This window comes from Pseudomonas sp. yb_5 (genome assembly GCF_043103865.1).
GTDB classification, from domain to species: domain Bacteria; phylum Pseudomonadota; class Gammaproteobacteria; order Pseudomonadales; family Pseudomonadaceae; genus Aquipseudomonas; species Aquipseudomonas putida_Y.
In genome coordinates, this window is record NZ_JBICKE010000056.1 from 1 (window position 1) to 57,671 (window position 57,671).

Annotated in this window: 50 protein-coding genes (1 of these 50 running past the window's edge); 25 read left to right on the forward strand and 25 right to left on the reverse strand. The window is 61.3% G+C overall.

Going from position 1 to position 57,671, the window contains the following annotated elements:
* Both ACF8GF_RS07690 and ACF8GF_RS07695 read left to right on the forward strand, forming a co-directional pair.
* A partial coding sequence (locus tag ACF8GF_RS07690; protein ID WP_392487891.1) for a hypothetical protein occupies positions 1–1,296 on the forward strand: 1,296 nt, incomplete at its 5' end.
* Between the two features lie 4 nt (positions 1,297–1,300).
* Positions 1,301–2,179, forward strand: coding sequence for a DUF6708 domain-containing protein (locus ACF8GF_RS07695; RefSeq protein ID WP_392461224.1), 879 nt, complete (start codon positions 1,301–1,303; stop codon positions 2,177–2,179).
* Positions 2,180–2,388: 209 nt separating this feature from the next.
* Here the strand turns inward: ACF8GF_RS07695 and ACF8GF_RS07700 are convergent, their stop codons facing one another.
* Entirely contained in the window at positions 2,389–4,575 is a 2,187-nt protein-coding gene (locus ACF8GF_RS07700; RefSeq protein ID WP_003256021.1) for an OsmC domain/YcaO domain-containing protein, read from the reverse strand.
* Positions 4,576–4,842: 267 nt separating this feature from the next.
* Between ACF8GF_RS07700 and ACF8GF_RS07705 the strand changes: the two genes are divergently transcribed.
* Genes ACF8GF_RS07705 through ACF8GF_RS07715 form a run of 3 tightly spaced genes read left to right on the forward strand, consistent with a single transcriptional unit; the run spans position 4,843 to position 8,915 of the window.
* Complete coding sequence (locus ACF8GF_RS07705; protein WP_176685723.1) at positions 4,843–5,298, forward strand: (2Fe-2S)-binding protein; 456 nt, start codon at positions 4,843–4,845, stop codon at positions 5,296–5,298.
* Positions 5,298–7,553 (forward strand): molybdopterin cofactor-binding domain-containing protein, encoded by a 2,256-nt coding sequence (locus ACF8GF_RS07710; protein WP_176685724.1) that lies wholly within the window; start codon positions 5,298–5,300, stop codon positions 7,551–7,553. Before ACF8GF_RS07705 ends, ACF8GF_RS07710 begins: the two co-directional genes overlap by 1 nt.
* 18 nt (positions 7,554–7,571) lie before the next feature.
* The gene (locus ACF8GF_RS07715) at positions 7,572–8,915 is read left to right on the forward strand and encodes a c-type cytochrome (protein WP_392487892.1); all 1,344 of its coding nucleotides are present in this window, start codon (positions 7,572–7,574) and stop codon (positions 8,913–8,915) included.
* A gap of 68 nt (positions 8,916–8,983) precedes the next feature.
* Here the strand turns inward: ACF8GF_RS07715 and ACF8GF_RS07720 are convergent, their stop codons facing one another.
* The 4 genes from ACF8GF_RS07720 to ACF8GF_RS07735 form a co-directional block, all read right to left on the reverse strand.
* A complete protein-coding gene (locus tag ACF8GF_RS07720; protein WP_392487893.1) occupies positions 8,984–9,772 on the reverse strand; it encodes a substrate-binding periplasmic protein in 789 nt (262 codons plus the stop codon).
* Between the two features lie 206 nt (positions 9,773–9,978).
* Positions 9,979–10,620, reverse strand: a complete 642-nt coding sequence (locus ACF8GF_RS07725) for a LysE family translocator (RefSeq protein ID WP_176685727.1) — start codon at positions 10,618–10,620, stop codon at positions 9,979–9,981.
* Between the two features lie 49 nt (positions 10,621–10,669).
* Complete coding sequence (locus ACF8GF_RS07730; protein ID WP_012271937.1) at positions 10,670–10,870, reverse strand: DUF1289 domain-containing protein; 201 nt, start codon at positions 10,868–10,870, stop codon at positions 10,670–10,672.
* A gap of 8 nt (positions 10,871–10,878) precedes the next feature.
* Positions 10,879–11,196, reverse strand: a complete 318-nt coding sequence (locus ACF8GF_RS07735; protein ID WP_003256033.1) for a hypothetical protein — start codon at positions 11,194–11,196, stop codon at positions 10,879–10,881.
* A 314-nt stretch (positions 11,197–11,510) separates the two neighbouring features.
* Here ACF8GF_RS07735 and ACF8GF_RS07740 point away from each other — a divergent pair, with 314 nt between their 5' ends.
* Entirely contained in the window at positions 11,511–13,256 is a 1,746-nt protein-coding gene (locus ACF8GF_RS07740) for a BCCT family transporter (RefSeq protein ID WP_392487894.1), read from the forward strand.
* Positions 13,257–13,431: 175 nt separating this feature from the next.
* On the opposite strand, the gene ACF8GF_RS07745 is transcribed toward ACF8GF_RS07740, so the two are convergent.
* Entirely contained in the window at positions 13,432–14,775 is a 1,344-nt protein-coding gene (locus tag ACF8GF_RS07745) for an OprD family porin (RefSeq protein ID WP_392487895.1), read from the reverse strand.
* 280 nt (positions 14,776–15,055) lie between these two features.
* On the opposite strand from ACF8GF_RS07745, the gene ACF8GF_RS07750 reads away from it, so the two are divergent.
* Entirely contained in the window at positions 15,056–15,706 is a 651-nt protein-coding gene (locus ACF8GF_RS07750; protein ID WP_176685731.1) for a TIGR04211 family SH3 domain-containing protein, read from the forward strand.
* 75 nt (positions 15,707–15,781) lie between these two features.
* On the opposite strand, the gene ACF8GF_RS07755 is transcribed toward ACF8GF_RS07750, so the two are convergent.
* Positions 15,782–16,660 (reverse strand): LysR family transcriptional regulator, encoded by an 879-nt coding sequence (locus ACF8GF_RS07755; RefSeq protein WP_176685732.1) that lies wholly within the window; start codon positions 16,658–16,660, stop codon positions 15,782–15,784.
* A gap of 156 nt (positions 16,661–16,816) precedes the next feature.
* Between ACF8GF_RS07755 and argC the strand changes: the two genes are divergently transcribed.
* Both argC and ACF8GF_RS07765 read left to right on the forward strand, forming a co-directional pair.
* A complete protein-coding gene (gene argC / locus ACF8GF_RS07760; RefSeq protein ID WP_392487896.1) occupies positions 16,817–17,758 on the forward strand; it encodes an N-acetyl-gamma-glutamyl-phosphate reductase in 942 nt (313 codons plus the stop codon).
* A 77-nt stretch (positions 17,759–17,835) separates the two neighbouring features.
* Positions 17,836–18,522 (forward strand): GNAT family N-acetyltransferase, encoded by a 687-nt coding sequence (locus ACF8GF_RS07765; RefSeq protein ID WP_176685734.1) that lies wholly within the window; start codon positions 17,836–17,838, stop codon positions 18,520–18,522.
* A 111-nt stretch (positions 18,523–18,633) separates the two neighbouring features.
* Here the strand turns inward: ACF8GF_RS07765 and ACF8GF_RS07770 are convergent, their stop codons facing one another.
* The 5 genes from ACF8GF_RS07770 to ACF8GF_RS07790 form a co-directional block, all read right to left on the reverse strand.
* Complete coding sequence (locus ACF8GF_RS07770; protein ID WP_176682488.1) at positions 18,634–19,389, reverse strand: ABC transporter permease; 756 nt, start codon at positions 19,387–19,389, stop codon at positions 18,634–18,636.
* Positions 19,389–20,594 carry an ABC transporter substrate-binding protein gene (locus tag ACF8GF_RS07775; protein WP_392487897.1) on the reverse strand — a complete coding sequence of 402 codons (1,206 nt, stop codon included), beginning with the start codon at positions 20,592–20,594 and terminating at the stop codon, positions 19,389–19,391. Before ACF8GF_RS07775 ends, ACF8GF_RS07770 begins: the two co-directional genes overlap by 1 nt.
* Entirely contained in the window at positions 20,581–21,402 is an 822-nt protein-coding gene (locus tag ACF8GF_RS07780; RefSeq protein WP_392487898.1) for an ABC transporter ATP-binding protein, read from the reverse strand. Before ACF8GF_RS07780 ends, ACF8GF_RS07775 begins: the two co-directional genes overlap by 14 nt.
* Positions 21,399–22,463 carry an acyl-CoA dehydrogenase family protein gene (locus ACF8GF_RS07785; protein ID WP_176682485.1) on the reverse strand — a complete coding sequence of 355 codons (1,065 nt, stop codon included), beginning with the start codon at positions 22,461–22,463 and terminating at the stop codon, positions 21,399–21,401. Before ACF8GF_RS07785 ends, ACF8GF_RS07780 begins: the two co-directional genes overlap by 4 nt.
* Before the next feature lie 99 nt (positions 22,464–22,562).
* A complete protein-coding gene (locus ACF8GF_RS07790) occupies positions 22,563–23,123 on the reverse strand; it encodes a carboxymuconolactone decarboxylase family protein (protein ID WP_003256052.1) in 561 nt (186 codons plus the stop codon).
* 102 nt (positions 23,124–23,225) lie between these two features.
* On the opposite strand from ACF8GF_RS07790, the gene ACF8GF_RS07795 reads away from it, so the two are divergent.
* On the forward strand, positions 23,226–24,146 hold the full coding sequence (locus ACF8GF_RS07795; RefSeq protein WP_392487899.1) for an AraC family transcriptional regulator: 921 nt from the start codon (positions 23,226–23,228) through the stop codon (positions 24,144–24,146).
* 68 nt (positions 24,147–24,214) lie between these two features.
* Here the strand turns inward: ACF8GF_RS07795 and ACF8GF_RS07800 are convergent, their stop codons facing one another.
* Positions 24,215–25,618, reverse strand: coding sequence for a cytosine permease (locus ACF8GF_RS07800; RefSeq protein WP_010954483.1), 1,404 nt, complete (start codon positions 25,616–25,618; stop codon positions 24,215–24,217).
* 316 nt (positions 25,619–25,934) lie between these two features.
* Here ACF8GF_RS07800 and ACF8GF_RS07805 point away from each other — a divergent pair, with 316 nt between their 5' ends.
* From ACF8GF_RS07805 to ACF8GF_RS07850, 10 genes are all read left to right on the forward strand, one after another.
* A complete protein-coding gene (locus tag ACF8GF_RS07805) occupies positions 25,935–26,420 on the forward strand; it encodes a flavin reductase family protein (RefSeq protein WP_176682482.1) in 486 nt (161 codons plus the stop codon).
* A gap of 158 nt (positions 26,421–26,578) precedes the next feature.
* Positions 26,579–27,619: an LLM class flavin-dependent oxidoreductase gene (locus tag ACF8GF_RS07810; protein WP_176682481.1), complete on the forward strand. Its 1,041-nt coding sequence runs from the start codon at positions 26,579–26,581 to the stop codon at positions 27,617–27,619.
* Positions 27,620–27,882: 263 nt separating this feature from the next.
* Entirely contained in the window at positions 27,883–28,479 is a 597-nt protein-coding gene (locus ACF8GF_RS07815) for an amino acid synthesis family protein (RefSeq protein WP_003256068.1), read from the forward strand.
* 68 nt (positions 28,480–28,547) lie between these two features.
* Positions 28,548–29,381, forward strand: coding sequence for an alpha/beta fold hydrolase (locus ACF8GF_RS07820; protein ID WP_176682480.1), 834 nt, complete (start codon positions 28,548–28,550; stop codon positions 29,379–29,381).
* Complete coding sequence (locus ACF8GF_RS07825; RefSeq protein WP_176682479.1) at positions 29,378–30,859, forward strand: aldehyde dehydrogenase; 1,482 nt, start codon at positions 29,378–29,380, stop codon at positions 30,857–30,859. Before ACF8GF_RS07820 ends, ACF8GF_RS07825 begins: the two co-directional genes overlap by 4 nt.
* A gap of 12 nt (positions 30,860–30,871) precedes the next feature.
* A complete protein-coding gene (locus tag ACF8GF_RS07830; RefSeq protein ID WP_028697722.1) occupies positions 30,872–31,357 on the forward strand; it encodes a flavin reductase family protein in 486 nt (161 codons plus the stop codon).
* Positions 31,358–31,532: 175 nt separating this feature from the next.
* Positions 31,533–31,922, forward strand: a complete 390-nt coding sequence (locus ACF8GF_RS07835) for a carboxymuconolactone decarboxylase family protein (RefSeq protein WP_003256073.1) — start codon at positions 31,533–31,535, stop codon at positions 31,920–31,922.
* Between the two features lie 88 nt (positions 31,923–32,010).
* Positions 32,011–32,763: a GntR family transcriptional regulator gene (locus tag ACF8GF_RS07840; RefSeq protein WP_010954490.1), complete on the forward strand. Its 753-nt coding sequence runs from the start codon at positions 32,011–32,013 to the stop codon at positions 32,761–32,763.
* 2 nt (positions 32,764–32,765) lie between these two features.
* Entirely contained in the window at positions 32,766–33,329 is a 564-nt protein-coding gene (locus tag ACF8GF_RS07845) for an NUDIX hydrolase (protein WP_010954491.1), read from the forward strand.
* A 151-nt stretch (positions 33,330–33,480) separates the two neighbouring features.
* Entirely contained in the window at positions 33,481–35,664 is a 2,184-nt protein-coding gene (locus ACF8GF_RS07850) for an ATP-binding protein (protein WP_392487900.1), read from the forward strand.
* Positions 35,665–35,747: 83 nt separating this feature from the next.
* Here ACF8GF_RS07850 and ACF8GF_RS07855 read toward each other — a convergent pair whose 3' ends face one another.
* Positions 35,748–36,362, reverse strand: a complete 615-nt coding sequence (locus ACF8GF_RS07855) for a LysE family translocator (RefSeq protein ID WP_392487901.1) — start codon at positions 36,360–36,362, stop codon at positions 35,748–35,750.
* A gap of 111 nt (positions 36,363–36,473) precedes the next feature.
* Here ACF8GF_RS07855 and ACF8GF_RS07860 point away from each other — a divergent pair, with 111 nt between their 5' ends.
* Both ACF8GF_RS07860 and ACF8GF_RS07865 read left to right on the forward strand, forming a co-directional pair.
* A complete protein-coding gene (locus ACF8GF_RS07860; RefSeq protein WP_209966767.1) occupies positions 36,474–36,926 on the forward strand; it encodes an Lrp/AsnC family transcriptional regulator in 453 nt (150 codons plus the stop codon).
* Positions 36,927–37,304: 378 nt separating this feature from the next.
* Positions 37,305–38,717 carry a cytosine permease gene (locus tag ACF8GF_RS07865; RefSeq protein WP_014590635.1) on the forward strand — a complete coding sequence of 471 codons (1,413 nt, stop codon included), beginning with the start codon at positions 37,305–37,307 and terminating at the stop codon, positions 38,715–38,717.
* Between the two features lie 91 nt (positions 38,718–38,808).
* Here ACF8GF_RS07865 and ACF8GF_RS07870 read toward each other — a convergent pair whose 3' ends face one another.
* The 6 genes from ACF8GF_RS07870 to ACF8GF_RS07895 all read right to left on the reverse strand — a co-directional run bounded on the left by ACF8GF_RS07870 (position 38,809) and on the right by ACF8GF_RS07895 (position 47,117).
* Positions 38,809–40,860: a TonB-dependent receptor gene (locus tag ACF8GF_RS07870; RefSeq protein ID WP_392487902.1), complete on the reverse strand. Its 2,052-nt coding sequence runs from the start codon at positions 40,858–40,860 to the stop codon at positions 38,809–38,811.
* Between the two features lie 385 nt (positions 40,861–41,245).
* Positions 41,246–42,565, reverse strand: a complete 1,320-nt coding sequence (locus ACF8GF_RS07875) for an OprD family porin (protein WP_274144597.1) — start codon at positions 42,563–42,565, stop codon at positions 41,246–41,248.
* 103 nt (positions 42,566–42,668) lie between these two features.
* Positions 42,669–43,397, reverse strand: coding sequence for a nitroreductase (locus ACF8GF_RS07880; protein ID WP_176682473.1), 729 nt, complete (start codon positions 43,395–43,397; stop codon positions 42,669–42,671).
* 28 nt (positions 43,398–43,425) lie between these two features.
* Positions 43,426–44,778, reverse strand: coding sequence for an aromatic acid/H+ symport family MFS transporter (locus tag ACF8GF_RS07885; RefSeq protein WP_176682472.1), 1,353 nt, complete (start codon positions 44,776–44,778; stop codon positions 43,426–43,428).
* A 269-nt stretch (positions 44,779–45,047) separates the two neighbouring features.
* Positions 45,048–46,073: an AraC family transcriptional regulator gene (locus tag ACF8GF_RS07890; protein ID WP_392487903.1), complete on the reverse strand. Its 1,026-nt coding sequence runs from the start codon at positions 46,071–46,073 to the stop codon at positions 45,048–45,050.
* 156 nt (positions 46,074–46,229) lie between these two features.
* Positions 46,230–47,117, reverse strand: coding sequence for a LysR family transcriptional regulator (locus ACF8GF_RS07895; protein WP_392487904.1), 888 nt, complete (start codon positions 47,115–47,117; stop codon positions 46,230–46,232).
* Positions 47,118–47,229: 112 nt separating this feature from the next.
* Between ACF8GF_RS07895 and ACF8GF_RS07900 the strand changes: the two genes are divergently transcribed.
* Together ACF8GF_RS07900 and ppnN are read left to right on the forward strand one after the other, a co-directional pair.
* Positions 47,230–48,291: a YeiH family protein gene (locus ACF8GF_RS07900; protein ID WP_392487905.1), complete on the forward strand. Its 1,062-nt coding sequence runs from the start codon at positions 47,230–47,232 to the stop codon at positions 48,289–48,291.
* 208 nt (positions 48,292–48,499) lie between these two features.
* Complete coding sequence (gene ppnN / locus ACF8GF_RS07905; RefSeq protein ID WP_176682468.1) at positions 48,500–49,873, forward strand: nucleotide 5'-monophosphate nucleosidase PpnN; 1,374 nt, start codon at positions 48,500–48,502, stop codon at positions 49,871–49,873.
* Between the two features lie 121 nt (positions 49,874–49,994).
* Here ppnN and ACF8GF_RS07910 read toward each other — a convergent pair whose 3' ends face one another.
* Positions 49,995–51,140: a GGDEF domain-containing protein gene (locus ACF8GF_RS07910; RefSeq protein WP_392487906.1), complete on the reverse strand. Its 1,146-nt coding sequence runs from the start codon at positions 51,138–51,140 to the stop codon at positions 49,995–49,997.
* Positions 51,141–51,372: 232 nt separating this feature from the next.
* Positions 51,373–52,701, reverse strand: a complete 1,329-nt coding sequence (gene pssA, locus ACF8GF_RS07915) for a CDP-diacylglycerol--serine O-phosphatidyltransferase (RefSeq protein WP_392487907.1) — start codon at positions 52,699–52,701, stop codon at positions 51,373–51,375.
* Between the two features lie 181 nt (positions 52,702–52,882).
* On the opposite strand from pssA, the gene ACF8GF_RS07920 reads away from it, so the two are divergent.
* Positions 52,883–53,890 carry a GlxA family transcriptional regulator gene (locus ACF8GF_RS07920; RefSeq protein ID WP_103444257.1) on the forward strand — a complete coding sequence of 336 codons (1,008 nt, stop codon included), beginning with the start codon at positions 52,883–52,885 and terminating at the stop codon, positions 53,888–53,890.
* Positions 53,891–54,014: 124 nt separating this feature from the next.
* Here ACF8GF_RS07920 and ACF8GF_RS07925 read toward each other — a convergent pair whose 3' ends face one another.
* The 3 genes from ACF8GF_RS07925 to katG all read right to left on the reverse strand — a co-directional run.
* A complete protein-coding gene (locus tag ACF8GF_RS07925; protein WP_176682465.1) occupies positions 54,015–55,349 on the reverse strand; it encodes an MFS transporter in 1,335 nt (444 codons plus the stop codon).
* A gap of 161 nt (positions 55,350–55,510) precedes the next feature.
* On the reverse strand, positions 55,511–56,722 hold the full coding sequence (locus ACF8GF_RS07930; protein WP_392487908.1) for a M24 family metallopeptidase: 1,212 nt from the start codon (positions 56,720–56,722) through the stop codon (positions 55,511–55,513).
* Between the two features lie 157 nt (positions 56,723–56,879).
* Positions 56,880–57,671, reverse strand: the 3' portion of a protein-coding gene (gene katG / locus ACF8GF_RS07935) for a catalase/peroxidase HPI (RefSeq protein ID WP_392487909.1). 1,464 nt of this gene lie beyond the right edge of the window; the window shows 792 of its 2,256 coding nt (coding positions 1,465–2,256); its start codon lies beyond the right edge, outside the window; the stop codon is at positions 56,880–56,882.

Genomic DNA, 57,671 nt, shown 5'->3' on the forward strand with positions numbered 1-57,671 from the left:
CGCTATCGAATCACCGAGCAGGCCATTACGGAGAATCCCTTTAGCCAGGAGGTGCAGCGGTATTTGAAGAGCGGCATGGCGCAGGTTGAAGAGATGAAAGCGTTGCGCATATCAGGAAGCCGCACGGTGTCCATCGAGCTGACCACCACTGCGCGTGCGAAACCCAACTTCCTTGGGTTACTCACCTCGGGCGGTGGTGGTGGTTTAAACGCGGGGATGCTGTGGTTCAACGTGATCTCGCTGAAGACGGCGTACAGCAACCTGCAGCAGAGTGATGCACCGGAATACACGATGGGGTTTGCTTCATCAGTCTTCGGGGTGATCGGCGCGGCGGTAGTGACGCTGGTTAGCGTGCGGGCCACGCATAAAGCCGTAGTCATCAAATTCAGTTCTACGGCGCCAGGAATGGCGTTTGGAAATGGCATAGTAAAGCACTTAAGTAGCAATTTATTCGCCCGCGCCTCTGGCTACCCGGCGATTATCCTTGGACTAACCTCAGACATATTAAAAGGGTATCGACAGTCCCGAAATGGGGGGGCTCTATCAGGTGCGTATACTGCTGCTGGTGGATTCACATCTGCCGCTGGATCCGCTCTTATACTGGAAGCTAGCCTCGCGATTTCTGGCCCAACATCTTTAATCCCCTTCGCAGGCTGGGCTGCTGCGGGTCTCGTGCTTGTCGGTGCTATCGTGCTTGTCGATGGGCTTTACCTACACGCTAAAGCACATGAGCGCCTCCATACTCCGATAGAGCTTTGGGCAAGCAGAAGTATTTTTGGCACAAGAGAGAACGATGGCGAAATCCGTTCTGGGATTAAGTTAGACCACCAGAAACTTCTCCCAAGCTTCACCAATATCAACAAAGAACTTGAAGCCTGGCATACTCAGATCTACGCTCCCATTGCTCTGACTGCTGAACAAACAGCACGCCTAAATCTTGAAGGGCTTACTACACGATTGAGTATCAACAATCAGTGGCCAACACCAGATTGGGCAACAATCATCCATAGCCATGTAGACGAGGGCATGGCCACCATTGAACTAACCGTACTCCTAAAAGACTTCATTATAGGGCAGAGCTTATGGCATGGCACCTTAAGCACCTTGGACTTCGACAGCAAGGCAACCCCCTCAAAGACTGAGCCGACCTGCCACTTAACTTGCGCAGGCCTTGTTCTACATTACAAAATCGATAGAGCCAGAGCAAAAAGTGGCACTCTATTAATAAGTTTTCTATCAAACCAAGGCTTATCCGCCAACACTCATTCAACCTCAACCCTTCATGTCGAGAGGTAGCACTGTGGCCACAACATGGTTATTTAGCCCACACGAAAACACTTATATCAAACCAAAGATCCACGGACAGATCAGCAAAATAACCACTACATTAGCGCAGCTCAGAAATCCATGGGTTTCCGACTCAGTCTTCATGGCCAAGATGTATACCGCCACGATTTTAGCCATCGCGATTGTATCCTACACAGGCTTTTTCACCCACTCAGTCAATTACCAACAGGAAGGGGCATATGTATTTATTGCAATACAGCTCCTCGGACCATTTATTTTTACTCCATTCTTAGCCTACCGTGTTTTCTTAATAAAAAAACTCTCTGACATATACCTCAATAGAGCCACCAAAAAAATATATTACAAACGCATAAATACACTCATAGTTTTTGATTGGAATAACACTGGAGGCGGTATTTTCAAACGCACAGAATTCGGCGGTTCATCATTCACCACCAGCTATGCCCTCGCCTTCGCCCCCCGCCGGGAAGACGGCAGCCTGCACCAAAAAGACTGCCTCTGGGTCGACAGCAACGAACCCACCGAACCCGGCGTCAAGCATGTAGCCGAGGTATGGGAATACCTCCGCCACTTCATGGACCACGGCCCGGACAAACTCCCCCCGCCCGGTGAACCCAACTGGTGGCACAAGCCACTGCACGCCATCTGCCTGACCCCGGCAGAAGCCTGGCGCCACTACGCCCCTTGGCGAACCGGTGAGCCCGGTGAAATGCAGGGCAAAAAGAACTGGCAATTGCCGTTCTGGGCGGTGCTGTTCCCCTACAACCTGACCGTCGCTCTCTGTTGGTACTGTGTCTGCAAGCTTTTCAATGTCCGTGCAGCGCCACCACCGGCGGAGGCTTTCGAAGGTGGGCCTGCTAAGCCCGAATAGTCACCACCTGAAGTGGATAGGAAGAGAACGCTATGCGCCTGGATGGCAACGCGGCAAGACAGAATGGGGATGGCGCCCAGATCAAAGGGCTGTAGGACGGCTCCTGACTTATCGCAGGCAAGCCAGCGTCCACAGGTTCGGCACAAATCTCAAGAGCGGTGCAATACCTGTGGCGCTGGCTTGCCGGCGATGATTGGGCGCAGCGCCTGTCAGGCGAACTTGGCCCGGGCCGCGTGCAGCTTCTTGTAGCTGTCGATCAGGCGCAGGTGGCGATCAAGGCCTTCGAGCTTCATGCTGGTCGGGGTCAGACCATGGAAGCGCACACTGCCGTCCACCGAACCCAATACCGCGTCCATGCGCGCATTGCCGAACATACGGCGGAAGTTGGCTTCGTAGTCATCCATCTCCAGTTCGTCATCCAGTTGCACCTCCAGCACCACGTTCAGCGCCTGGTAGAACAGGCCGCGGTCTACGGTGTTGTCGTTGAACTGCAAGAATGCCTCGACCAGTTCCTTGGCGTCCTCGAAACGCTGTACCGCGAGGCAGATCAGCAACTTCAGTTCGAGAATGGTCAGTTGGCCCCACACTGTGTTTTCGTCGAACTCCACACCGATCAACGTGGTGATGGTGGTGTAGTCATCCACATCGCAGTTGTCCAGGCGCTTGAGCAGCAGCTTCAACGAGCGGCTGTCGAGGCTGTGCAGGTTGAGGATGTCGGCACGGAATGACAAGGCGCGGTTGGTGTTGTCCCAGATCAGATCCTCGACCGGGTAGATTTCCGAATAGCCCGGTACCAGGATGCGGCACGCGGTGGCGCCAAGGTTGTCGTACACCGCCATGTACACTTCCTTGCCCAGGTCTTCGAGGATGCCGAACAGGGTCGCGGCCTCCTGCTGGTTGGAGTCCTCGCCGTGCCCGGAGAAGTCCCACTCGACGAATTCGAAGTCGGCCTTGGCGCTGAAGAAACGCCATGACACCACGCCGCTAGAGTCGATGAAGTGCTCGACGAAGTTGTTCGGCTCGGTCAGCGCGTGGCTTTCGAAGGTGGGTTGCGGCAGGTCGTTCAGGCCTTCGAAGCTACGGCCCTGCAGCAGTTCGGTGAGGCTGCGCTCCAGCGCCACTTCCAGGCTCGGGTGGGCACCGAACGAGGCAAACACGCCACCCGTGCGCGGGTTCATCAAGGTCACGCACATGACCGGGAACTCGCCCCCCAGCGACGCATCCTTGACCAGCACCGGGAAGCCTTGCTCTTCCAGGCCCTGGATGCCAGCGAGGATCGCCGGGTATTTGGCCAGCACCTCTTGCGGCACGTCCGGCAGGCACAACTCGCCTTCGAGGATTTCGCGCTTCACCGCGCGCTCGAAGATTTCCGACAGACACTGCACCTGCGCCTCAGCCAAGGTGTTGCCCGCACTCATGCCATTGCTGAGGAACAGGTTTTCGATCAGGTTGGACGGGAAGTACACCACCTGCTGGTCGGACTGGCGCACGAACGGCAGCGAACAGATGCCCCGCGCCGTGTTACCCGAGTTGGTGTCGTACAGGTGCGAACCACGCAGCTCCCCGTCAGGGTTGTAGATCGCCAGGCAGTGCTCATCGAGGATCTCGGCCGGCAACGCGTCGCGCGGGCCCGGCTTGAACCACTGCTCGTTCGGGTAGTGCACGAACGGCGCGTTGGCCAGGTCTTCGCCCCAGAACTGGTCATTGTAGAAGAAGTTGCAGTTGAGGCGCTCGATGAACTCGCCCAGCGCCGAGGCCAGCGCAGCCTCCTTGGTGGCCCCTTTACCGTTGGTAAAGCACATCGGCGACTGCGCATCACGTACGTGCAGCGACCAGACGTTGGGGACAATGTTGCGCCAAGAGGCGATCTCGATCTTCATCCCCAGCCCGGCAAGAATGCCCGACATGTTGGCAATGGTCTGCTCCAGCGGCAGGTCCTTGCCAGGGATATAGGTGCTGGTGTCCGACACCGGCATCAGCAGCCCCTGGGCATCGGCATCGAGGTTGTCGACCACTTCGATCACGAACTCAGGGCCGGTCTGCACCACCTTTTTCACCGTGCAGCGGTCGATGGAACGCAGGATGCCCTGGCGGTCCTTGTCGGAAATGTCCTCGGGGAGTTCGACCTGGATCTTGAAGATCTGGTTGTAGCGGTTTTCCGGATCGACGATGTTGTTCTGCGACAGGCGGATGTTTTCGGTGGGAATATCGCGGGTCTGGCAGTACAGCTTGACGAAGTAAGCCGCGCACAAGGCCGAAGACGCCAGGAAATAGTCGAACGGGCCGGGGGCCGAACCATCGCCTTTGTAGCGGATAGGTTGGTCGGCGATCACCGTGAAGTCATCGAATTTGGCTTCGAGACGGAGATTGTCGAGAAAATTGACCTTGATTTCCATGCGGGATTACCGTGATTTAAGCGTGCAAAACGAAATTGGCCGGCATTATCCGGGTTTTCGTTACGCAAGTCCTGTTCAACGCCGACCGCAGGCTTGATTTTTCGAAGCTGGCTTGCGTATTCCGCCGGATTACTTGCCTGATCCTCTGAAGCCACCCCCGCCACCAGACCAGCGGTCATCCTCCTGTGCTAGCGTTTCTGCACCGGGGGACAACGTATTCCCCATGCAGAAACACAGCGACAACAACCGTGACGGGCAGGTGAAACCATGGAACTACGCATCAACCAGAAGACCTATCAGGTCGAGGCGGACGCCGACACGCCCCTGCTGTGGGTAATCCGCGATGACTTGGGGCTGACCGGTACCAAGTATGGCTGCGGCTTGGCCCAGTGCGGCGCCTGTTCGGTGCTGGTGGACGGCAATGTGGTGCGCGCCTGCGTTACCCCCGTGGCCGGTGTGGTGGGGCGTGAGGTCACCACCATCGAGGCGATCGAGGCCGACCCCGTCGGTAAACGGGTAGTCACCGCCTGGGTCGAGCACCAGGTGGCTCAATGCGGCTATTGCCAGTCCGGCCAGGTAATGGCGGCCACGGCGCTGCTCAAGCACACGCCAAAACCCAGCGATGCGCAGATCGATGCAGCCATGGTCAACCTGTGCCGCTGCGGCACCTACAACGCCATCCATGCCGCCGTGCATGAGCTGGCCCAGGGGGAACAGGCCTGATGAACACGCCAGTCGATACGCCTGCCGAACTGCTCAGGTTGCAGCGGGGCGAAACGGTCAACCTGTCACGTCGGCGCTTTCTTGCCGGCACCGCAGTCGGTGCCCTGGTGCTAGGTTTCGGCCTGCCCATGGGCTCGGCCCGCGTGCAGGCAGCCGCCGCCGCTGCGGCAACTACGGAACGCGGCACCCAGGTGCCTGCATTTCTGGAGATTCGCCCGGATGGCACGGTGCGCCTGTTGAGCCCCTTCATGGAAGGCGGGCAAGGCCCTTTCACCGCCATGGCGCAGATTGTGGGTGAAGAGCTGGATGTCGACCCGGCCCATTTCGTGGTCGATAGCGCGCCACCGGGCGAAGCCTACGTGGTGATGGAGAACGGCATGCGTATCACCGGTGGCAGCATGTCGGTGCGCATGAGCTACCCGACCATGCGCCGTCTGGGCGCGCTCGCCCGGGGCATGCTGCTGCAGGCGGGCGCCGAACACCTGGGTGTACCGGTCGATGAGCTTTCTACCACGCCGGGTAACGTGGTACATACCACGACCGGACGTTCCGTACCCTACGGTGAGCTGGCCGGTCGCGCCATGGACCTGCCGGTGCCCGACCCGGCCAGCGTCAAGCTGCGCGACCCCAGCCAGTTTCGCTGGATTGGAAAGCCCATACGCCGCCTGGATGCCTACGACAAGTCCACCGGCAAGGCCCAGTACTGCATCGACATCAAAGTCGACGGCATGCTCCACGCTGCCGTGCAGCATGCACCGCGCCTGGGCATGACGGTCGGCAGCCTGCGCAACGAAGACCAGGTCAAGGCCATGAAAGGGGTACATTCAGTGCATCAGCTGCCGGGTGCCGTGGCCGTGGTCGCCGAGCGCTGGTGGCACGCCAAGCGTGCAGTGGAGGCGATTCAGGTGGACTGGAAAGAGCCGGCCGCCGACAGCAAAGTGCGACCGATGCCGGCCGATTTTTCCAGCGACGCCTGGCGCGAACACCTCGCGACGGTGCAAGGGCCGTCCCGTGATGAAGAGAACGAAGGCGACATTGCCGGCGCCTTGGCCAACGCCAAGACCAAGGTCGAGGCCAGCTACCACAACCAGTACCTGAACCACGCCCAGCTGGAGCCACCGTCCGCCCTCGCCCGCTTCAACCCGGACGGCAGCCTCGACGTCTGGCTACCCAACCAGGCCCCGGACATGTTCCGTGACGACATTGCCAGACGCACCGGCCTGGAGCCTGCACAAATCAACCTGCACTCGCCGCTGCTGGGCGGCTTCTTTGGCCGCCACTTCCTGTACGACTCTGCCAACCCCTACCCGCAGGCCATTGCCCTGGCAAAGGCGGTTGGCCGGCCGGTGAAGCTCATCTGGAGCCGCGAGGAGGAATTTCTGCGCGATGTGCTGCGCCCCGTCGCAGTGGTGAAGTTCCGCGCCGGGCTGGATGCCGACGGCATGCCGGTGGCGCTCGAAGCGGTAAGCGCCACCGAAGGCCCAACCGAGGCTCTTGCTGGTAAACAAGGGGAGAAGATCGACCCGACCGCGCTTGAGGGACTGTCAGGCAAGTCCTACGCCATCGCCAACAAGCGCATTGCCCAGATCTATGTCAAAGGTCCGGCCATGCTCGGTTACTGGCGCTCGGTGGGTAACTCGCTGAACGACTTCTTCTACGAATCATTCCTCGACGAACTGGCTGATAAAGGTGGCAAGGACCCGTTTGAACTGCGCCTGCACCTGCTGCGCGACAACCCGCGCCTGACCAACCTGCTGAACGCTGTGGCCGACTTGTCCGGCGGCTGGAAGCGCGGGCCGTTCACCGCCGAGGACGGCAGCAAGCGTGCACGCGGCGTGGCCATGGCCTCACCGTTCGGCTCGGAGGCTGCGGTCATTGCCGAGGTTTCGATCGACAACGGCCAGGTCAAGGTGCACGACATCTGGCAAGCCATCGACCCTGGCAGCATCGTCAACCCGGCGATCATCGAGCATCAGGTCAATGGCGCCGTCGCCCTCGGCCTTTCGCAGACGCTGGTGGAAGAAGCGGTGTACGTGGATGGCAAGCCGCGCGCGCGCAACTACGACCTGTACCCGATCCTGCCGCCTTCGCGCATGGCCCGGGTGCATGTGCGCATCATCGAAAGCGGGGCGAAGATGGGCGGCATCGGCGAACCACCGTTACCCGCCGTGGCCCCGGCGGTGGCCAACGCGGTTGCGCAGCTCACCGGCCAGCGCGTGCGCAGTTTGCCATTGAGCCGCCACACCTTCAGCTGATCGCACAAGGGACGCCTCATGACCCATCGTTTCGCAAGAACCGCTGGCTGGCTGGCGATGCCGTGCCTGGTCGCGGCGGGCCTGCTGGCCTGGTATGTCACCCGTGAACCCGCATCGCCGTTTGCCGACGCGCAGGCCACTGCTGCAGACCCGGCGCTGGTCAGCCGCGGAGAATATGTGGCCCGGCTCAGTGACTGCGTGGCCTGCCATAGCCTGCCGGATGGCAAGCCGTTCGCCGGCGGACTTGAAATGGCCACCCCGCTGGGGACGATCCACGCCACCAACATCACCCCTGACCGCGACAGCGGTATCGGTAGCTACACCTTGGCCGACTTCGACCGCGCCGTGCGCCAGGGTGTCGCGCCCGGTGGCCGGCGGTTGTACCCGGCTATGCCTTACCCGTCCTACGCCAAGCTCAGCGATGATGACGTCAAGGCGCTGTATGCGTTCTTCATGCACGGCGTGCAACCGGCGCGGCAGGCCAACCTGGCCAGCGACATCCCCTGGCCGCTGAACCTGCGCTGGCCCATCGCCTTGTGGAACGGCCTGTTTGCCGCCACCACACCTTACACCGACAAGACCGGGCAGGATGCACAGTGGAACCGTGGCGCCTATATCGTCCAGGGCCCCGGACACTGCGGCAGTTGCCACACGCCACGCGGCCTGGCGTTCAATGAAAAAGCGCTGGATGAGAGCGGCAGGCCGTTCCTGTCCGGTGCACTGCTCGATGGCTGGTATGCACCCAGCCTGCGCGCCGACCACAACACCGGGCTGGGGCGCTGGAGCGAGACGGAGATCGCGCAGTTCCTGAAGACCGGGCGCAACCGGCATGCAGTGGTATTCGGTTCGATGACCGAGGCGTTCAACAACTCCACGCAGTTCATGCATGACGACGACCTGGCAGCCATCGCCCACTACCTGAAGTCGCTGCCCGGCGACCCTCAACGTGACGGCGCGCCGTGGCAATACCAAGCCGAATCGGTAGCTCTACGGTTGGACAGCCCAGGAGCGCGCACCTACGTGACACGCTGTGCGTCTTGCCACGGCCTGGACGGCAAGGGCCAGGCCGAGTGGATGCCGCCCTTGGCTGGAGCGACCTCGGCACTGGCCAAGGAGGACGCCTCGGCAATCAATATCACGCTCAATGGTTCGCAGCGGGTGGTGGCTGCAGGGGTGCCGGACGCCTATCGCATGCCGGCTTTCCGCGAACAGTTGGGAGATCAGGAGATTGCCGACGTGCTCAGCTTTGTGCGTACGGCCTGGGGCAACCAGGGTGGTGCGGTGGATGCGCAGGCGGTAGGCAAGCTGCGTGGCCATACCGATCCGGCCAGCAGCAGCCCCATCATCTTGCATATGCGTTGAACTGGAGTAGTACATGTACCGACGCAAGGCTGCTCCCACAAAGACCGCGAAGCACCTTAGCCACGCTGTCACTGCCACCGTTCCAGATTCTGTTTCAACCACTGCTCGGGCATGGCCTCATCTACGATCTTCGCCATTTCCCGCGCCAGCGCCTCACGTAGCGATGGCCGGTTGCAGGGCGACTCTCGTGAGATTGCCAGGTACAACCCTTCGCTGGACACGGGTGGCTGCAACACCTGCACAGTGGCTGCGATGCCCAACGTGCGCGCCAGCGCCATGCCAGGATACTGCTCGTACACCACGTAATCGCTGCGTTTGTGCATCAGCTTCTCGAACGCCTGCCTGGCACTGGGCACTGCCTCGAGGGTGAGATTGGCCTGGGCGTATTCATCGAACTGTTGGCCGTGGCTGTTGTTGACCAGAGTGCCACCCTTGCGGCCTTTGAGGTCGGCCCATTGCTGGTAGGCAAAGGCATTGTCCTGGTGCACCCAGATGACGCTGGGTGTGCGCAAGAACGGCGGGGTAATGTAGTCCACATGCTGCCGGCGCGCTTCGGTCAGGAAATACCCGGCCATCAAGTCGATCCGCCCGGTGCGTACTTCTTCCTGGGCTCGCGACCACGGCCCAGCGTAAACCACCTCTATTTCCAGGCCCAACTGCTTGCCCAGGTACCTGAGCAAGTCGGCATTGGCACCGATCAACTGTTGAGGGTTTAGCGGATCGCGCCACAGGTAGGGGGGGTATTCCGGGTTGCCTGTGGCGGTCAACCGTAGGCATGCATCATCCGCTACCGCAGCCAGAGGCAGCAGCGACAGGTACACCATGAGCAAGGCGTGGCGAAAGCAACGCTCGATCATCCAAGACCCTCGGCACATGAAACACCCGGCGACCCGGCGTGGTAGCCCAAGGCTGCCACCTACTGTGGTCGCCTGCAGCTATCATCCGCGCACTGTAGATAGTCTGGACCATCAACAACCCGCAGACGAGCCTTTCATCGTCCAGTAGAAAAATCTGCCGAAGGACAGACAGTGAGGAGCTGCACGGCCGGCGACACTTGGGCTTTTCAGCCTCCCTGCCGCCGCATCGCCAGGATCGCCGCGCCAAAACCGATAAAGGTGGTGCCCACCACCCGGCTCACCCAGCGCGACATCGACGGCCGGGTCAGCACACCCTTGGCCCGCGCAGCCAAAGCGGCATACACGCTCAGCGAAGTCAGCGACAAGGCCACGAAGATCCCGGTCAAGGTCAGAAACTGTGGCAACAATGCAGCCCCTTGGTCGATGAACTGCGGGAACAGTGCAGTAAAGAACAGGGTTGCCTTGGGGTTGGTTACTGCAGTGAGGAAGGCCGATTTGAACAGCTTCAGCGGCGAGGGGCGCACCTTGGCCGTACGCTCTGCGGCACCCTGCCCCAGCATCGGGCTCTTCTTCAGCAGTTGTCGCGCCCCCAGGTAGAACAGGTAGCCCGCCCCCAGAACCTTCACGGCATTGAACAGTACTTCAGAACTGGCCAGCAGTGCGCCTAGCCCCAGCATGGCTGCAGCCGACAAACAGAACAGGCCCGTGCCATTGCCCAGCGACGACCAGATCGCGCTGCGCTGACCATGGGCAAGGCTGTTGTTGATAGCCATCAAGGTGGCAGGGCCGGGGCTGGCGATCGCGATGGCGGCGACCAGGGTAAATGCGAACAGCGAGTGAGAATCCATTTCAGGCTCGTCAGACAATCAGGAAAGGCTGCGTCAATTCTGGGCAGGTTCAGTCGGCATTCTGCCGCTTTGCCGCCTTCTTGGCGATAGCCTTCATTCGCGTCGCCGCCCGCTGCACAGTGGCCATTTTCTCGGGCCTCTTCATGCCCCGCCACTTGCGGATTTCGTCACGGGTGCGGCCGCAACTCACGCACAGTTCGCTGTTGAGCTGGCATAACGAGACGCAGGGGTTGTCGATGTCTTTGGCCATGCCACTACTCAGCCAGGCAGTTCTGCCCGCGCACGTTCACCCGCGCTGTGGAACACCTGACGCACTTCTTCGGCCTTGACCTTGGTTACCGACCTGGCTGCCAGCAACTCTTCGACCACGCGCAAGCCCTGCTCCAGGGCTGTGGCCAGTTGCTCGGCGTCGGAGGCGTCAGCGATATCACCCAGATAGGGAGCGATGAGATACACGTAACGGTCCTGCAGCTTGAGCGCTTCCAGCGCGTCGAGGGCTTTCTGGAACCGATCGGCAGCGGCTGGGCTCATGCTCAATTTATCGAAATGAATCAGGCTCACACGGTCAGTGGCCATTATGACGAATCTCCGTTTCCTGGTGCGGCCAGGCCCGCAAGCAGCAGCGCTTCTACGATGCTCGTATGTGCGGGCCCGGGTTATGCCCATCAGGGTACCAGAAGCCGAGGCAGAAAGGGCCACTGCCCCCAGAACTAAAAGTATTTGCCAAGTCGCGCAATGGACGCCCCAGGACGTTATGGGGACATGAGCCGCCATCTGCTGCGCAGGATAATCCCGCCAGCAATCCACCCCGCCGAGGCCGTCATCTCGCTCGGCAGCCCACACAACAAGCCTGCGCGTTCAGGCAATACACAAATGGGGCCTCATCATACATGGCAAAGGAACACATCCCCGAAACACTCGATCTTGGCGTCACAGACCCCTCGAAAACCGCAGAAGCCCGCCAGGATAGGCATTTCGAGGGCAAGCTTGACTGGATCGTCTTTGGTTTCACCAGCCTCCTGGCCATCGCTTTCGTGCTCTGGGGCTTCCTCAACCAGGCCAGCCTGGCCAGCAGCGCCTCCACCGCGCAATCCTGGGTCATTCTCAATTTCGGCTGGTTCTTCGTGCTCACCTCCTCCCTCTTCGTGGTGTTCGTGCTGTGGCTGGCCGCCAGCCGTTACGGGCGGGTGCCGCTGGGCCGCGATGGCGAACAGCCAGAATTTCGCACGGTGTCCTGGGTAGCGATGATGTTCAGCGCCGGTATGGGCATCGGCCTGATGTTCTTCGGCGTGGCCGAGCCGCTGTCGCACTACATATCGCCACCGCCAGGCTCGGCCAGCGGGCAGACCAGCGAGGCGATGCAGGTGGCAATGGCCACCACCCTGTTCCACTGGACCTTGCACCCTTGGGCCATGTACGCCATCGTTGGCCTGGTAATCGCCTACGGCACCTTCCGCCGTGGCCGCTCGCAACTGATTTCCGCTGCCTTTCGGCCGCTGATCGGCAAGCACGCAAACGGCCCACTCGGCCGCCTGATCGACATGATGGCGATCTTCGCCACACTGTTCGGCTCGGCCGCCTCGCTGGGCCTTGGCGCGCTGCAGATCGCCGGCGGCCTGGAATACAACGGCTGGATCGAAAGCCCCGGTAAACTGTTCTACATCTCGATCATCACACTGCTGACCATTGCCTTCGTCACCTCGGCGGTGTCGGGCATCGGCAAGGGTATCCAGTGGCTGTCCAACACCAACATGGTGCTGGCACTGGTGCTGGCAGTGTTCGTGTTCATGGTCGGGCCGACGCTGCTGATGCTCAATCTGCTGCCGACCTCGCTCGGCATCTACATCAAGATGCTGCCGGAGATGATGGCCCGCACCAACGCCAGCGGCGGCGAGCAGATGAACAGCTGGCTGGCCGGCTGGACCGTGTTCTACTGGGCCTGGTGGATCTCCTGGACGCCTTTCGTGGGCATGTTCATCGCCCGCATCAGCCGCGGTCGCACCATTCGCCAGTTCGTGACCGGGGTGCTGCTGGTGCCAAGCCTGGTCAGCCTGGTGTGGTTCACCATCTTCGGTGGCGCCGCCATCGAGGCCGTGCGCGAGGGCGCCTTCCAGCTGGCCAACGGTGCGGTCAACAGTAACCACGCGCTGTACCAGTTGCTGGACAGCTACCCACTGGCCTCGGCAACCTCGGTGCTGGTGATGATCCTGGTGGGCATCTTTTTTGTTTCGGGTGCCGACGCCGCCTCGCTGGTGATGGGCACGCTGTCGGAACACGGCACCACCGCGCCATCACGACGCACAGTGATTTTCTGGGGCTCGCTAACCGGTACGGTGGCGGCGATCATGCTGGCGATCGGCGACCCACGTAACCCTGGCGAGGCGCTGACCGGGCTACAGAACCTGACCATCGTCGTGGCCTTGCCATTCGTGGTGGTGATGGTACTGCTATGCCTGGCGCTGTACCGCGACCTGCGCAAGGACCCGATGATGCTGCGCCACCTGCGCGGCAACGAGCTGATCGAGAAGGCCGTACTGTATGGGGCGGTGAAGCATGGAGAGGAGTTCTACATTGTAGTGCAGGAGAAGAAGGCATCGACCAAGACAGCGACAGAGGCCGAAGTAGCCAGCAACTGACTGCGCCAACCAGAAAGCCACGGGCTGCTGTGCAGCCCGATCGCGGCACGCGGCCGCTGACCATCTGATGCCAATGCAGGTTTAACCGCGATGACGCCGATAAAAAAAGGCGCCCCAAGCGGAGCGCCAGAAAATCCACCCAGACCAAAGGAGCAACGAGGTTGCCAAAGTGGAATCACAGAATCGACAACGGGTACTCCACGATCAGCCGCACTTCGTCCAGGTCCGACTCGAACACCGTGGCCCGGGTGGTGGCCTGGCGCACCCGCAACGACAGGTCCTTGGCCGCGCCAGTCTGCACCACATATTTGACCTCGATGTCACGTTCCCAGCGTTTCTGGTCGGTCAGCGGGTTGCCCGCGACGTCGCGGCGCATGTAAGTGGCGTTGGCATTGGAGTAATCGGCGTCGGTACCCTTGCCGTAACGTGTCATGAACGACAGCCCAGGTACGCCGTAGGTGGCCATGTTCAGGTCATAGCGCAGCATCCATGAACGCTCCTTGGGCGCGTTGAAGTCGCTGTACTGGATGGAGTTGTCGAGGAAGATCGAGTCGGATTGGCGCAGGTAGTCGAAGTCGTCGTCGCCGTTGTTGCGCTGGTGAGTCAGGGCCAGGGTGTGAGCAGCAAAGCGCACACCCAGCTTGGCGCTCCAGATATCGTTGTCAAAGGCTCCCAGGCGCTGCTGCCCTTCATCAACAGCCTTGTAATAGTTGAAACCACCAATCAGGGCCAGCTCCTCGCTCAGCGGCCAGCTCAGGCTGGTGCCGACGTAGTACTGGTTCCACACGTCCTTGAGCCGGCTACTGAACAGGCTGACGCTGACATGCTCATTGAGCGTGTAGTCACCCCCGCCATAGGCGATCCACGGCGAATCGACCGGGCCGCCATAGAAGGTCACGAAGTTCTCCCGCAGGTCGCTGGACATCGGCTGGCTCATGGCATGCAGACGTCCGGCTTGCAGGGCAAGGTCCTTGATGCTGTTGTTCTCCAGGGTCACCCCACGGAAGCTTTCCGGCAGCAGCCGCGAGTCGCCAGCAGCCACCACCGGGTTGGCCGGGAACACATCGCCCACCTTCAGTACCGTGTCGAACAGTCGCACCTTGGCCGCGCCCCCCACCTTGGTGTACTCGTCACGTGCCTGGCCGTCGCGGTCGACCGGCAATACGTCGAAGGAACTGCGCCCGCCGTTGCGGCCGCCGCCAGTGTCGAGCTTAAGCCCAAGCATGGCAAACGCATCCACGCCAACACCTACAGTGCCCAGGGTGAAGCCCGACTCAAATCGGGTAATCACGGCGTGCCCCCAGGCTTCGGAGTAGCCGCTGTCAGGCTGTTTGCCCGGGTGGTGTGTCGGGGCCGCAGAATCGCGGTTATCGCGGTTGAAATAGAAGTTGCGGTTAAGCACGCTGAGGGTACTGCCCTCCATGAAGCCGTCCGCGCTTTTTTCTGCAGCAACAACCTGGCTGCCAACGCTGGCCAGCGCCAGGCAAGCAGCCAGTGTCAGGGGTGATCTACACGTCATCCGATGCTCCTTGAACGTCGCATTTGTTGTTATGTCGGCGGGCCGAGATTGACGGCCGGCAGATAACGCCAAGGTGATCGGCGCATTACAATTGCGTCATCGGCAACGCAGCGCTCTGAGTGAAGTACTGCAACATTCTGCAGATATTTCCGACGTCAGGCAGTGAACCTGCTGACAAAAAAACGGTCTTTCGCTGACGGTCAACTCACCGACCGGTTCATCGGCCCAGTCACCGGGCCTACTTTTTGTCCTGTTCCAGCGAATTCAGCGAAGACCCAACATGCCCGATTCCCGCCCAAATGCTTCCGCCCTCCCTGCCCTGCGCATCGGCCTGATTGCCGCCGTGGTGGGTATTGCCGCCCCCGTGCACGCCGAAGAGCCTGCCAGCGACGCACGCTGGGTCAGCGACAGCCTGAGCACCTATGTGCGCAGCGGCCCGACCGACGGGCACCGCATTGTCGGCACGCTCAAGTCCGGTCAGAAGCTGACCTTGCTCGGCAGCCAGGGCAATTACAGCCGGGTGCGTGGGCAGAACGGAGATGTGGTGTGGATCCTCAGCAACGACCTGCAGACGGTACCCGGGCAGAACGAACGCCTGCCATTGCTCGATGCCCAGGTCGCCGAACTGACCGGGCAGTTGAAGACCATCGACGACAACTGGAAGAACCGTGTGCAGGGCATGCAGGAAACACTTGATTCGCGCAAGCAGCTGATTGACGAGCTGGAGGCGCGCAACAAGGCACTGAACGAGCAGCTCGATCAGAGCCAATCGGACCTGCGCGATACCCAGGCCCGCCTGGGGGATGAGAACAAGCAGGTGATGATGCGCTACATGGTGTATGGCGGCAGCATTGCCGGTGCAGGCTTGCTGGCGGGGCTGATCCTGCCGGCACTGACCCGTGGGCGCAAGAAGAACGATCGCTGGTTCTGAGTTCGGCAAGGCGCTGGAGCTGGAACGTGCAGGCCTGGCCACAGGCCTTGCTATAGCGGAATAGTGGAGTCGCCCCTACAACAACCGTTCCAGCGCCTCCAGCACATACCCCGTGGCCCGCTCCACCTGCCCCTCCCGACAAGCGATCCCCAACTGCCGCCACAACCCGGGCCGCAGCGGTCGGCGGGCAATGCGCCGGTCCAACTCGGTCGCCTCCCCCTCCTGCGGCAACAATGTCGCCCCATAGCCGGCGCCGACCAGGCTCTTGATTGCATCGTTGTAGTTCAGCTCGATCCGCGGCTCGGGGTACAACCCCGCCGCTGCAAACCACTCGCCGGTAACCCGCGACAGCTGGGTGGTGCTGTCGTTGAGAATCAACGCCCGTTGCGCCAGCCACGCCGGGGTGATCCTGGCCGGCGGCTGCCAGTCGGCCGGCACATACGCCAGGATCGGGTCGCGCCGCCAGGGGGTGACCGTCAGCCCTTTGCCGGCCACCTGCGGCAAGGCCACAAGGCCGATGTCCAGTGTGCCCTCACGCAAGCGCGTGAGCGACGCCTGGGAGGTCAGCACCTGTACCTGGACGTCGATCCCCGGGTGCTCCACACGCAGGCGCGCCAATGCCTGCGGCAGCAAATGGGCGATGGCACCGGTGGAAGCGCCCAGACGCACACGCCCGGTCAACCCTTCGACCTGCCGGCGTACTTCGTCCAGCGCCAAGTCAGCGTCCGCCAGCAGGCGCCTGGCACGCCCCAGCAGTGTTTCACCGATGACGGTAGGCCGCACCTGGCCGCGGGTGCGGGTGAGCAACGGGGCGCCGATACGCGCCTCCAACTCGGCCACGTGCAAGCTGATGGTGGGCGGCGCCAGGTTAAGCTGGCGGGCAGCCTCGGCAAAGGAGCCCAGGTCGCTGATGACCACCAGTGTGCGGAGGCGGTCGAGGCTGATTTCGCGCATTGTCAGAGCCGGCCCTTTCGCGGGCACACCCGAAGGGTCACCACGCATTTCAAAAAGTCATTCAGAAAACCTGAATATATCGATCATCATATTCAAATTTTCATTACCAAAGCTACGGGCGAGCATAGGCCATCTTTCTCCAACCGGACCCCGACCATGCACACCCCTGTTGTTTTCATCGACGGCGACCAAGGCACCACAGGCCTGCAGATCCATGCCCGCCTGAAGGGTCGTACCGACCTTCGCCTGCTGACCCTCCCCGAGGCAGAGCGCAAGGACCCGCAACGCCGCTGCGAAGCGATCAACAGCGTCGACATCGCCCTGCTGTGCCTGCCCGACGACGCCGCCCGCGAGGCCGTGGCCGCAATCCACAACCCGCAGGTGCGGGTGATCGACGCCAGTTCGGCGCACCGCACCGCACCAGGTTGGGTATATGGCCTGCCGGAACTGGACGAACAGCAAGCCGAGCGTATCGCGCAATGCAAGCGTGTCAGCAACCCCGGCTGCTATCCCACCGGCGCCATCGCGCTGCTGCACCCACTGGTCAAGGCCGGCTTGCTGCCTGCGGACTACCCGCTGAACATCCACGCCGTGTCAGGCTACTCCGGCGGTGGTCGCGCGGCGGTCGAGCGGCACGAACAGCCCGGCGCCGCCAAAGCCCCTGCGCTACAGCTGTATGGCCTGGAGCTGGCGCACAAGCACGTACCGGAAATCCAGCAGCACGCGGGGTTGTCGGCGCGGCCGATGTTCATGCCCGGCTATGGCGCCTACCGCCAAGGCATCGTGCTGAGCATTCCTCTGCAACTTCGCCTGCTGCCTGGACACATCAGCGTCGAGCAGTTGCAAGCCTGCCTGGAACAGCATTACCAGGGTGCCCGCCATGTCCAGGTGATGCCCCTGCATCAGTGCGGCGCTGCGGCAAACCTCGATCCCGAGGCATTGAATGACAGCAATGACCTGCGCCTGGCGCTGTACGCCAACCCCGAGCATGGCCAGGTACTGCTCACCGCAGTGTTCGACAACCTGGGCAAAGGTGCCTCTGGTGCTGCCGTGCAAAACCTCGACCTGATGCTCGGTGCCTTACAGGCACAAGGCTGATACGGCAAAACCGGTTAGACTGTACAACCCGCGCCAACACAGCGCGGGTTGTATTCTCATCCGCCGGAGCCCCCCAGATGTTCATCCTGAGCCGCCTCGACAGCGTGCCGCCCGAATCTTTCCAGAACCAGATCCGCGAGCTGGTCATTCACAATGTCGGCGAATTGAGCAGTGTCGCCATCGCCGTCGACAACCCGCTGTACCCGCTCTACCAGTATGGCGTCGGCATGGAAGTCCACCAGTACCTGCAAGCGCTGGACGGTACCCGCGGTCTGGCGGTGGCGCTTACCTTGGCGCTGGATGCCGAAGCACCGGACCAGTTGCTGGGCTTTGCTCTGTCACTGCCAGCCCAGGACGATGGGCAGGCCTGTGCATTGGCCTTTCTGGCCGTTTCCGCCAACCATCGCCGCCAGGGCATCGCCCGTGCTCTGCTGGGCGACCTGCAGTCGCGCCATGCCTGCGTGGAGCTGAACGCCTTTGCCAACCAAGTGCCATGGTTCGAGGCGATGGGCATGCAAGTGGTGGCCGCCAACGGCCCGCAGGTGCTGATGAGCAGTACCGGCCAGCCCAGTGGTGCGCTGATCGGGCGCCTGGACATTGCGCCCATCTATCAGACGGCTGAAGTGCTGCAGATTCACACCTATCTGCTTAACCAGCAGGGTGAGGATGCGATGATCGAAGCGGAGCAGATGCGCGATGAGCGGCTGGATGAACTGGCCGCTCAAGCCCGGGAATGTGTGCGCCAACGCAAAACCGTGCATTGATCCAAGGGCCTGTTCGCGGGTTTGCCCGCTCCCACAGGAATACCGTAAGGCCCAAGGCCGGTGATGTACCTGTGGGAGCGGGCGAGCCCGCGAAGAAGCCCCATTGGCCTTTCAGCCATGCACCCAGCGTCGATGCAGCCCACGCGCCAGGGCATCCAGCACAAACCCCAGCACGCCAATCAGCAGCACCATCGCCATCAGTTCGGAATACGCCAGCCGGTCGCGGGTATCAAGAATGAAATACCCAAGCCCCGCACTCACCCCAAGCATTTCGCACGGCACCAGCACAATCCACAGAATACCGATGGCCAGGCGCACCCCCGTCAGCACGTGACCGATCACCCCCGGCACGATCACCTTGCACAAGGTTTCCCAGCGCGTGGCACTCAAGCTGCGGCTCAGTTGCAGCCAGCGCGGGTCCAGTTGACGCACCCCTGCCGCCGTGTTCAGCAAGATCGGCCACAACGCGGCAAACGCCAGCAGGAAGTAGATCGGCTGGTCACCCACGCCCATCAGCATCACCACCACAGGCATCCACGACAATGGCGATATCATGCGCAGAAACTGGAATGCCGGCGTGGTCGCCGCCTCGAGGTGCCGGTAGCTGCCTACCAGCAAGCCTAACGGTACCCCCATCAGCAGCGCCAGCAGCAGCCCAATCAGGATGCGCTTGAGGCTGACCCAGATATGCCCATAGACCTCGCCCTGCCCCAGCAGCTCGACCAGGCTGGCCAGGGTTGCCGCCGGCGAAAAGCGCGCCGACAGGCCGTCGGCCTGGCCAAACACTGCAACACCGGCCCACCATAGCAGCAACAAGGCCAGCAACCCGACCAGCCCAAGGCCGGCATGTACGACATGCGTGCGCATCAGACCGCAAACTCCTCGCTACGCTCGAAGTTGTCGGCAATGCCGAATACCGACGGTCCCCCCACCGTCGCGATGGCATTACGCACGAAGCGATCGTCGACCAGGTCGCGGGCGGCATACGCCGGATCCAGCCCGGCAAGGAACGCATTGTCGCCTTCGATCAGGGTGCTTTTCAGGCGCTTGACCAGCTCTTCGGTGTAACTCGGGAACGGGTATGGCTGGAAGTCGATGCGCTTTTCGTCCCACTGCTGATGGCGAATGGCACCACTGGCAATGTAGCCAGCACGGTCTTCGGCGGCTGGCGCCAGGACCTTGGTCAGCACCGCTGGCTCGTGGGGGGTGTACTTGTTGGGGCCCGCCCGGGAAAGTAATGCGGCGGCTTCGGTGCGATGGTCACGGGTCCATTGCTGGGCCTTGACGATGGCGTTGACCACTTTCTGCGACCACTCCGGGCGGTTATTCAGGTCATGCTCGTGCATGAACACCACGCAGCACGCATGATTGCGCCATACATCGCCGGTAAAGCGCTGCACGCGGCCTACCTTGAGGTTCTCGGCCAGTGCGTTGAACGGCTCGGCAACGATGTAGCCGGCAATGCGCTTGCTGGCCAGGGCGGGTGGCATGTCGGATGGCGGCAGCACCAGCAGGTTGACTTCGTTGGCGGCCAGTTGCGCATTGGCCGGCTTCGACACCGGCGTCAGGCCGTTGTCGTTGAGCATCTGTTGCAGTACCACATTGTGGATCGAGTACCAGAACGGGATGGCCACTGTCTTACCACCGAGCTGTTTCACCTCGGATATATCCGGCGCAACAGTCAGGCCCGAACCGCCCACGTGGTTCCAGGCCACCACCTTGGCGGGCACCTTGCTGCCATAGCGCGCCCATACCGTCATCGGCGAAAGCAGGTGTATGACATTGACCTGGCCGGAGATGAATGCCTCGATCACCTGCGCCCAGCTGCGCAGCAGCACCGGGCGCTCAGCCTTGATGCCTTCGGCCTCGAACAGGCCGTTGTTATGTGCCACCAGCAGCGGCGTGGCGTCAGTGATCGGCAGGTAGCCGATGCGCACCGGCGCGTCCGGCTCGGCAGCGGCACGCGCCTGCAAGCTCGACAGCAACGGCAATGCACCGGCAGCAGTGAGCATGACGCCGAGCTTGAGAAGATCACGACGCGAAGAAGAGGAACAGCAGTCATCCATGCGCATGGACAGCCTCCGAGGGCAACGGGGTTGGGGTAGGTTCGACTGTGCGGCTTGCCCGCCGAAGGGTTTTCAGGATTTCGATACGCAAAGCACCCAGTTCTTCGACCCGCTGCGTCCGTGGTTGCGGCAGGTCGATGTGCCACTGGCCGAGGATGTGCGCTGGGTGGTTGCCCAGTAGCAGAACCCGGTCAGACAGCAGCAAGGCTTCGTCGATATCGTGGGTAATCAGCACCGCCGCCGTGTTGTGGGTGGCGATCAGTTGCAGCAGCAGTTGCTGCATGTCGGCGCGAGTCACTTCATCCAGCGCGCCGAACGGTTCGTCGAGCAGCAGCACTTCGGGCTGGCGTGCCAGACAGCGGGCCAGCGCGGTGCGCTGGGCCATGCCGCCAGACAACTGCGCCGGGTACTGGCCACGGGCGTGGGCCAGGCCCACAGCGGCAATCGCATGGTCGATGCGTGCACGTCGTTCGGCATCAGCCAGCCTGGGCTGACGGGCGAAATCCAGGCCGAAGGCGACATTTTTCTCCAGGCTCAGCCATGGCAGCAGACTGGGGTCCTGAAAGGCCACCGCCAGACGCGGGTGCGGCCCCTGCAGGGTCTGGCCGTGCAAGCTCACGCTGCCGCCGCCAGGCTGCTGCAGCCCTGCCAGCACCCGCAGCAGGCTTGACTTGCCCACACCGCTGGGGCCAAGAATGCTCACGACTTCACCCGGCGCAAGCTGCAGGTCGAACTGCGCCAGTACCTGCTGCCAACCACCCTCACGCGGGTAGCCCAGGCTGATGTCGCGGGCCTCCAGCAACACTGCGCTCATGCAACGCCCGCCTGGCGTTGCAGTTCGGCGCGCAGCTGCACCAGGCTGGGCGTGACGATCGGAACGAAGGCCGACTCGCGCCAGCGGCGGGCAAAACCTTCGCCATATTCGCTGAGGTAAGCCTTGCCGCCACTGGCCTGCAATTCCAGTTGTACCGCGTCGGCAGCACTTTCAGCCAAGATGATGCGCAGCTTGAACAAGGCCGCCGGCTGCTGCTGGAAGCGACCTTCGAGCAAGCCCTGCTTGAGCTCGCTGACGGTGTTTTCCAGGCGTTCGCTGAGCACCTGACGGGCTTCGTCGAGGAACGAGGCTCGGCCATGCAGGTGCGCCTGAACCTCTTCCAGCGCCCGTCGCGCCAGGCCAATGGCCATGCCACATTGCAGCGCCAGGAATGCCGGGCGTACCCGTGGCAGGAATTCGCGCGCATTTTCATGCAGCAGCCAGTCGCGCGCCAGCGGCACCTGGTGAAAAGCCAGTGCTGCCGTGTTGCTCGACTGCAGGCCCATCAGTTGTAGATCATCAGAGCGCTCCAGGCCTGGAGCGTCGGAAGGAATGGCCAGCACAAACGGCGCGCCGCCGGCTTCATCCTCGATGGCCGCCGCCACCACGAAGCCGCTTTTGCGCAAGTTGGTCACCCAGTGCAGTCGCCCTTCCAGGTGCCAGCCATCGGCTGCCGAGCGGCCACGCACCTGCAGCGCTTCGATACCGGACAGGAACTTCATGGCGTTGGACAGCCCGGTGGCACCGGCCAGTTCACCGGTCAACAGACGTGGCAGCAGGCGCTCACGCAGGGGCTGGTTGGGGCTGTGCAGCAGGTATTCGATGAAGGCACGCTGACCCCAGCAGACGAACGCCGCAGCCAATGAGCGGCTGGCAATGGCGGCGATGGCCTCGACCGCGTCGGTCACCTGCCCGCCCGTACCGCCCAGCGCTGGGTCGACTCCCGTGCGCAGCAACTGCGATTCTGCGATCTGGGCCAGCACCTGCTGCGGTTCGCACAGGCCCCGATCGATGGCCTCGGCATTGGCATCCAGCCAGTGTCGAAATGCACAATCTTGCATGGTCTTGCTCCTTAGGGAACGCCGGGGCCACTCTGCGGCCCGTTCGCGGCACAAGGCCGCTCCTACAACGGCCTGGTAATGGCCATTATCACAGGTGGCCTACGCAGAAGGCTGCCAGCGGTATTTGCCAAGCTCTTCGTTGAGTGGCGTCTGGGCGAAAACATTAGCAAAGTTGCACAGGGTTGCGAGACTTACACCCAGAATCACCTCCAAGGCGTTGCCTTCACTGAAGCCGGCTTCACGGAAGGCCTGGTAGGTGGCTTCGCTGACATTGCCACGGGTGGCGATCACTTCGCGGGCAAAGGCGGCCAGGGTTTCGTAGCGGGCGTTCGGGAGTTCGCCACGGGCACGCAGAGCATCGACCACCTCCTGCGGCAGCTTGGCCTTGTTCAGCGCGACGGCCGTATGGCCGGCCACGCAAAAGTCGCAGCCATGCTGGGTGGCAGCGATCAGTTGCACCACTTCACGCTCGGCCAGGCCAAGCTCAGACTTGCCATTGAGTGCCGAAACGGTCACGTAGGTTTCCAGCGCCGCCGGGGCGTTGGCCAGCACGCCGAGCAGGTTGGGGATGAAGCCGGAATTCTTCTGCGCGTTCTCAAGGAACGGCCGTGCCGCTTCCGGGGCGCTCTGCAGCGTGTGTAAAGTAATGCGCGAGGACATGCAGTGATCTCCTTTGATGAGTGTCACTACAGTCTGTTGGTTATAAGAACTACCCTCCATATTCGTCAGTCGCCTTTCCTTGCTCCTGAGTCTTTGCATTAGATGATTTCGTCCAGCCCGCTTGTCGATTGGTTATTAGAAGGCCTGGAGCTCGATGCCAGCCTGTTTCATGTAGGCCGCTATTGCGGCGGCTGGCATGCCAGTACCCAGGGCATGGGCCGCGCCAGCTTCCATCTGGTGGTGCAAGGCCATTGCTGGCTGCACATTGACGGCCAGCCGCAACCGGTGCGCCTGGAGAAGGGAGATGCCGTATTCCTGTTGCGCGACCTTGCCTATCGCTTGTCCAGCGATCAGGACCCGGTCGACGCCTGTGCCCAGCCGCGCCAGGCCATGCAGGCGCTGGATAGCCAGGCCGCCGACGGCGTTGGCTTGGTCTGCGGCTTCTTCCATTTTCAGTCGGGCCTCTGCTCGCTGATTGTCGAGGGTCTCGCTGACTGGATCTTGTTACGCGCTGAAGATCCCAGCGGCAGCGCAGCGCGGGCGCTGTTCGGGCTGATCCTGGAAGAATGCCGGCGAGATGCCGGGCCATCACAGATGCTACTGGAACGGCTGACGCACTTGTTGTTCCTGTACGTGCTGCGCCAGCAGGTGCACGCAGGGCAATCGCTGGGCGGGCTGGTCGCCCTCGCCCGGCAGCCAGCATTTGCCGGATTGCTTGAGCAATTGATCGAGCAGCCGGGGCAAACCTGGACCATGGAGAACATGGCTGCTTGCACCGGATTGTCACGCTCGGCATTTTTCAAGCGCTTCAGCGAACTGGCCGGGCGATCGCCGGGACAAGTGCTGCTGGCGCTGCGCATGCGCCATGCCAGCCAGTTGCTGCAGGCGGGGCATACCGTTGAGCAGGTAGGCGCGCAGGTGGGGTATCAATCGGTGGCCGCATTCACCCGGGCGTTTGCCAAGGCAGTGGGGGTGCAGCCGGGGGCGTATCGCAGGCAGCATGACGGGCGCGGGAATACCTGACCCAGCAAAGCGCGGAAATCGACCAAGCGGCCATAGTCGGGGCTGCTTTGCAGCCCCCGTTGCAGTTGTCAGTCGTTGACGCTGATAACCCGCGCACTGTTAACCGCCTTGCCGCGCGTCGCCAGGCAGTAGTACAGCGGCACGGTCACCAGCAAGCCGAACAGCCACGACAGGTCGGCCCCTTCGACAATGTTCGAGTACGGCCCCACATACAGCGAAGTATTGGCAAACGGCAGCTGCACCAGGATGCCGCAGGCATAGGCAATGATCGCGTGGTGGTTGAAACGGCCATAGATGCCGCCGTCTGCACTGAAGATCGAGGCGATGTCGTACTGGCCCTTCTTGATCAGGTAGAAATCGATCAGGTTGATCGAAGCCCACGGCACCAGGACCAGCAGCAGCGCCAGGATCAGGCCGATGAACTGGCCGATGAAGTCCGCCGAAGCATTCAGTGCAACCATCCCGCAGCCCACCAGAATGACCGAGGCCAGGATCACCCGCACCTTGACGCTCGGCGTCCACTCGGCCACGAAAGTCTGGATTGCGGTCACGATCGACAGCACCGCACCATACAGGTTGAGGGCGTTGTGGCTGATGATGTTGAGCAGGAACAGCACCATCAGGATCGGGCCCAGCCAGCCGGTAGCCTGCTTCACCGCGTCCATTGCGTCGGTGCCTTGCGGTACGCACAACACGGCCACTGCACCAAAGCTGAAGCACAGGATGGTACCCAGGGTGGCGCCCAGGTAGGTCGCCCAGAACGGTTTGGCAATGCCCACTTCACGCGGCAGATAGCGCGAATAGTCTGACGTGTACGGCGAGAAGCTGATCTGCCAGATGGTGCCCAGCGACACGGTGGCGATGAAGCCCGACAGGTTGAATGCGCCGCGGCTGAAGAAGTCTGCCGGCAGGTCCTGAATGAACATCATGATGAAACCGGCCAGCAAAGCCGAACCCATCACCCAGGTGCCGATGCGGTTGAGAATATGGATGAAACGATAGCCGATCACGCCGATGGCAGTAGCGCTCAGGGCGCCTATCACGATCGCGCCGGGCATCGGCACGCTCGGGGCGATGCCGTGGATGGTCTTGCCTGCCAGGACAATGTTGGAAATAAAGAAGCCGACATAGATCAGCGCGGTGAAGAACACGATCAGCAAGGCGCCGTAACGGCCGAACTGGCCACGGCTTTGCACCATTTGTGGAATGCCCAGCTGCGGCCCCTGCGCAGAGGCCAGGGCGATGACCACGCCCCCGACCAGATGGCCCAGGACGATGGCTATCAACCCCCACAACAGGTTCAGGTGGAACACCTGGACCACCATGGCACCGGTGACGATGGGCAGTGGTGCAATGTTGGTACTGAACCAGAGGGTGAACAGGTCGCGCGCCTTCCCATGGCGCTCGGCAGGTGGAACGTAATCGACCGTGTGATTCTCGACAAACTGGTGTTGCGACGACGGTTGGGACATGGTTTTCAGCTCGAAAGGTCGTTTTTATCTTTGTAAGGAAACCGCATCTAGGCGGCCTCTCAGCTGCGGACCATATTATGGTATTCCAAACTTTTGACAACACTGATCCGCAGTAAAAAAAGCCCGCTGATCCGCTTGCGCAACCCTGGCGGCAAACCACCTGATCGCTCAAGGCCACGGTATACGTGGCCTTGAGCCGTTCATCGTGGAAAAGCCAGGTTGAAAATTCCGCTTGCAAAATAGGTATTACGGTATACCATCAGACACATCAACGATAAAAACCGCGGACCACCGCAGCCCTTCAGAGGTATTCCCGATGATCGACGCAACTGTCTACAAGAACGTTCTGGGCTCCTTCCCGTCCGGCGTTACCGTCATCACCACCCAGGACGACGACGGCTCGGTCGTCGGCCTGACCGCCAGCGCCTTCTCCTCCCTGTCGATGGACCCGCCACTGGTGCTGTTCTGCCCCAACTACACCTCCGACTCCTACCCGATACTGATCAAACAGAAGCGCTTTGCCATTCATCTGCTCTCGGGTGAACAGCAGGCAGAAGCCTACGCGTTCGCCAAGAAGGGCAAGGACAAGGCCTGCGGTATCGAGTGGAGCCTGAGTGAACTGGGCAATCCGATCCTGGCCGGCGCAACCGCGGTGATCGAATGTGAACTGTGGCGTGAATACGAAGGTGGCGACCACGCCATCATGGTCGGCAAGGTGCACAACCTGATCGTCCCGGCAGAAGCACCACGGCCCATGGTGTACTGCCGCGGCAAAATGGCCAGCCTGCCGGCCTTTGCCTGAAGCCTGCAATTCGACGCAGACCCCAGTGGGAGCGGGCTTGCCCGCGAACACCGGCGAAGCCGGTGCCACCCACCGCGTGTTCTGTTTCGCGGGCGAGCCCGCTCCCACACTGAAGCCCGCTTTACTGACGGGTAACAACAAGCGTTGAGGAAAAACCCATGAAATTTTCGTTGTTCGTGCACATGGAACGTTGGGATGAACAGGTCAGCCACCGCCAGCTGTTCGAAGACCTGACCGAACTGACCCTGATGGCCGAGAACGGCGGTTTCAGCACCGTGTGGATCGGCGAACACCACGCCATGGAATACACCATTTCGCCAAGCCCGATGCCACTGCTGGCCTACCTGGCCGCACGCACCGAGAGGATCCGCCTGGGCGCCGGCACCATCATCGCGCCATTCTGGAACCCGATCCGCGTTGCGGGCGAATGCGCGCTACTCGATGTGATCAGTAACGGTCGTATGGAAGTGGGCCTGGCCCGCGGCGCCTATCAGTTCGAATTCGACCGCATGGCAGGTGGCATGCCGGCCACCGACGGCGGCAAGGCGCTGCGCGAGATGGTGCCGGTGGTGCGCAAGCTGTGGGAAGGCGACTACGCCCACGATGGCGAAGTCTACAAGTTCCCTACCTCTACCAGCGTGCCGAAGCCGTTCAACGCCACGCCGCCCATGTGGATCGCCGCACGCGATCCGGACTCGCACAACTTTGCCGTGGCCAACGGCTGCAACGTCATGGTCACCCCGCTGATGAAGGGGGACGAAGAAGTGCTGGACCTGAAGAACAAGTTCCAGGCCGCCCTGGACAACAATCCGGACGTGCCGCGCCCACAACTGATGGTGCTGCGCCACACTCACGTGCACAGCCCGTCCGAACCGGAAGGCTGGAAGGTCGGCGCCCAGGCCATATCGCGCTTCTACCGCACGTTCGATGCCTGGTTCGGCAACAAGACCACCCCGGTAAACGGCTTCCTCGAGCCAAGCCCGGAGTCGAAATTTGCCGAAGTGCCGGCGTTCCAGCTGGAGAACATCCGCAAGAACACCATGATCGGCACCCCGGAAGAAGTCATCGCACGCATCAAGTACTACCAGGAACTGGGCGTCGACGAGTTCAGCTTCTGGTGCGACAACAGCCTGCCCCACGCCGAGAAGAAAAAGTCGCTGGAGCTGTTCATCAAGGAAGTGGTGCCGGCGTTCGCCTGAATTCCCATTGCCTGAAACATTGCGGGACGCGCCCGCTCCCGTGGGCCCCTTCGGCCTGCGTGAGCGGGCTTTTTTTGAAACCTGTGCAGTCCCTGTGGGAGCGGGCAAGCCCGCGAAGAGACCAGTACAGACAACAGAGAAATCAAGGCATCAGGCCACCTTTCGTCCCCCGACAAGAGAAATTTCCTGACACCTCTTGCACAACAAATATTATGGTATACCATCAGACAACAAGAGCTGATAACCCTCACCAGGAGCCAACCATGAGTTTCGAAATCCGCAAGATCGTCACCTACTCCGAAGAGACCCGCATCGAAGGCGGCAAGGCCACCGACAAGCCGGTGACCATGGTCGGCCTGGCCGTCGTGATCAAGAATCCATGGGCCGGTCGCGGTTTCGTTGAAGATCTGAAGCCGGAAATTCGCGCCAACTGCTCGGAGCTGGGCGCCCTGATGGTCGAGCGCCTGACTGCTGCCATCGGCGGTGCCGACAAGATCGAAGCCTACGGCAAGGCCGCCGTCGTCGGCGCCGATGGCGAAATCGAGCACGCCTCGGCCGTGATCCACACCCTGCGCTTCGGCAACCACTACCGCGAGGCAGTGCAGGCCAAGAGCTACCTGAGCTTCACCAACAAGCGCGGCGGCCCAGGCACTTCGATTCAGATCCCGATGATGCAGAAGGACGACGAAGGCCTGCGTTCGCACTACATCACCCTGGAAATGCAGATCGAAGACGCACCGCGTGCCGATGAAATCGTCGTGGTCCTGGGCGCAGCCGACGGCGGCCGCCTGCACCCGCGCATCGGCAACCGTTACATCGACCTGGAAGAACTGGCTGCCGAAAAAGCCAACGCTCAATAACAATAACCAAGACGGGCCGGGGCGTGGCGTGCTTACCCGCCGCGCCCGACCTTCAAGGAGCGCCCTCCATGATTCAGCCTGTCGCTGAACGCACACCTGCCGGCACCAGTTATCTGGATGTCGGCCAGGGCCAACCCGTGGTACTGATCCACGGCGTGGGCCTGAACAAGGAAATGTGGGGCGGTCAGTTCGTTGGCCTGGCCAACGACTACCGCGTCATCGCCTACGACATGCTCGGCCACGGTCAAAGCCGCGTACCGGCTGCCGACACACCGCTGGAAGGCTATGCCGACCAGCTCGCCGAACTGCTTGACCACCTGCAAGTCGCACAAGCCACCGTGATCGGCTTCTCCATGGGTGGCCTGGTTGCCCGTGCATTCGCCCTCAATTACCCGCAGCGCCTGGCTGCACTGGTCGTGCTCAACAGTGTGTTCAACCGTACCCCCGAGCAGAGTGCCGGGGTGATCGCGCGTGCCGCCCAGGCGGCGGAGCTGGGCCCCGACGCCAACGTCGATGCTGCCCTGGACCGCTGGTTCAGCCGTGAATACAAGGCTGCCAACCCGGCGCAGGTCGCCGCCATTCGCCAGGTGCTGGCGAGCAACGACCCGCAAGGCTACCACACCACTTATTCGCTGTTCGCCACTCAGGACATGTACCGCGCCGACGACCTGGGCAGTATCCAGGTGCCGACGCTGATCGCCACTGGCGAACTCGACTCGGGCTCCACCCCGGCCATGACCCGCCAGCTCGCCGCCTGTATTCCTGGCGCACAGAGCGTGGTCCTCGCCGAGCAACGGCATATGATGCCGGTGGAAGCACCGCGTGAAGTCAACAAGATGCTGCTGGACTTCCTCACCCAAGCCCGCACCCTCACCGAATCCGCCAAGGGGATTGTTGCATGACCCTCGTTCGTTTCCAGATGTGCATCGACGGCCAATGGCGCGATGCCCAGAGCGGCAAGACCTTCGACAGCCTCAACCCGGCCACCGCCCAGGCCTGGGCGCAACTGCCCGACGCCGATGAAGCCGATGTGGAGCTGGCCGTTCAGGCCGCCCAGCGTGCCTTCGACAGCAAGGCGTGGCGCAGCATCAGCGCCACCGCGCGCGGCAAGCTGCTGCGTCGTCTGGGTGACCTGATTGCCGAGAACAAAGAGCACCTGGCCCAGCTGGAAAGCCGTGACAACGGCAAGCTGATCCGCGAAACGCGCGGCCAGGTCGGCTATCTGCCGGAATTCTTCCACTACACTGCGGGCCTGGCCGACAAGCTCGAAGGCGGCACCCTGCCGCTGGACAAACCCGACCTGTTCGCCTACACCGTGCACGAGCCAATCGGCGTGGTTGCCGGGATCATCCCTTGGAACAGCCCGCTGTACCTCACCGCGATCAAGCTGGCCCCTGCCCTGGCTGCCGGCAACACCATCGTACTCAAACCGTCCGAGCACGCCTCGGCGACCATTCTCGAGCTGGCCCGTCTAGCCCTTGAGGCCGGCTTCCCGGCCGGGGTGGTCAACGTGGTCACAGGCTACGGCCCCAGCACCGGCGCGGCGCTGACCCGCCACCCGCTGGTGCGCAAGATCGCCTTCACCGGCGGTGCCGCCACCGCCCGCCACGTGGTGCGCAGCAGTGCCGAAAACTTCGCCAAGCTGTCACTGGAACTGGGTGGCAAGTCGCCGAACATCATCTTCGCCGACGCCGACCTGGACAGCGCCATCAATGGCGCCGTGGCCGGCATCTATGCCGCTTCCGGGCAAAGCTGCGTGGCCGGTTCGCGCCTGCTGGTGCAGGATGAAATTTTCGACGTATTCGTCGAGCGCCTGATTGCCCGCGCCAAGCGCATCCGCATCGGCAACCCGCAGGACGACGCCAGCGAAATGGGCCCGATGGCCACCGCACAGCAGCTGGCAGTCGTCGAAGGCCTGGTGGCAGCAGCCAAGGCCGAAGGCGCGAAACTGCATATGGGTGGAAAGCGTGCCGACGTTGAAGGTGACGGCTGGTTCTACGAGCCCACCCTGTTCGAGTGCGACAGCAACGCGATGACCATCATGCAGGAAGAAGTGTTCGGCCCGGTCGCCGCGGTGATCCGCTTCAAAACCGAAGAAGAAGCCCTGGCCATAGCCAACGACTCGCAGTTCGGCCTGGCTGCAGGCATCTGGACGCGCGATCTGGGCCGTGCCCATCGCCTGGCCCGTGACGTGCGTTCGGGGATCATCTGGGTCAACACCTACCGCGCCGTGTCGGCCATGGCACCGATAGGCGGCTTCAAGAACAGCGGCTACGGCCGTGAGAGCGGCATCGATTCGGTGCTGGCCTATACCGAGCTGAAGACCGTGTGGATCAACTTGTCCACCGCGCCGATGCCCGACCCGTTCGTGATGCGCTAGGAGGAACACAAGATGATCGAACCCGGCATCTACAAAGACGTGATGGGCTCCTTCCCGTCCGGCGTCACGGTAGTGACTACCCTGGACGCCGACGGCGGCATCGTCGGCATCACCGCCAGTGCGTTCAGCGCGCTGTCGATCGACCCGGCGCTGGTGCTGTTCTGCCCTAACTACGCCTCCGACACCTACCCGATCCTGCGCGATAGCAAGCAGTTCGCCATCCACCTGCTGTCCGCCGACCAGACCGCCGAGGCTTATGCCTTCGCAGGCAAGGGCAAGGACAAGGCCAAAGACATCGAGTGGCACCTGAGCGAGCTGGGCAACCCCCTGCTGGCCAAGGCCACGGCGATCATCGAGTGCGAATTGTGGCGCGAGTACGACGGCGGTGACCACGCGATCATTGTCGGTGCGGTGAAGAACCTGGTGTTGCCGGCCGAGCCGGTGACCCCGATGGTCTACCACAAAGGCAAGCTCGGCGCCCTGCCGCCGCTTGGCTGATATACCTTGAAGTCGGTGTTGGCCTCTTCGCGGGCTTGCCCGCTCCCACAGATTCCGGAACCTGTGAGAGCAGGCAAGCCCGCGAAGAAGCCAACACCGATGTCCCTGTTTTCAGGGGTCGCGCTAATCGTCTCACCCTCGGTTGCGGCCCCTGTTTTTTGCCGGAGTACTGCACATGAGCAATGAAAAGTACGAAAAGGGTCTGAAAATCCGCACCCAGGTGCTGGGCGAGGACTACGTCAACCGCTCGATCCAGAACGCAGATGAGTTCACCAAACCGTTGCAAGAGCTGGTCACCGAGTATTGCTGGGGTCACGTCTGGGGCCGCGAAGGCTTGTCGCTGAAAGAGCGCAGCATGATAAACTTGGCCATGATTTCCGCGCTCAACAGGCCCCACGAGCTCAAGTTGCACATTCGCGGTGCCCTGCGCAATGGCCTGAGCCGTGAACAGATTCGCGAAATCCTGCTCCAGGTCGGCATTTATTGCGGCGTACCCGCGGCGGTGGACAGTTTCCGCCTGGCCCGTGAAGCGTTTGCCGAAGCCGATGCGGAACCAACCCGTTAACAACGGGCTGTTCGAACCACTGCATGGAAAGCCTCGGTTCGGGGCATTCCGCGATGTTGGCGCAACAGCCTCATAAAGAGCGCACCTGATGAAACGCCAGCCACTCGACGACAGCTTCAAGGTCAACCGCAACCCCGTTACTCTGCGCGAAATCGTGCTCGACAAGCTGCGCACCGCAATCATGAACTTTCACCTGCTGCCCGGCGACCGCCTGGTAGAGCGCGACCTGTGCGACCGCCTCGGCGTCAGCCGCACTTCAGTACGTGAAGCGCTGCGTCACCTGGAATCCGAAGGCCTGGTCGAGTTCGCTGACGCCAAAGGCCCGCGCGTGGCCATCATCACCCTGGAAGACGCGCGTGACATCTATGAGCTGCGCTGTGTGCTCGAAGGCCTGATCGTGCAACTGTTCACCCTCAACGCCAAGGCCAAGGACATCCGTGCGCTGGAGCGCGCGCTGGAAGTGAACCGCGAGGCACTGGAAGAAGGCGAGCTGCAACAGGTGCTGGATTCGGTACAAGGTTTCTACGATGTGCTGCTGGAAGGCTCGGGCAACCAGGTGGCGGCCCAGCAGTTGCGCCAGTTGCAAGCCCGCATCAGCTACCTGCGCGCCACCTCGGTATCGCAGGAAAACCGCCGCGGCGCCAGCAACCGCGAAATGGAAAAGATCGTCGAGGCCATCAAGGGCGGCGACCCGCTGGTGGCCCACCAGGCCTCGGTCGACCACGTCCGCGCCGCCGCCAAGGTGGCCCTGGACTACCTGCGCCAGAAGCAGGATGACAACGCCAAGGTGCGCGACATTGTCGAACCCTTGGCCCTGAAGGAACCCCGCATAGGTCGCTGATCATGCCCAATGCCCCGCGCTACTGCCCGCACTGCACCAAGGAACTGGCCCGGGGCGTTCCCACAGGCGATACCCACGAACGCCTGCATTGCACCGGCTGCGGCTATATCCATTACATCAACCCCAAGATCATCGCCGGCTGCATCATCGAGCGCGATGGAAAGTACCTGCTGTGCCAGCGCGCCATCCCCCCTCGCCCCGGCACCTGGACCTTGCCTGCCGGGTTCATGGAGGCTGGCGAAACCACCGAACAGGCAGCGCTGCGCGAGGTATGGGAAGAAAGCGGCGTACGTGCGGACATCGTCTCGCCGTATTCGATCTTCAGCGTGCCAAAGATCAGCGAGGTGTACATCATCTTCCGTGCCATCGTTACCGAAGAGACCGGGCAGTACGGGCCGGAGACGCTGGCGTACAAGTTCTTCGAACCGGATGAAATCCCCTGGGATGAGATCTACTATCCGGCCATCCGGCAAATTCTCGAGCGCTACATCCTCGAGCGGCAGGCCGGGGTGTATGGCATTTACATGGGCAATGATGACACCGGCAAGGTGCACTTCATGCGCTAGCCTGTCCGGCCGCTTCGCGGGTGAACCTGCACTCACTCGGATCGCGCAGTTGCAGAGGCTTGTGCAGTGGCACGGCCACTCACAAAACCCTCGCCAACGGTCTATTCTCGGTGCACCCTAAGGGCCTTGAGAAAGAGGACCGGCAAAGCACATGGCTAGATGGCTAGACGGCGGCGGGCTAATGGCCGAACGCATCCGCAACCACGACTGGGCCACCACCCCGCTGGGCCCGCTGGAACAGTGGCCCGACGCGCTGAAAACCACGATGGCTCTGTGCCTTGCCTCGCGCTTTCCGCAAGCCGTGCTCTGGGGCCCGGACTTGATCACCCTGTACAACGATGCCTTCACCCCGATTCTGGGTCGCAAGCCCCTGGCCTTGGGCATCCCCTTTCGCGACGTGTGGCACGAAGCCTGGGACGAGATCCGCCATATGGCAGAACGTGCGTTGGCCGGTGAAGCGGTGTACATCGAGGACTTCCCGCTGACGATCGACCGCAACGGCGGCCTGGAGCGGGCCTATTTCACCTTCTGCTACAGCCCGATTCGCAGCCATGATGGCGAGATACTGGGCATGCTCGACACGGTCACCGAAACCACCGCCAGCGTGGTCACCAACCAGCGCCTGCACTTTCTCGATACCCTCGGGCGAGCCGTGACCGAGGCGGCCGACCCGGATCAGATCATGGCCATCACCACCCGCATGCTGGTCGAACACCTTGGCCTGTCCAGCTGCGCCTATGCGGTGATGGACCCCGACGAGAACGGTTTCACCATCTGCGGCGATGCGGTGGCACCCGGCTCACCGCGTCTGGTGGGCCATTATCACCTGCATGACTTCGGCAGCCTGGCGGTCAGCCGCCTGCGCAGCGGCCTGGCCTTGGTGATCAATGACAACCTGCGCGAACTCGCCACTGACGAGGCGGCGACTTTTCAGGCCATCGGCATTACGGCCACCATCTGCATGCCACTGATCAAGGGTGGCAGACTGACCGCGCTGATGGCGATTCATGACCGCGTACCCCGGGCATGGACCGACTACGAGCAAACACTGATCAGCGAAGTGACCGAACGATGCTGGGCGCACATACAACGGGCCCAGGCCCATGCCGAAGTGCGCGAAGCGATGGCGGCCCTTGAAGCGCTCAACACCACCTTGGAACATCGTGTCGAAGAACGCACCACTCAGTTGCTGCACACCGAGGCCGTGCTGCGCCAGGCCCAGAAGCTGGAAGCCATTGGCCAGCTGACCGGTGGTGTAGCCCACGACTTCAATAACCTGCTGACCATCATCCGCTCGTCGCTGCACTTTCTGCAGCGCCCCAACCTGGCCGAGGAGCGCCGCGAGCGCTACCTCAAGACCATATCCGATACGGTCGATCGTGGTGCCAAACTGACCGGCCAGCTGCTGGCCTTCGCCCGCCGCCAAGCCCTCAGCCCGCAGGTGTTCGAAGCCGGGCCACGGCTGGAAGCCATGGCCGACATGCTCGACACCGTCACTGGCGCGCGCATCCGGGTCGAGCTGCAGTTACCGCAAGCGCCCTGCCACATCCGCGCCGACCTCAGCCAGTTGGAAACCGCGGTGATCAACCTGATGCTCAACGGCCGCGATGCCATGGCGGGTGAAGGTGCCTTGCAGCTGCGTCTGCAGGCCGACCAGTGCCTGCCGGCCTTGCGCGGTCAGCCTCCACTGCCAGGCCCATTCGCGGCGATATCGGTGAGCGACAACGGGGTCGGTATTGCCAGCGAGTTGATGGAGCGCATCTTCGACCCTTTCTTCACTACCAAGGCCCCGGGTGAAGGTACCGGGCTCGGGTTGTCGCAGGTGTTCGGTTTCGCCAAGCAATCCGGGGGCGATGTACAGGTGAACAGCATCCCCGGTCAGGGCACCACCTTTACCCTGTACCTGCCGCAGGAGGACTCACCTGCGACCTTGCCCGAAGACGCCTCGGCCGGCAGCCAGGCGCAGGTACAGGGCGAGCGGCAACGAATACTGGTGGTAGAAGACAACCCCGACCTGGGCAGCTTCACGGCTCAGTTCCTCGAGGACCACGGCTACCGGGTCAGCTATGCGCGTTCGGCAGAAGAAGCGTTGGCGCAGTTGACTGGCCCGGCAGGTGATTTTGATGCGGTGTTTTCCGATGTGGTCATGCCCGGCATGGGTGGCTTGGCACTGGCCCGCGAACTTCGCCGCCAGCGCCCGCAGTTGCCGGTGATCCTTACTTCGGGCTTTAGCGATGCGATTGCCGAAGGCGGGCACCAAGGGTTCACCTTCCTGGCCAAACCCTACTCGGCAGAACAGGTGTGCCAGATGCTCGGGAAAGTACTCGGCCACTGATACCTTGCATCGCGATGGGCGATCAACGGCGCCGCGAAGCTCAAAACCACACGGCCAAGACAAACCAAACCAGCCTCGCGTAGTCAGCTTATTTGCCCGGCTATCAAGCCCAGAGCCACGGTAATCATCGCCATCCCCGACACCCGCCCGACCAGCTTTGCCGCTCCCGGCCGGGTGCTGAGCACAGCTTTGGCGCCATAGCCGACCAGCGTGTAGATCACCAGCGAACTGCACAGGTGGACCAGCCCCAGCAACAAGATCTGCAACGGTACGGGCCAGCTCGACTGCGGGTCGGTGAACTGCGGCAGCAGGGCCAGGAACAGCAGGAATACCTTGGGGTTCAGGCCGCTGACGCAAAAACCCTTCAACGCCCAGCGCGAGCCCGACTCCCCCACGCCACCCTGCCCGGCCGCCGGCAATGCCGGGCTGAGCAACAGGTTGCCGCCCAGCCACAGCAAATAGGTGCACCCCGCCAGGGTCAGCAAGGTCAGCGCCAACGGGTGACCAGCCAGTAGGCTGCCGACCCCGGCCGCCACCACCAGCGTGGCCAGGAAGTGCCCCGACAACATCCCCGCCACCGCTGGCATCACCCAGCGACCGCGCATACCTGCAGAGATGGCATAGGCCCAGTCTGCACCCGGGGTCATCACGAACAGCATCGACACAGCCCAGAACGCCGTCAGCACACTGATAGCCACTTGAATCTTCCTTATCTACTGCATTGGGATGTCGAAAGATTACGGATTTCGCCTGGGGATTTTCTTTCGTATATTTCCCCTTAGCATTCATGAATTGGAAGATTCTTCCCAATGGATAGAACTGATCGAAAAATCCTTGCCGAGCTGCAAAAAGACGGGCGCCTGTCGGTAACCGAACTGGCCGACCGCGTAGGGCTCAGCCTGTCACCCTGCCATCGGCGTTTGAAGACACTGGAAGAGTCCGGAGCCATTCTGGGCTATCACGCACGGCTGGCACCTAGCGCCCTTGGGCTGAACTTTGCCGCGCTGGTATTCGTGACGCTACGCGAGGTAACCCGCCAGCCGGTGGCGGACTTTGAAACGGCACTGGCGCAGATCCCGCAGATTGTCGAAGCGCAGCGGCTGTTCGGCGACCCGGATTACCTGCTGCATGTGGTGGCCAAGGACCTGCCGGCGTTTCAGAAGCTGTATGACGAGCACCTGACCAGTATTCCCAATGTGAAACGCTTGAGCTCGACCTTGGTGATGAAGGAAGTGCTTCAGGATCGGTTGCTCCCCATGTAGCTGTTTCCTCTTGTGCCGGCCTCTTCGCGGGTAAACCCGCGCCTGCTGTAGGAGCGGGTTTACCCGCGAAGGGGCCGGCCTAGGCAACCTTTCATCTGCCCTGAAAACGCGCACATCGCACCAGCCCAGCCCACCGTGATCCGGTTGCCACCCCCGCCGCCCCTCTACCCCAAGGCCTTCAGCCAGCTGGCACTCTCCTTGCTACCGTCACCCGCTTAAGCTTTTGTCAGCCTTAGTTTTTTTAACGCTTATGGGCACATATTTACTAATTTCTCGTTATCCCCGCGCCCCTCATCATCGCTCCAACAAGAACGCGTCGCCCACCGCCGGCACGCCCCCGGGCAGTTCCCAATGCCCTACCTTGCCTTGGAGTCAGTCATGACCAGTGCAGCCAATTCGGCACCCCTGATAGAAAAACACACGATCGGCTACGTGCCCCCGCAAGACCGCCATGGAAAGGTAAGGGATCTGTTCACACTCTGGTTCGGCGGCAACATCGCGCCGTTGCCCATCGTCACCGGCGCGCTGGGTGTGCAGCTGTTCCACCTGAACCTGGTATGGGGCATCGTCGCCATCCTTGTCGGCCACCTGGTCGGCGGGGTGCTGATGGCCCTGCACTCGGCCCAGGGCCCGCAAATGGGCATTCCACAGATGATCCAGAGCCGCGCTCAGTTCGGCACCCTCGGCGCGCTGCTGGTGGTGGTGATCGCCGGCGTCATGTACATCGGCTTCTTCGCTTCCAACATCGTCCTTGCCGGCAAGTCACTGCATGGCGTGGTCGACGCCGTTCCGGTACCGGTGGGCATCGTCATCGGTGCGCTGGGCTCAGGCATCATCGGCATCATCGGCTACCGCTTCATCCACGTGCTCAATCGCATTGGCACCTGGGTACTGGGCATCGGTATCGTGGTCGGCTTCGGCTACATCTTCACCCATGTGCAGAGCGACGATTTCCTCACCCGTGGCAGCTTCAACCTGGCCGGCTGGCTGGCCACCGTGTCGCTGGCGGCGTTGTGGCAAATCGCCTTTGCGCCCTATGTGTCGGACTACTCGCGCTACCTGCCGGCAGATGTCAAAGTCAGTTCGACCTTCTGGACCACCTACCTGGGTTCGGCCCTGGGCTCAAGTCTGTCATTCATCTTCGGCGCCGTGGCCGTGCTGGCGATCCCGGCCGGCATGGACACCATGGACGCGGTCAAGCTGGCCACCGGCACGCTCGGCCCGATCATGCTGGTGCTGTTCCTGCTCAGCGTGATCAGCCATAACGCCCTCAACCTGTATGGCGCGGTGCTGTCGATCATCACCCTGGTGCAAACCTTCGCCTACCGCTGGATCCCCACCGCCAAAAGCCGGGCGGTGTTGTCGCTGATCGTGCTGTCGGCCTGCTGCGTGGTGGCAGTGTTCGCTTCGGCAGACTTCATCGGTCACTTCGTTGACATGGTGCTGGTACTGCTGGTAGTGCTGGTGCCGTGGACGGCGATCAACCTGATCGACTTCTACGCCATTCACAAAGGCGACTACGACATCCAGTCGATCTTCCAGGTCGATGGTGGGATCTATGGGCGCTACAACCCGCAGGCACTGATCGCCTACGCTGTGGGTATCGTGGTGCAGATACCGTTCATGAACACCCCGCTGTACGTCGGGCCGATTTCCGAGCACATCAACGGGGCTGACCTGTCGTGGCTGGTAGGGTTGGCGATCACCTCGCCGCTGTACTGGTGGCTGGCGAGCCGTGACAGTGCCTACCGTCGTCGGCAAACCAGCGCCAAGCTGGCAGCAGTGGCTTAAGCTGCACTGGCCATTCGCAGCACAAGGTGAACTGGCCTAAGATCCTGCAGACCTCTTGAGGGTGATAGGTTTCGCCCTCAAGAGGTTCCCGTCAAAGGCTCATGTTTATCGACACGAACGCTGAGCGGCCAGGTGCTGGCGAGAACATCGCCTGGTCGTCGCCGCCCCAGAAGAAGTTGTCGTACCAGACGTATTCGTATTCACGGTCAAACAGGTTTTTAACCTGCAGGTCGACGCTGGTCGACGAGGTAATACGGTAACTGACACTGGCGTCCACGACCACGAAACCGCCGTACTTACCCTGCTCGTTCAGCTCGTCGATGTAGTAGCTGCCCTGCGCCCGCCCCTGCGCACCGAACTTCCAGTCATCATTGTACCGGTAGTCGACACCCACATTGCTGATGTAGCGCGGGGTGGAAAATACCTCTTTGCCCGACAATGACTGGCCGTTTGCAGCGTAGGCCTTGACCACCTTGGCCTCCTGGATCGCGTGGGACGCCCATACCGTCCATTGATCGTCCAGCTGCGCACTGATCTGCATGTCCACGCCACGCCGGCGTGTTTCGCCAAGGCCGACCGTGGTGCCAGTGCTGGGCATGTTCGCGACTTCATCGGTCGCGTCCTGCTGCCACAGCGCAACCCGCGCCTGAGCGCCCGGGAATGGCTGAAACTTGATGCCCACTTCCTTGCCGGTGTTGATCGACGGGTCGTACGAGGCTTGCCCTGGCACCCTATAAGCTGGCCCGCCGGAGCCCGTAAGAATCTGGAAGGTACGCCCCCAGTTGGCGTACAGGTCGATCTCGGGCGTGAGGCTGTAGATTACGCTCAGCTTCGGCTGGCGGATCCAGCCATAATCCTGCAGGGATGCCTTGACACCGCCGAGCGTTTCGCTGTTACCCGAAAACTTGTCGACGCGCATGGCAGGAATGATCTTCAGCGCGTCGGTCGGCTGAATGACCGCCTGCACATAACCGCCAATATTGCGCAGGGTGTAAGTGTCGTCGTTCTGCACACGTGCCGGCGTGGCGTCGAAATCGGTCGGGATCCCGTAGCTGTAGCGCAGGCGACGATACTGGTTGTCCTGCTCCTCGTAGTTGATGCCGCCATCCAGCGTCAGCAGATCGTCAGCGCGCCAGGTCAGGTTGCTGAGCATCCCTCGCTGCTGTTCATCCCACTGCCGACGCTGGCGTGGCGCGTTGCCGGGCTGGTAATCGGTGAACGTGATGGTTCGATCATCGTTGTAGCTGTTGTAGTACAGCTTGCTGCTCAGACTCAGGTCGTCGTCGAGCTGCCAGTCGGCGTGCAGGCTCAGCTGCTTCATGTCACGATCGTCACCATCATTGGCGTTCTTGGCCGGCGATTGGGTACGGCTGGCGTGCAGTTGCTCGCGGGTGAGGAAGCCTGACTCTTGGGCCTGGTGGTGGTACAGGCGAGCGATCAGGCCAACACGGAAGTCTTGTTCGTCGTTGCTGACGAACCACTTGCCGCCGAGCGTGTATTTGTTGGATTCGCTGTGGTCGCGGTAACCGTTGCTGTCTTGCTTGGCGAGGATATAGTTCTGGGCGAAATTCCCCTCCTCGTGCCCGACCGCCAACTGCACTTCGCGCGTATCGAAGCTGCCGTAAGTCACACGGCTATCGACATAGTTCCCCCCCTGGCGGGTCGCGAAGTTGATGTTGCCGCCGATATTGTGCAGCCCATAGCGCGGATCGTTGGTACCGCGCACCACCTCGATGTACTCGATGTCCAGCGGGAAGATCATATCGATGAAGCGCTGGTTGCCACTGTTGACGTTGCTCGGCACACCGTCGATCAGGGTCTTGATGCCGTTGATGTAGCCCTCACCATTGAACGCGCGGAAGGTGACCTTGCCGGACTCGGCACCTTGCCCCGTTTCGGTCAGCTGGATGCCCGGCATCTGCCCCAACAACTGCCAGCTGTTCATCACATTTTTGTCTCGCACCTGGTCGCCGCCCAGGACGTCGACCGACGTAAGCACATTTTCAGTGCTCAAGGCTGTACCGGCCGTTTGGGTGATATTCACTTCACCGAGGACGATGGTGGAGGTACCGGTCTGTTCGGCGAGGATTTCAGGTGTGAACATTGCCGTGAAGATGGCGAACGAGGCTGGGGTGAATCGCATGGAGGTTCCTGACGCGGGGTTGAGTGTGTATTGGCGCACAGATGAAGAAGGCAAGATCTGCGTCTGCCTTATGGCAAATGATGTTATACCATAACACTAAACACTGGCGTATCGGGATTTCTTGAACCATAGCCGCCTCCTTCGCTTGCGCCTAAGAACAGTGGCGCACTGCCTTGCGAGCAATCCAGGATGGATCGTCCAGTCGGCGCCCCTGTCAAGGCATGCCCAAGCACCTCAACGCGCGTGACCTTTCCGACATTGCCCTCACCGGAACGTTTGCGGCCATGGGCGAATCCGAATGCCCACGCACTCCCCTTAATCTGGCAGGAGATTTCCGGAGCGAATAACAAAGGGCCGGCTCCAGAGGGCCGGCCCATTTCGCTATTTAAAAGTTGAAGGTGTAGCGCATGATCAAGCGATTTTCATTAGCGCTGTCAGCGTAGGTCGAGCGGTTCGTGGAGTTACGCCACTGGAACGAAACACCCTTCGCCGGCCCACTCTGAATGACATAAGAGATATCAGTGACCCTCTCCCATTCTTTGCCCTCCTCCCCGTTGAGGCGGAGTGAAGCGGCTTGGCGGCTCGTCAACAGATCAGGATCGACATCATCACCTTTCATGTACCGGGTGGTGAACAGCAAGCCCGGTACACCCAAAGCAGCGAAATCAAAGTCGTATCTCGCAAACCACACTCGCTCGTTAGGGGCAGTGAATGTACTGACCAGCGATTCGCCGAACAAATAGGTATCCGCGCCGTTTACGAACGCAAACGAGGTGTCGCCCCAAGCCTTCTGGTAACCGCCGCCGATGGTGTGCCCCTTGATGCTGTAGGCGAAGTAGCTACTCAGCGTTCTGTTGTCCACCTCACCCAGTTTTTTGGAGCCCGTCTCGCTGGCATCGAACACGCGAACATCCGCGATCACATTGCCTTCCCACAACGGCTTGATGACTTTAATGCCGGCGAAGTAGGATTTATAGAGATCTTCAAGTTCGGCGGCGTGCAAACTGAAGGTCATGTCCTTCGCAGGCTTGAAGTCAAATGCCAGGTAGTTGTAGTGATCCGCCTCAACCGGGGCATAGCCAGTGGCTGTGAGTGATTCGAAATCGGTGGAATTACGCTGCTTCACTGCGTTGACCCTTGTAGCCGTTACCGTCAATTTATCGATGTCGTTGACGGTCAGCGAGCCACCGCGAAAGATCTGAGGCAGTAGGCGGCTATTATTACTCCAGAGTAGCGGCATCAGAGGGTTTACTCCCCCTATCCTCAATTCCGTCTTGCCCATCCTTGCTTTGGCGGTGGCCACGAACTTGCCGTATTCATCCTCAACATTCCTGTCGGAATCGTAGGCCAGCAGCCCTGATCCTGTTCTGTCCGGGCTGGAATCAAGCTTCACCCCCAGCAAGCCCATCGCATCAATACCGAAGCCCACCGGTCCTTCTGTAAAACCGGATTGCAGGTTCAAAATAAAGCCTTGCGCCCACTCATCGCGCTTGGACTGAGTGGCACCGTCATTGCGAAAATCGCGATTATAGTAGAAGTTTCGGAGCTCGAGACTGCCTTTGAAGTCTTCCACGAACGCGGCAGAAGCATAAGGCGCGACCAGCAGTGCTGCTGAACAAGCCAACGGTTTTTTAAAAGCAATAGACATCACAGGCACCTTGTTCTTGTTGTGTGCTTGAGCATGGACCGCAGCGAAGCGCCCCATGCAATGCCAGTCCTACAAATGGGTTAAGGCCCGCTTTAGCGGAATGATCGAAACAGCATCACCCTGCCCGACGCCAAACGTGGACAGGGCGGATGCCAGGTTTTTATTCAGAGTGAAAGGTAGTGAATGCACGCACGGGTTCACGGCCAGTAACCAGCGTGTTCTCAATGCTGCCATCATCGGCGTAACCCAAGCTCATCCCACAGACAAGCATTTGGCTCTTCGGTATTTCCAGCATTTCAGTGATGATGCTGTGATATTTAAGGAATGCTGCCTGCGGGCAGGTGTGCAAGCCTCTTCCCCGTGCGGCAATCATGAGGCTTTGCAGGAACATGCCATAGTCCAGCAGACTCCCTTCCTGGAGCACGCGGTCAATCGTGAAGAACAGGCCAACAGGCGCCCCGAAGAAGCGATAATTCCGGCCGTGTTGCTCGTGCATCCTTTGTTTATCGCTTCGACTGATGCCCAACAGGCTATAGAGCCCCCACCCTACCTCCCTGCGCCGTTCGATGTAGGGAGATGTCCACTCCCTGGGGTAATACGCGTAGGGATCAGAAAAGCGTTGGTCATCAGCCGGATGGTCATCAACCTCAGCAAGTGCTGCGGACAACCGTGCCTTCATATCACCGGTAACAACATGCACGTTCCAGGGCTGCAGGTTGACGCCTGTTGCGCTAAAGCGAGCAACGTTCAGCATCGTTTCGATTTCCTCTAGCGGAACTGGGGTTGGGAGGAACGACCTGATGCTCCGACGTGAGACAATTGCCCAGTCGATCAAACGGGCTGTTTCGTCCAAACCTACCGGTGATTTGCGCAAACGATCAATAAGCATACGTGGAACCTGTCTCTCAGAATTACGGTCAGGTCAGCTCGTGGGCAACCGTGGCCTTCTTCCTCACTACAGCCGAGTCCGAGCGAGATTGATTGATCATGGTCACTGCAACAGCCCCTATCAGGCCGGCGAGCGCGATTGCCATGAAGTTCTGCTCCAGCGGCAACGCCATCGACACCAAGGCACCAATCAAAACAGGTGCGACAATCGCCCCGACGCGACCGACCCCCGATGCAAAACCGACACCAGTCGAGCGGATGGTGGAGGGATAGAAATCGCCGGCGTATGCATAGGCCAGAAGCTGGGTGCCAAGGGTCGAGGCACCCACGATGAACACGACGACAAAGAGCAGTTCGGTGGAGCGGGTATATCCCAGCAAGGTGAGTGCGACCGCGCCCACTACATAGAACACCACCAAGACGTGCTTGATGCTGAATTTGTCGCTAAGCCATCCACCCAGAATTGCACCGAAGATCGAACCGAGGTTGAACACGATGACGAAATTCAGGGCTGAACCGAGGCTGAAGCCCGCCATGGCCATCAACTTGGTGAGCCACGAATTGAGTGCATACACCATGAACAGCCCGGTCATGAATGCCATCCAGATCATGACCGTGCTGTATCCACGGCCTTCCAGGAAAAGGCTTCGTACCGGCTTGTCTTGAGCAGAGATAATCTGCGGATTGCCAACGAGCTGCGTGTCATCCTTGATCACAAGGTCAGGACGAAGGCGACGCGCGATGACTTTCAACTCGTCTTGTCGACCCTGCTTCAACATAAAGCCGATAGAGTCGGGCATTGTCTTGAGAATGAAAGGAATCAAAACCACTGGCAGGACTGCCACGTAAAACACGTATTGCCAACCGTAGCTTTCGATCAGTTGTTTACCCGTCAGCGCTACCAGAATCCCCCCCACCGAATAGCCTGCGAAAACGATGGTCACCAGCCGGGTGCGAACTTTCAAGGGTGAGAACTCACCCATCTGCGCCGTACAGATGGGCAACACACCGCCGATTCCCAAGCCGGCGATAAAGCGCATGATACTGAAGGTCAGCGGGCTGTCAGTGAACCCTGCCGCAGCGGTGAAAACGCTGAACAGCGCTACACACATCGCGATCATTTTCGGCCGGCCAATTCGATCTGCCAATGTGCCTAAAAAAATGGCGCCCAGCATTGTCCCAAACAATGCTGAGCCAGCCATTACCCCGGCGCTGGTTGCGTCAATTTGCATATCGGCCATGATGGCTGGCAGGGCAGCCCCCACCACTGCCAAGTCGTAACCATCGATAATCAGAATCAACACGCACCAGAACAGAATAATTCCATGAAAGCGGTTGAACTTCGACTCTTCGGTCAACGTGTACATATTCAAAGAACTCATACCGTGTCTCCTTCAATCTTATTGTTGTGTTTTTGAAGTCCACATACGTATAGCGATCCGGCACAACTCGACCACACGCACAGGTACGCATGGTTCCGGGTGTGAGTCGGGAGAGTTGAGAAGCACCAACTAGACGGCGCCCGAGGAAAATCGTAGGCCTTATGGCAAGCGCCAACCATGCCCAATGGCATCATTCTGCTTGACCGGAACGGGCAGTTTTGGAAGCCCGATGGCTTCAGACTGAGTGTGATCAGCCCACGCGCAGAGGACTAGTTCCCTCGATGGCTACGCAACGAGCGTCTGTAAGCACCAGGGGTGATACCCGTCCATTTCTTGAATGCCCGGTGGAACGCACTGGTCTCAATGAAGCCAACCTCTGACGCAACGCCATCCACTGTCATACCTGCCCGGCACAGCAGACTGATGGAAATATCCCGCCTGAGATTGTCTTTGAGCCGTTGGTAGGTGAAACCCTCAGCATAGAGCCTTCGTTGCAGGGTGGAACTGGACATGCTCAAGTCGCGTGCGAGCTCATCGAGTTCAGGCCAGGTGTGGGGAGGGAGCAGTTTCAATCGCCGCCGGATCATAATGCTCGTACTGTCGTCGTTACGGTATTTCACAAGGAAGTTACTTGGCGTTCCTTTTAAAAAGGCAGGAAGAGAACCAGGTGTTTGGCAAACCTTGTACTCCAGAAAGCTCTTCTCGAAAACAGCGGTGGTTCTATCGGCCCTCCACTCGATTTCCTCACAAAAGCGCATTCGATAGTCGCTGTCGTCCACCGGCCGAGGAGGACGCATCGATAACTTCAAAATAGGGATGCGCCGGTCGCACAGCCAGCAAAGCAGGCCGTGCACGAGCACCAGCCAGGCACCGTAACAAAACACCCTTCGCAACTCACCATGATCATGAATGATAATTGCAGCATGCTCTCCCTCGCATTCCACCGCCCCGTAGATGTCATCAAGGGCAGTCCTGAGAAACGCCAGAATCCGTTTGAGCGCCTGTCCAAGGGTGTCGCAGCCGAGGGCCAACTGAGCCATCAGCTTGAAGCTACCTCTGCGAAGGGGGTGACTGTCTGCCGCAAAAAACTCATCGTCGAGCAAATCCGCTAACGCAATCCACAATCTGGAGAACGTACCAGCAGGTACCCTGGCATAGTTTTGGGCCAGCAACAGCGGATCAATATGTGCGTGGCGGAGTACAGTCGAAACATCCAGGCCACGCAGTTCTGCTCCTTGAAGTGCGTCCCGCACGAGGCTGATCGACGTGGTGCCTTTGTGGGCAGAAAAATCCATCCGGGGCTCCGTTGCTAACTTGATACCGAAGGCTGCCTTGCAAAGCATACAAGCCCACAGAACGTCTCTGTACCAATATCACTATGCCAGATGTCAACACTCCTTGTTTTTTATTGCAAAACGTTTTGGATCGCGCCCGCGAAGAGACCTTTACAATCAACCCACCTCTTGCATGGCAACACATAATTCAAGAAACCGCGAGGCAGCCCGCGAAGGCGTAGCCCCATGCGGCAACAGAATGGAGAAACGCCGCACCAGCGCCTGCGGCGCAACCTGCAACCGGTGCAGCGCCCCATCCTCATGACGAATGGACATCGCCGACACAAAGCCAACCCCCATCCCGGCGCGGACCGCCTCTTTTACCCCTTCAACGCCCGCGATCTCCAGCGCCACACGCATCGCCACGCCATCACGAGCAAACGCCCGCTCGACGATCTGCCGCACACCCGAGCCGCTTTCACGCAGCACCAACGGGTAGGCGCCGAGTTCCGCCAGCGTCTGCGGGCCACTGCCTGCCAAGGGATGCCCACGGGGCACAATTGCCACGATCTCGTCCTCGCGCCACGGCGTGACTTGCGTACCCAACGGCAACTCCTGCCCGGGCGGCCCCTCGATCAGGGCGATATCGACACTGTCCAGGGCGGCGACGATCTCCGCCGTGTTGCCATGCGAGGTGCTGACCAGCACATCCGGATAACGCCCGTGAAAATCGGCGATCAGGTAAGGCAGCAGGTAACTGGCGGGTGTGGTACTGGCGCCAACACGCAATGTGCCGCGCTCCAGCCCGCGCATGGCCTCGCGCAGCGCCTGGGCCTGGCGGAAGGTTTCGCGCAGGCGCTCGGCATGCGCCAGCAACTGATCACCGGCCGCTGTCAGCCGCACGCCGCGACCGGCACGTTGGTAAAGGGGTTCGCCAAACGCCTCTTGCAAGAGCTTGAGCTGGCCGGACACCGCCGGCTGCGACAGGTGCAGGGCTTGGGCCGCATGGCTGATGTTGCCGTGTTCGGCAACCGTGGCGAACGTTATCAGTTGCTCTGGGGTCATTCTTCAAAAATATCAGCTATTCGGATATTTGCCATCCTAAATTACGATTTTTTATAAGCTTATAACCAGATTAACGTAGGCCTTGTCGAAACACCTTTTCCGGAGGACTCACATGGCCACGGTTCCGTCCAACCCCGCCTTTGCCCCTACCCTCTCCACCCGAGGGCGGCTCAATGGCATTCTGTTCGTCGCGCTGTTCGCGGTCGCAGTCACGCAACTGGCGGCCATGCCCGCTATCGCCAACCTGGGCATCAGCCCGCTGATCGTGGGTATCGTCGCAGGTGCCTTGTATGGCAACGCGCTGCGTGACGGTGTACCGGCAAGCTGGGCAGCCGGTATCAACTTTTCCGCTCGCGGCCTGTTGCGTATCGCCGTGGCGTTCTTTGGTTTGCGGGTAAGCCTGCAGGAAATTGCCGAAGTCGGCTGGTCGGGGCTTATCGTATCGGTGCTGGTAGTCACCAGTACCCTGCTGATCGGCCTGTGGTGTGGCATGAAGGTGTTCAAGCTCGACCGCGATACCGCCTTGCTGACCGCCGCGGGTAGCGCCATCTGCGGCGCGGCCGCCGTGCTGGCATTCGAATCGGCGCTGCGCAGCGCCCCCCATAAAAGCGCCATGGCAGTCGGAAGCGTGGTGCTGTTCGGTACCTTGTCGATGTTCCTTTACCCACTGGCGATCAATGCCGGCTGGCTGCATCTGGATACCATGGGCGCCGGGCTGTTGCTGGGCGGCACTGTCCACGAAGTGGCTCAGGTGGTAGGCGCGGCCAGCAATGTCAGCCCCGAAGCCACGCACGTCGCCACCATCGTCAAGATGACCCGGGTCATGCTGCTGGTACCGGTACTGCTGGTGGTGGGCCTGTGGATCAGCCGTTCGCGCAAGGCTGGCCAGGCGCAGGGCAACGGGCGCATTACCATGCCCTGGTTCGCTTTCGGCTTCCTGGCACTGGTCCTGGTGAATTCGCTGCACGTGCTGCCCGGCAGCGTGACCCAGGCAGTGAACAGCCTGGACACCTTTGCCTTGACCATGGCCATGACCGCGCTGGGAATGGAAACGCGCTTCAGCCAGATTCGCCAGGCTGGGCCACGGGCGCTGGCTACCGGGGCGATTCTGAACCTGTGGCTGGTTGGCGGGGGGCTGGCGATTACCCTGGGGGTGCAGAAGCTGTTGGGCTGATTCGAGACCGGGTTGGCTGCTTCGCGGGTAAACCCGCTCCTACAGGTGGGTGCTGCCCTGAAGACGGCAAGTACCCTGTAGGAGCGGGTTTACCCGCGAAGCAGGCAGCTCGGTCTCAAGGTTTTTCCACGCCCCCCTCGTTGCCGCCCACATTTCTCGGTATGGTGGTGTCAAAGAAGGATGTTTTACCCGCACAGGAAAGACTTAGATGCCTCAACGCCATGTCATCAATGCATCCGTCAGCCCCAAAGGCAGCCTGGAGACGCTGTCACAACGTGAAGTGCAGCAACTGAGTGAAGTCGGTACCGGCAGCCTTTACACACTGTTCCGCCAGTGCGCCCTGGCAATCCTCAACACTGGCGCCCATGTCGACAATGCCAAGACCATCCTTGAGGCCTACAAGGACTTCGAGGTGCGTATCCACCAACAGGACCGCGGCGTACGCCTGGAGCTGCTGAACGCCCCAGCCGACGCCTTCGTCGATGGCGAAATGATCGCCAGCACCCGTGAAATGCTGTTCAGCGCCTTGCGCGACATCGTTTACACCGAAAGCGAGCTGGCCAGCCAGCGCATCGACCTGGAAAGCTCCCAGGGCATCACCGATTACGTTTTCCACCTGCTGCGCAACGCGCGCACCTTGCGCCCGGGCGTGGAGCCGAAGATGGTGGTGTGTTGGGGCGGCCACTCGATCAGCACCGAGGAATACCAGTACACCAAGAAGGTCGGCCACGAACTGGGCCTGCGCAAGCTGGATGTCTGCACCGGCTGCGGCCCGGGCGTGATGAAAGGCCCGATGAAGGGCGCCACCATCGCTCACGCCAAGCAACGCATGCATGGCAGCCGCTACCTGGGCCTCACCGAGCCCGGCATCATCGCCGCCGAGGCGCCCAACCCGATCGTCAACGAACTGGTGATCCTGCCTGACATCGAAAAGCGCCTGGAGGCTTTCGTGCGTGTCGGCCACGGCATCATCATCTTCCCGGGCGGGGCCGGCACAGCGGAGGAGTTCCTGTACCTGCTGGGCATCCTCATGCACCCGGACAACGAGGACCTGCCGTTCCCGGTGGTGCTTACCGGCCCGCGCAGCGCCGAGCCTTATCTGCAACAGTTGCACGCTTTCGTCGGCGCCACCCTGGGTGAAGCCGCCCATCGCCTGTACGAAATCATCATCGACGACCCGGCGGAAGTCGCCCGGCACATGGTCGACGGCCTCAAAGCGGTCAAGCAGTTCCGCCGCGAGCGCAACGATGCCTTCCACTTCAACTGGCTGCTGAAGATCGAGGAGAGCTTCCAGCGACCGTTCGACCCGACCCACCAGGCCATGTCTGAACTGGACTTGCGCCGCGAGCTGCCGCCCCATGAACTGGCGGCCAACCTGCGCCGGGCGTTTTCCGGCATTGTCGCAGGCAACGTCAAGGACAAGGGCATCCGCCTGATCGAGGAACACGGGCCGTATCAGATCCACGGCGACAGCGCCGTACTGGACCCGCTGGGCCGGCTGCTGCAGGCATTCGTCGACCAGCACCGGATGAAGCTGCCCGGTGGCGCGGAGTATGTGCCGTGCTATCAGGTGGCAACCTGACCACGCTGTTTTGCTGATGACGGGCGTGGATGCCCGTCAAAGGCGGGGGCCGGGTGACGGGTGCGCCTGTACGGATCACCCACATGGGTTTCATGAAAGCTCAGCCACCCAGGTGGCTCGCTCACTGGCGGAGTTCAACCATCGCCCGCTCGAAAAACCGAATGCTGTCGCGTCCCCCACGTTTGGACTGGTACAGCGCCACATCCCCCTGCTCGATCAACGCCGCCAGGCTCGCCGGCGGCTGATCGAACACGTTGGCACCAATGCTCAAGGTAACCGCCTGGGGCGTAGGCACGGTCTTGTCGGCGTAATGCTGGAACTGCTCACGCAGCCCACTCCCCAGTTCCATGACCCGTTCACTGCTCGCGCCACTCAGCAAGATGACGAACTCATCCCCGCCCAACCGCGCCGCCAGCGAGCGCTCGGGCAGCGCCGTACGAATCATCTCGCTCAAGGCAATCAGCAATCGGTCGCCGGCTATATGCCCGTGCAGGTCGTTGACCAGTTTGAAGTTGTCGATGTCGATCAATAGCAATGCCCCGGGCTGCGCCGGGCTCACGTCCTTGAAGAAATGCCCCGCCCGCACCTTCAGTGCACGCCGGTTGTACAGCGCAGTCAGCGGGTCACGGGCTGCCAGCCGGGCAATGCGCTCTTCACGCCGATAACGTACGGTGCCGGTCATCGACAAGGCAATCAGCATGATCGCCATCGCGCCTTCCACCAGCGAAACCTGAATGATCAGCCCGCCAAAGGTCGCCAGGTCAATCAGCGTGCCTGGCGTGATCGCGATGGCTGCCTTGGCCACATAGAACAGCCCATGGATCAGCAACACATAGCGCAGTTGCACGGCCCCGACGCTCAGCGATTTGCCATGTGGCCGCAGCAGGAAGCTGGCCTTGAGCGTCAGCGAGGCCACCAACAGCGAGTTGACCATCAGCATCACCTTCGACCACTGCGGGCCCACGGGCAGCAGCAGCAAGGCGAACCAGACCACCACGATCATCAGCCAGGCGCGTGACAAGCGCTCCTGGGTGAAGCGCAGTACGCCGATCAGGAAAAACACGTGGGCCACCACCAGCAAGCCATTGGCGAACCAGATACCGATGAACAGCAAGCCGACCCCGCGCAACAATGCCAGGGTGCTACCAACCGTAATCGTGGCGAAACCCGCACTCCAGTACAGCAACGAGGGTTCGCGCACACTGCGCCATTCAATCGCCAGGTACAAGGCGGCCGCAGCGGCCAAAGCGACTGAAATAGTCAGCATCGTGGGTGGATCTAACGCCATATACGCATTGGCCTGTCTGGTTAACGGGAAAAGGCCCGACTGTATGCGATCGTGATCACGTTCAGAGGGGCCTTGCACGGTTGCCTGCACATTGTAATCCAGGCCCTGACAAAGGGCCGCGGGCAGCAATATCATAATGACATCAATGCGCAGTGCGCACCACTCTGGCCCTGTCGCTGGCTTGCCGGTGACAGGGCCAGTCCAGGCGCCGTCAGAGCACCCGTTTGATCAACGGTTCCAACCGGCTGTAGCGCAACCGGCGCAGAAACTTGCGCACTTGCTTGGGATGTTCGGCCTTCGCCCCCAGCGCCTCTGCCGAGCCGATTCTCGGCGCAAAGCGCCGCAGTTCGGTCAACTCTGCTTCCCGTGGCGCCAGCCATTGACCCTGCGGGTCGTCGATCAGCAGGCCGTTCTCAAGGTCCAGGTTGAACCCGCGCGGGTTCAGGTTGTTGCCGGTCAGCAGCGAATAACGCTGGTCGATCCACACGCCCTTGGCATGGAAGGTATGCCCAGGATCGTTCCAGATGCGTACTTGCAGCTGGCCACTGGCAATCGCGGCGTGGCGGCGGCGGGCGAAGGCGCGCAGGTTGTCCTCATACAGATAGGGCAATGCTCCACTGGCACTGAACGGTTCGCCAGGGGCGATGTAGAAGTCGTTGGCGGTGCGGTCACCGACAATCAGTTCCACCCCAACCCCCCGCGCCAGGGCATGGTCAAGCTCGCGCATCACGACCTGCGGCGGGTTGAAATACGGCGTACTGATGATGATCTGCGTGCGCGCCACTGCCAGCAAGGCGCACAGCGCCCGGTTCAGTGGATTGCCACGGCCCACACCCAGCAGCGGGATCACCTGCAGGCCCTGCCCCGTCACGCTGGCCGGTACCTCGTAGGCCATGCGCCGCAGCCGTGCGCGCAAGCGCCGAATGTCGCCACGCAAGCTGCGGGTAGAAGGTGGCGCCGGCAGGTCGAGGCGCGGTGTGGCAGTGTGATGCAGCAAACGCTGCACCAGGCCGACCATGGCATCAGCCAGTGCCGGTGACTGGAACAGGTGGTAGCGATCCAGGCGATAGCGGTCGAAACGATGCAGGTAGACGTTGTTCAGACTGGCACCGGTGTAGATCACGCAATCGTCGATGATGCTGCCTTTGAGGTGCAACACCCCGAACAGTTCGCGGGTCTGCACTGGCACGCCATGGATGGCGATATCCAGCCCGCGCAACTGGCGCTGGGCCTGGTACCAGGCGGCATTGCCCGGCTGACGCCCGGCCCCCAGCAGCCCGCGCCTGGCGCGGAACCAGTCGACCACAATGGTGATCTCCAGGCCTGGCCGCGCGGCTTTGGCCTGGTACAAGGCATCCAGCACTTCCTGGCCAGCCTCGTCCTCTTGCAGGTACAGCGCGACAATCACGATGCGCCGAGTCGCCGTACGGATGCGCTCGAACAGGCAGGCGCGGTAAGCCTTGGCATCGGGCAGCACCTGTATCGCTTCGGGGGGCATGGCGTAGCCTGACAAGCCCGCCAGCATGGATTCGGGGTTCACTGACGCTCACCTTCTCTGTGCAATCACTGTCGGCCCTGCCAGCCGGCGGGGCCATTCCTGGCCGCTGCATCCGGGGTGTATGATCGACCCCGCAACGACACATAACAACAAGAACCACGCGAGGCTCTGCTTTCTCACTGCCCCTGACCAACCAGGCCTCAGCTTGCACAGGAACAGCGCAATGGTCCACCCCGCTTCTGCAAACCTATCGCCGTCTATTGTAAAGGGTTGTTCGGCAAAGACCTTTGGCTTCCTGATTTTGCCCAATTTCACCACCATCGGCCTTGCGTCCGCGGTGGAGACCCTGCGCATGGCCAACCTGGCCGCGCGCAAGCCACTGTATCGCAGTGTACTGATCGCCGCAGACGACGCGCCGGTGGTGGCCAGCAACGGCATGCGCGTACTGCCCGACTACAACATCGCCAACGCCCCCGCGCTGGATGCCTTGCTGGTGGTCGGCGCCAACCCGATCGACCGAAGCCGTAGCAACCGCCCACTGATCGACTGGTTGCGCCAACTGGCCCGCCAGCGCTTGCCGCTGGGCGGTATCTGCACCGGTAGTTACCTGCTGGCCAAGGCCGAATTGCTCAAGGGTTACCGCTGCACCATCCACTGGGAAGACCTGCCGACGTTGCAGGCGCACTTCCCCGGTATCGTGATCTCCAGCCAGCTATTCGAACTGGACCGCGACCGTTACACCTGCTCAGGCGGCGTGGCGGCCATGGACATGATGTTGCAACTGGTGGCCCGGGACACGGGCGGCCAGGACATCGCGGCCAAGGCCGCCGAACTGTTGCTGTGCGACCGCGTACGCGGTGAACGTGAGCGCCAGCGTGTGCCGCTGCGCACCCTGCTCGGCAGCGCCCAGCCCAAACTGAGCCAGGTGGTGGCGATCATGGAGGCCAATCTGGAGGAACCGCTGGGGCTGGAGGAACTGGCCAGCCTCAACGAAGTGACCGTGCGCCAATTGGAGCGGCTGTTCCACAAGTACCTGCAGCGCACGCCCAGCCAGTACTACCTGGAGCTGCGGCTGTCGCGGGCGCGGGAGTTACTGCTGCGCAGTGACGTGCAAGTCCGTGAGGTAGCGCTGGCTTGCGGCTTCAGTTCGCCTGCGCATTTCTCCAAGAGTTATAGCCGGTTCTTCGGGCTGTCGCCTTTAGGGGAGCGGCGGCAGGCCTCTCTCCATTGAATGGGGTCATGTACTGGCTTGGCTGGCCTCTTCGCGGGCAAGCCCGCTCCTACACGCACATCGGTGGTCCGACACAGGCCGTTGTAGGAGCGGGCTTGCCCGCGAAGGGGCCAGTGCAGGTCAACTAATCTTCAAGGGCCGCGTGCGCCGTCTCCCGACACATCAGCATGGCCACCAGCGCCACCAGTGCTGCCGCCAGCAAGTATCCTGCCGGGGCAAGCTTGCTGCCCGTCACCTGAATCAACCAGGTGGCGATGAACGGCGCAGTCCCGCCAAACAACGAATTGGCCACATTGAAGCTCAAGGCAAACCCGCTGAAGCGCACCCGGGTCGGAAAGATTTCGGCCAGCAGGCACGGCAAGGTCCCGTCATTCATCGCCAGCATCGCACCGAAAAGGATCTGGATGGCCAGAATCACCAGCAGCGGCTGGCCGTCCAGCAGGCGAAACAACGGCACGGTCAACCCCAGGAACAACAGCGAGGCCACCACCAGCATGGTCTTGCGACCAAACTGGTCGGACAACCGTCCCATCAGGAAGATCAAGCCGATATAGGTGGCCAGCGACACCGTCGAGGCGATGAACGAATCCCGCTCGCTCATGCCCATTTCACTGGACAGGTAGGTCGGCATGTAACTGAGCAACAGGTAGAACGCAACCGCATTCAGGCAGGTGACACCTATGCCGATCGCCAGACTGCGCCGGTGCTGGCCCAGCAGTTCGCGCAGCGGCGTCGTAGCCATGCCGGCCTTGGTTTCCAGGCGCTGTTCCATCTCCAGGAACTTGGGCGTGTCCTGCAGGCTCATGCGGATATAGCGCCCTACCAGGCCGAACGGCGCCGCCAGCAGAAACGGCAGGCGCCAGCCCCACTCATGCAGGGCTTCACTGCTGAGCAGCTCATGCAGCACCGCGACGAACGCCGCACCGAACAACAACCCCGCTGCCGTGCTGGCCGGCACGATGCTGGTGTACAAGCCACGCCGCCCAGGCGGCGCGTACTCGGCCAGGAACGCAGCGGCCCCGGCATACTCACCCGAGGCGGAAAAACCCTGCACCAGGCGGATCAGCAACAACAAGGCCGGCGCCCACAGCCCGATCTGCGCATAGCCCGGCAACAAGCCGATGCAGAAGGTGGATACCGACATGATCAGGATCGACCACGACAACGCGTTGCGCCGACCGTGTCGGTCGCCGAAATGGCCCCAGACAATACCGCCCAGCGGGCGTACCAGGAAAGACAACGCGAATACCGCGAAGGTAGCCAGCAGGCCGGTGGTCTTGTCAGTTTGCGGGAAGAAGGTGGCGGCGATGATGGTGGCCAGATAGCCGTAGGCGGCGTAGTCGAACCACTCGACGAAGTTGCCCATGAAGCTGGCTCGGGCGGCCTTGCGCAGCGCCTGGCGTTCGGTGTTGTGTGCGGGGCCGGCAATAGCGGACGGGTCAAGGGTGGTGCTGGACATGACGGGTACCCTCTGGTTCTTTTAATTGGAGGCAGGGTCTGGTGGTCATACGGGGATCTTTTGTTGTCTGGGCCAGCCTTTTCGCGGGTGAACCCGCGCCTACGAAAACGGTGAAATCTTTGTAGGAGCGGGTTCACCCGCGAAGCAGCCGACGCCGATGCTTATTTGCGAATGATGTTGTGCTCCGGCCCATACGGGAACTTGGTGATGTTCTCGGCGCCGTTGTCGTTGACGATCAGGATGTCATGCTCGCGATAACCGCCCGCCCCCGGTCGCCCTTCAGGCAGCATGATCATCGGCTCGATCGACACCACCATGCCCGGCTCCAGCACGGTATCGATGTCCTCGCGCAGCTCCAGCCCCGCCTCACGGCCGTAGTAATGGCTGAGCGTGCCGAACGAATGGCCATACCCGAAGGTGCGGTACTGCAGCAGGTCGTGGCGCAGGAAGATCTCGTTCAGTTCGCGGGCGATATCGCTGCAGCGCATGCCTGGGCGCACCAGTTGCAGCCCGGCTTCGTGCACTTCGACGTTGGCCTGCCACAGGCGCAGGTACTCGTCCGGGCAGTGGTCAAGGAACAGGGTGCGCTCCAGCGCAGTGTAATAACCGGCGATCATGGGGAAACAGTTGAGGCTGAGGATCTCGCCCTTGCCCACACGACGGCTGGTGACCGGGTTGTGCGCGCCATCGGTATTGAGCCCGGACTGGAACCAGGTCCAGGTGTCCATCAGCTCGGCGTCGGGGAAGCGTTTGGCAATTTCGCGCACCATCGCCTGGGTGGCATGCAGTGCCACCTCGTACTCGGGCACATGCTCACGCAAGGCCTCGACCACTGCCGCCCCGCCGATGTCGGCCACCTGCGCACCGTGACGGATAAGCGCCTGCTCCTCGGCCGACTTGATCATGCGCATACGCATGCACGGCGCAGCGATGTCCACCAGCTCGGCCTTGGGGTAGCAGGCGGCGAATTTGCCGTGGTTCTGCAGGTTCAGGTGGTCGTACTCCACGCCGATGCGCGAGGCTAGCGGCAACGCCTGCTGGATGGCGACGAAGTAGTTGTCGCGCTGCCAGTCGGTGTAGACGATGTTGTCAGTGCCCACCGTGCGCCGCCAGGGTTGCCCACCGTCAATGTTGGCGCTGATCGAGACCACCTTGTCCTGGGTGATCACCAGCGCATAAGGGCGGCCGAACGAGCAGTAGAGGAAATCGCTGTAGTAGTTGACGTTGTGATACGAGGTGAAGATTGCCGCCTCGATGTCCTGCTCAGCCATATAGGCCCGCAGCCGGGCGTGGCGAGCAGCGTATTCCTGAGCGGAGAAGGTTGGTTGTACCTTGTCGCCATTGCGGATTTTCAGGGTCTTGGGCATTTGCATGGTCGGGGTTCCTTGTCGTTGTGAGCACGCTGTTCAGGCCGGCCGCCTGAGAAGCATTGCAACAGAACCGACGAGGACACTTTTGTATCTATCCGACCTGGAATTGGCGGAATAACCAGTGGCCAAGGGGGCGCTGAGCGCCCCCCGCCAGGCAACGCTATTTCAAATCAAAGCGGTCCAGCTCCATGACCTTCTGCCAGGCGGCCACAAAGTCCCGGACAAACTTGTCACCCCCATCACTGCTGGCATACACCTCGCTCAACGCCCGCAACTGCGCATGCGAACCGAACACCAGATCGACCCGGCTACCGCTCCACTTCACCTGCCCGGTCTTGCGGTCGCGCCCTTCAAAGGTCTCGTTGTCCGCCGAGGTGGGTTTCCACTCCACGCTCATATCCAGCAAGTTGCGGAAGAAGTCGTTGCTCAGCGTTCCCGGCTTGTCGGTGAACACCCCGAGTTTGCTGCCACCATGGTTGGCACCGAGCACCCGCAGGCCACCGATCAGCACGGTCAGCTCTGGCGCGGTCAGGGTCAGCAACTGCGCCTTGTCCAGCAACAGTTTCTCGGCCTTGACGCTGTAGCGTGCCTTGGTGAAGTTGCGGAAGCCATCGGCCAGCGGTTCCAGCACGGCGAACGACTCGACGTCAGTCTGCTCCTGCGACGCATCGACTCGGCCCGGGCGGAACCCTACGCTGCCGCTGTAGCCCGCATCCTTGGCAGCTTTTTCGACTGCCGCGGTACCGGCCAGCACGATCAGGTCAGCCAGGGAAACCTTCTTGCCGCTGCTGTTGAACTCGCCCTGGATCTTCTCCAATGCCGCCAGCACCTTGTCCACGCCCTGGTTTGCAGCCCAGTCCTTCTGTGGGGCCAAGCGCAAACGCGCGCCGTTGGCACCACCGCGCTTGTCGGAGCCGCGGAAGGTCGACGCGGATGCCCATGCGGTGGAGAC

Excerpts from the sequence above, each read along its gene's own strand:
- ACF8GF_RS07900 (WP_392487905.1), top strand. The coding sequence starts at position 47,230 with ATGGCCACGGTTCCGTCCAACCCCGCCTTTGCCCCTACCCTCTCCACC.
- ACF8GF_RS07790 (WP_003256052.1), bottom strand. The coding sequence starts at position 23,123 with ATGTCCTCGCGCATTACTTTACACACGCTGCAGAGCGCCCCGGAAGCG.
- ACF8GF_RS07840 (WP_010954490.1), top strand. The coding sequence starts at position 32,011 with ATGAAACGCCAGCCACTCGACGACAGCTTCAAGGTCAACCGCAACCCC.
- ACF8GF_RS07700 (WP_003256021.1), bottom strand. The coding sequence starts at position 4,575 with ATGGAAATCAAGGTCAATTTTCTCGACAATCTCCGTCTCGAAGCCAAA.
- ACF8GF_RS07785 (WP_176682485.1), bottom strand. The coding sequence starts at position 22,463 with ATGCAAGATTGTGCATTTCGACACTGGCTGGATGCCAATGCCGAGGCC.
- ACF8GF_RS07740 (WP_392487894.1), top strand. The coding sequence starts at position 11,511 with ATGGCAAAGGAACACATCCCCGAAACACTCGATCTTGGCGTCACAGAC.
- ACF8GF_RS07880 (WP_176682473.1), bottom strand. The coding sequence starts at position 43,397 with ATGCTTATTGATCGTTTGCGCAAATCACCGGTAGGTTTGGACGAAACA.
- ACF8GF_RS07775 (WP_392487897.1), bottom strand. The coding sequence starts at position 20,594 with ATGCGCATGGATGACTGCTGTTCCTCTTCTTCGCGTCGTGATCTTCTC.
- ACF8GF_RS07875 (WP_274144597.1), bottom strand. The coding sequence starts at position 42,565 with ATGGGGCGCTTCGCTGCGGTCCATGCTCAAGCACACAACAAGAACAAG.
- ACF8GF_RS07885 (WP_176682472.1), bottom strand. The coding sequence starts at position 44,778 with ATGAGTTCTTTGAATATGTACACGTTGACCGAAGAGTCGAAGTTCAAC.
- ACF8GF_RS07725 (WP_176685727.1), bottom strand. The coding sequence starts at position 10,620 with ATGGATTCTCACTCGCTGTTCGCATTTACCCTGGTCGCCGCCATCGCG.
- ACF8GF_RS07825 (WP_176682479.1), top strand. The coding sequence starts at position 29,378 with ATGACCCTCGTTCGTTTCCAGATGTGCATCGACGGCCAATGGCGCGAT.
- ACF8GF_RS07720 (WP_392487893.1), bottom strand. The coding sequence starts at position 9,772 with ATGATCGAGCGTTGCTTTCGCCACGCCTTGCTCATGGTGTACCTGTCG.
- ACF8GF_RS07850 (WP_392487900.1), top strand. The coding sequence starts at position 33,481 with ATGGCTAGATGGCTAGACGGCGGCGGGCTAATGGCCGAACGCATCCGC.
- ACF8GF_RS07750 (WP_176685731.1), top strand. The coding sequence starts at position 15,056 with ATGCCCGATTCCCGCCCAAATGCTTCCGCCCTCCCTGCCCTGCGCATC.
- ACF8GF_RS07770 (WP_176682488.1), bottom strand. The coding sequence starts at position 19,389 with ATGCGCACGCATGTCGTACATGCCGGCCTTGGGCTGGTCGGGTTGCTG.
- ACF8GF_RS07860 (WP_209966767.1), top strand. The coding sequence starts at position 36,474 with ATGGATAGAACTGATCGAAAAATCCTTGCCGAGCTGCAAAAAGACGGG.
- ACF8GF_RS07815 (WP_003256068.1), top strand. The coding sequence starts at position 27,883 with ATGAGTTTCGAAATCCGCAAGATCGTCACCTACTCCGAAGAGACCCGC.
- ACF8GF_RS07870 (WP_392487902.1), bottom strand. The coding sequence starts at position 40,860 with ATGCGATTCACCCCAGCCTCGTTCGCCATCTTCACGGCAATGTTCACA.
- ACF8GF_RS07765 (WP_176685734.1), top strand. The coding sequence starts at position 17,836 with ATGTTCATCCTGAGCCGCCTCGACAGCGTGCCGCCCGAATCTTTCCAG.
- ACF8GF_RS07795 (WP_392487899.1), top strand. The coding sequence starts at position 23,226 with ATGATTTCGTCCAGCCCGCTTGTCGATTGGTTATTAGAAGGCCTGGAG.
- ACF8GF_RS07730 (WP_012271937.1), bottom strand. The coding sequence starts at position 10,870 with ATGGCCAAAGACATCGACAACCCCTGCGTCTCGTTATGCCAGCTCAAC.
- ACF8GF_RS07845 (WP_010954491.1), top strand. The coding sequence starts at position 32,766 with ATGCCCAATGCCCCGCGCTACTGCCCGCACTGCACCAAGGAACTGGCC.
- ACF8GF_RS07755 (WP_176685732.1), bottom strand. The coding sequence starts at position 16,660 with ATGCGCGAAATCAGCCTCGACCGCCTCCGCACACTGGTGGTCATCAGC.
- ACF8GF_RS07865 (WP_014590635.1), top strand. The coding sequence starts at position 37,305 with ATGACCAGTGCAGCCAATTCGGCACCCCTGATAGAAAAACACACGATC.
- ACF8GF_RS07810 (WP_176682481.1), top strand. The coding sequence starts at position 26,579 with ATGAAATTTTCGTTGTTCGTGCACATGGAACGTTGGGATGAACAGGTC.
- ACF8GF_RS07710 (WP_176685724.1), top strand. The coding sequence starts at position 5,298 with ATGAACACGCCAGTCGATACGCCTGCCGAACTGCTCAGGTTGCAGCGG.
- ACF8GF_RS07925 (WP_176682465.1), bottom strand. The coding sequence starts at position 55,349 with ATGTCCAGCACCACCCTTGACCCGTCCGCTATTGCCGGCCCCGCACAC.
- ACF8GF_RS07800 (WP_010954483.1), bottom strand. The coding sequence starts at position 25,618 with ATGTCCCAACCGTCGTCGCAACACCAGTTTGTCGAGAATCACACGGTC.
- ACF8GF_RS07910 (WP_392487906.1), bottom strand. The coding sequence starts at position 51,140 with ATGCTGACTATTTCAGTCGCTTTGGCCGCTGCGGCCGCCTTGTACCTG.
- ACF8GF_RS07705 (WP_176685723.1), top strand. The coding sequence starts at position 4,843 with ATGGAACTACGCATCAACCAGAAGACCTATCAGGTCGAGGCGGACGCC.
- ACF8GF_RS07735 (WP_003256033.1), bottom strand. The coding sequence starts at position 11,196 with ATGGCCACTGACCGTGTGAGCCTGATTCATTTCGATAAATTGAGCATG.
- argC (WP_392487896.1), top strand. The coding sequence starts at position 16,817 with ATGCACACCCCTGTTGTTTTCATCGACGGCGACCAAGGCACCACAGGC.
- ACF8GF_RS07895 (WP_392487904.1), bottom strand. The coding sequence starts at position 47,117 with ATGACCCCAGAGCAACTGATAACGTTCGCCACGGTTGCCGAACACGGC.
- ACF8GF_RS07835 (WP_003256073.1), top strand. The coding sequence starts at position 31,533 with ATGAGCAATGAAAAGTACGAAAAGGGTCTGAAAATCCGCACCCAGGTG.
- ppnN (WP_176682468.1), top strand. The coding sequence starts at position 48,500 with ATGCCTCAACGCCATGTCATCAATGCATCCGTCAGCCCCAAAGGCAGC.
- ACF8GF_RS07715 (WP_392487892.1), top strand. The coding sequence starts at position 7,572 with ATGACCCATCGTTTCGCAAGAACCGCTGGCTGGCTGGCGATGCCGTGC.
- ACF8GF_RS07820 (WP_176682480.1), top strand. The coding sequence starts at position 28,548 with ATGATTCAGCCTGTCGCTGAACGCACACCTGCCGGCACCAGTTATCTG.
- ACF8GF_RS07920 (WP_103444257.1), top strand. The coding sequence starts at position 52,883 with ATGGTCCACCCCGCTTCTGCAAACCTATCGCCGTCTATTGTAAAGGGT.
- ACF8GF_RS07805 (WP_176682482.1), top strand. The coding sequence starts at position 25,935 with ATGATCGACGCAACTGTCTACAAGAACGTTCTGGGCTCCTTCCCGTCC.
- ACF8GF_RS07830 (WP_028697722.1), top strand. The coding sequence starts at position 30,872 with ATGATCGAACCCGGCATCTACAAAGACGTGATGGGCTCCTTCCCGTCC.
- ACF8GF_RS07930 (WP_392487908.1), bottom strand. The coding sequence starts at position 56,722 with ATGCAAATGCCCAAGACCCTGAAAATCCGCAATGGCGACAAGGTACAA.
- ACF8GF_RS07745 (WP_392487895.1), bottom strand. The coding sequence starts at position 14,775 with ATGACGTGTAGATCACCCCTGACACTGGCTGCTTGCCTGGCGCTGGCC.
- ACF8GF_RS07780 (WP_392487898.1), bottom strand. The coding sequence starts at position 21,402 with ATGAGCGCAGTGTTGCTGGAGGCCCGCGACATCAGCCTGGGCTACCCG.
- ACF8GF_RS07890 (WP_392487903.1), bottom strand. The coding sequence starts at position 46,073 with ATGGATTTTTCTGCCCACAAAGGCACCACGTCGATCAGCCTCGTGCGG.